Genomic DNA, 53,325 nt, shown 5'->3' with positions numbered 1-53,325 from the left:
CGACATCGTGTTCGTTTCCAGGCCGAACCAGTTCACCCCCAGGATGCGCACGTTCCGGTTCTGGGTGTCCAGGATCCGGTCGCCGCTGGTGTGGAGATAGCCCGCAGGAATGGCATTCGGTGTGCCGGCTTCGGTCGCAGGCGTGCCCCAGATGGCGGCCAGGACAAGGAGAAGAGGTGCGACCCAGCGTTTGGTTGCGGACATGGCGGTTCTGTCCCGGTGAAGTGGTTACCTTGCAATTAGGTATGGATATCTAAATAGGACAGAAAGCCCAATAAAACCAGTTAAGTATTATTTACCAAGCTCATTTGGGTGTCCTATGCATTGGATCACTGCGGCTGGCTATCCCTTTGTGTCGACAATGCATACTTCAATCGAGAAAGCCGGAAACTCCGGCAAGAAAACAAGTCAAAGGCGTACAGGAGGGCCAATTTTCATCTTGTGGGTGACCTGACCCACGCGAGGCTGGTCATGATGACTCTATGTCACGAGCGAAAGTTCATGCCTGTACAATACCAGACGTGACGAATGTTGCGGCGGGACGATCCCTGCTAAAGGTCGGAGCGGACCAACGCGCGGGCCGGGACCTAGGAAGATGTCATGGAGATGGTGACCATCGGAATCGCCAGCCTCGGGAGGCCATGCCTGTCGCGTACGCTCGCCTCCCTGGGCGAGATCGAGGTCCCGGCAGGCTTGCAGGTCGAGATCGTCGTCGCCGACGACGACGCCGGCGGTGCCGCGGCCGCCAGGGTCGCGGCTGGTGCGCCATGGAAGCTGCCGGTTCGCGTCGTCCATGTCGCTGCCGGCAACATTTCCGCGGCCCGCAACGCCTGCCTGGAGGCGGCCAACGGGACCTGGATGGCTTTCGTCGACGACGACGAGTGGGTGGACCGGGACTGGCTCGTGCGGCTGTTCGCGGCACAGGCGGATTACCAGGCCGACGTGGTGGTGGGCCCGGTGTTCCCGCAATATCCGGCGGGCACGCCCGACTGGCTGGTAGCCGCCAACCCGCTCTATGTGGACTGGGGAAAGCGCGGCAGGGTCCTCGATACCGGACGGTCCGGCAACGTGCTGATCCGGCGGGCCCTGATCGGGCGGCACGGGCTGCGGTTCGACCTCCGGCTGGGCAAGACCGGCGGGGAGGACACGGATTTCTTCAACCGCCTGCACCGTGCCGGCGCCAGGCTCGTCGCGACGGATGATGCCCGGATCTACGAGGAAGTCCCCGCCGCGCGGCTGGACCCGGCCTATATCCGGCGCCGGGCGCTGCGCTCCGGGCAGTCCTATGCGCAGTTCCGGCTCAAAGGCACGACCGGCCGCGACCTTTCGGGCCTGATCTTCCATGCCGATGCGGCAGCCAAGTGCCTAGTGAACTTTGCCAGCGCCCTGGCGCTGCGGCCGATCCACCCGCCACGCTCGTTCCGCTTCCAGCAGCGCGGCTGGATGAACCTCGGCAAGCTCCGGCAGTTCACCGGACGGGGCCTGCCGTCGATGTACTGAAGCCGTACTTGCGGCCCCGCAGCAGGTTGCGCAGGCCTGATTCCATCGAGGCCCGCATCGATCGCCATCTCGGGATGTCGCGCGCGACAACGGTGGACTGCTTGACCGTGTGGCGCGGCATCAGCCAGCCCTCGCGGCAGGCGAGGGTCCCGGAACTCGTATAGACCCGGCGGTAGCCGGCCTCCCGGATCAGCCGCAGCACCCGTGCGTCGAAGGCGCCGAACGGGACCGAAACGGTGTCGACCTCCGCGCCGAGACAGTCCTGGATCGCCGTACGCGCGTCATGGAGCTCCCGCTGCATCTGCCGGTCAGAGGTCTGCGTCCAGTTCACATGGTCGAACCCATGGCTGCCGATCGTCATGCCCGCCGCCGCCAGCTCGACTACCTCCCGCCGCGCGAGCGAACCCGGCCGGTCCAGCCGCCCCGCCAGCACGAAGAAGCTGCCGGTGATCCCTGCCTGCAGCAGCATCGGCATGGCGATGTCGTGGTCGCTGGCGTAGCCGTCGTCGAAGGTGATGTGGATGTCGGCGTGGGCAGCCAGGGCGATCGTTTCGGCCAGGGCCTGGGCCGGCACCCAGTAAGGCGCCTCCTCGGCCGGAATGGGCATGTCCGGCACGCCCAGTCCATGGAACGTGACGATCAGGCGTCGCGGCAACAGCCGGTCGCCCCAACTCGATACCCTGTCGACGTGCTTCGGCATCTGCATGAGGGACTGGCCACACCCCTTGATTGCACAGTTGCTCGTCACCGCGGTTGGTGCTTTCCGGCCACTTATCCGGAAGAGCCGGTCTCGCGACATCCCGACAAGTCGGGTCATGCATGACTTCCGGTTGTGGCCGCGGCAAGAACATCTGTAGACATCAATCGCAGGTGACCGCGTGACTGTCCGATGGACCGGAAAAAGGTTCGTCGCCTGCAAGGTGAACGTTGTCGCATCCGCTCGATTCCGGCTGGAGATCTGCCAGGGTGTTGTCTCGCTTCGACACAGCCTCGGCTGGGCAGGTCGGTTTCGGCTCTCGGCCGGCCGAACCGCCGGAAACGCGACCGCTGCTCGGCCGCCTGTTCCGTGCCGACCGCATGGCCGACCTGTTGGTCGTGCTGCTCGTGCTCTACACCGGGTTCGTGCTGACACCGGTGTTCGAGGCAGCCGACTTCGACGATCTCGATCTGTCCCAGGAAATCGCGACCACGGCGGGCAGCAACATCGTCAACCAGCTGTTCTGGTTCGTCGCCACGATCCTCGGGCTGCTCGCCGTCGGGCCGCAGTGGCGGACGAGGTTGAGCCGTCTCGTCCTTGGCAATCCATGGCTGTTCGGCCTGGCGGCGTTGGGGATCGTGAGCTGCCTTTGGGCGCTCGAGCCCATGATCTCGCTGCGCCGCTCGATCCAGCAGGCGATGGTCATCTTCTGCATCGCCGCCGCGGTCGGCGGTGCCTCGTCGCTCGATCGGCTGCTGCGGATGATCTATCTGGGCTTCGCGATCACGCTCGTCGTGCACATGCTCGCACTGCCGCTGCCCACGTCCTATGACTGGCGTCATGCTTTCCGCGGGTTCTTCTCCGACAAGAACGGGCTGGGCGGCCTTGCGGCGGTAGCAATCCTTTTTGGCGGCGCCATCCGCAGCATCCTGGAAACGCGCGCGGCACGGATCTGGAACCTCGCCTATCTAGGCTGCTGGCTGGTCCTGCTCGTGCTCAGCCTGTCCAAGACCTCGATGGCGCTCGTGGTGATCGTGCCCGCGATCTACATGGGCCTGAACCTCGTGAGCCGCGCCACGCGGCTGGGCCTTGGCATCTACTTCGTCCTGGTACCGGTGATCCTGGGCTCGCTCCTGGCCTTCGTGGTCTTCGGCGCCGGGATCTCGTTCATGGAACTCGCCGCGATGATCAGCCCGGACGTCACGTTCACCGGGCGGACCAGTATCTGGGTGTTCGTGCTAGATCAGCTGCAGGGCCACTGGCTGCTCGGCTACGGCTTCCACTCCTTCTGGAGCATCGGCGAGAGCTCGCCCAGCCTGACAGCCCCGGACCACTTCATCCGCTTCCTGAACCAGGCGCATAACGGCTTCCTGGACCTGGTCCTTTCGGTGGGCTTGATCGGGCTTGGCCTGTTCCTGTGCGCCATCGTCCAAGGTGCCGCCGCCGCATCGCGGGTAAGGGGGGCCTGGCCGGCGATCCATCGGCTGTGCTGGCCGCTGATCATCTTCGCACTGATCCACAACATGTCAGAAAGTTCGCTGCTGCGAGGCTTCTCCCCACCATGGCTGTTCTTGCTGTTCGCGCTGCACATGGCGGCGCGCGCGGCCAGCGAAGCGGCCGGCCGGACAGAGCCAAGCCTCAGCGCCGAGCGCCCAGAGGCACGATGAGAACGATCCGCGAGGCCTACCAGCGCTGGCATCGGACCGACAATCCCAGCTACCTGCCGGGCCTCGACGGGGTGCGCGCCCTGTCGGTATCCCTGGTCATCGTCGCACATGCAGGCTTCGGCAACATCGTGCCGGGCGGGCTCGGCGTGACGGTCTTCTTCTTCGTCAGCGGCTTCCTGATCACCAACCTGCTGGTCTCGGAGCACGCCAAGAAGGGCCGCAACGACATCTGGTCGTTCTACGTCCGTCGCTACCTTCGCCTGTCGCCCGAGCTCTACCTCTACATCCTGGTCTGCGCGCTCCTCTCCCTCGTCTTCCTGCACAATGTCCCCTGGCTCGACGTCCTGGCGGGCCTGCTCTACTTCACGAACTACCTCCACATCTTCCATCATGTCGCGACGGACACGCCCTTCACGCTCGGGCATCTCTGGTCGCTGGCGGTCGAGGAACATTTCTACCTGACCTACCCGCTGCTCCTCGCGGCGACGGTCGCATGGCCAAGACGGCTCCTGGCGATCCTGGTGGGCATCTGCGTGTTCTCGCTCACCGTGCGCCTGCTGGGGCTCCACCTGCTGAACGCGGAGAACTATTCCTACTACGCCTCCGAGGCACGCCTGGATTCGATCGCCTATGGCTGCATCTGCGCGCTCCTCACCCGGGTCTTCTTCCGGCGCATCGACACGCTCGCGTCCTACGCCCGGACGACCTTCATCGCCGGTGCGCTGATGATGCTGGCCTCGCTCCTCGTTCGCGATCAGGTGTTCCGTGAAACCTTGCGCTACAGCATGCAGGGACTGGCGCTGCTCTTGTGCTTCATCTCGCTCTACGGAAGCTCGTTCGGCGCCTACCTGATCCGGATCCTCGAGCTGCCACCCCTGCGGTTCATCGGGCAGGTCTCCTACGGGATCTATCTCTGGCACTTCATGCCGATCCAGATCTACGCCAACCTGCGGGGCCACGAGCTGCCCGAGACCATGGGTGCGATGGACAAGCTGCTGGCGCTGGTGGTGGCCTTCGCGTTCGCGACAGCCGTCGCCTATCCTTCCTTCCGCTACGTTCTGGGCGCCGTCGCCGCGCTGCGCCGGCGTTTCGGCTCGCATGGGCTGCCCTCCGGTGGCGGCGCGCAGGCGGAGGTCGCGACCGGTTCCGTAGCTCCCCTCTGGCAGCCATCGCCGGCCGCGCAAGAGGCGGGCAAGCATGGCTGACCCTGGCCTCGGCGGACAGCTGAACCCTTGTCGTGCGCTCGATCCGGCGGTGGCCGGTCGAACCTCGACGGCGGTGTCGAGCGACGGGCGGTCGGGGAATGCGCGCCGCACCGTGCTGCATCTCGCGGTGGATTATCCGGATGCATTCGACCGCCAGAAGACGGTCGCCATCCGCAACTTCGTCGAGGCAAACCGAGCGGTCGACCATGTCGTCGTGGCGCTGACGCGCACGGAGGATCCGCGCAAGGTGGTGCTGGTGCATGGCGACGGTGCGGGCGATGGCCGCGTGTACTCGATGCGCTATCTCAGCCCGCCGTTCGGCATCCTGCTCTATCCGGCCATGGCGGTCGTGGCCTGGCGCATCCGCCGGCTGATCGAGCGGGAGCGTATCCGGGTCGACCTGATCCATGCCCACAAGCTCTGCTTCGAGGGGATCAGCGGCTATCTCCTGGCCCGCTGGCTGGACAAGCCGCTGGTGTGCTCGGTGCGTGCCGAAGCGGAATCCAAGATCGTGCGGTTCATGCCGCACTACCATCCATTGATCCGCCGGATCATCCGGCGCTGCGAGCGGCTCTATTATGTCTCGCTATGGTACCGGCCGACCATCGAGCGGCTGTTTCCCGAGGCGGCCAAGCGGGGCCGCCCGCTGCCCAATTTCTGCCCTGGCACGGCGCTGCCGGCCGATGCCCGGCCGGATCCGGACCGGTTCGTGACCATCCTGCATCTCGACATCTACAAGAAGAAGGGCCTGGACCGGCTCCTGGAGGGCTTTGCCCGCTTCGCCGCGCGCCATCCCGAGGCCAAGCTTGACATCATCGGGCGTGGCACGCCGCAAAGCATCGGGCGCATCGAAGGCCTGATCCGCCGCGTCGGTCTCGAAGGCCGTGCCAGGCTGCGCGGTGCGCTGCCGCGGAGCGAACTGCTGGCGGAACTGCCAGGCTTCGGCGCAATGTGCCTGCCCAGCCACAACGAGACGTTCGGCATGGTCTATGTGGAGGCGCTGTTGAGCGGTGTGCCGATTCTCTACTCCACCGGCACGGGCATCGACGGCTTCCTGGAGGAAGTCGACGGTGCCGTAGGAGTGGATCCCACCTCGGTCGACGCGATCACGCAGGGACTGGAAGAGCTGCGCGCGGGACACGCACGGATGCGGGCATCATTGATCGCTCGCCACGCGCAGATCGCCGCGCGATTCGAGGCGGCTCCGTTCGTCGAGCGCTACAACCGCGAACTGGGCCTCGCCGCTTGATCAGCCGGTCGAAGAGTTCCCTGCTCGTCTCGCTGCTGGACCAGGTGCTGGTCAGCGGCGTGAACCTGGCGCTGACCTTCTGGCTGATCAACCAGTGGCCGCCAGCGGAATTCGGCGTCTTCGCCATCATCACGAGCATCTCCATGAGCGGCCTTGCGGCCCATCAGGCCCTGGCGGGCTCCCAGCTGGCGCTGATGACCAGCCGCGCGCGCGATGCCGACGATCATCGGGGCGCGCTGGCGACGACATGGGCGATCGCGTTGGGCGTGGCCCTGCTGATCGGCCTTGCCACCATGACCGGCTTCCTGCTGCTGGGCGAGGCCCACGGCCTGCCGGTCGCCGTGGCCGCCGGCCTGTTCGTGGGCCTCCACGTATGCCGGGAGCACGTGCGCACCTATCACTTCGCGCAGTTCGAGGCGCGACGGGTCCTGTTCAACGACCTGGTCCACTCCCTGATCCTGTTCCTGGCTCTCGCCGCCGCCGTCATGGCGGGTGCCAGGATCGGCCTCCTGCTGGTCGTGGGCGCCCTGGCCGCCGCATCGCTGGCGACGATGCTGCCGACCTTGCTGCGCCGCAGGTCCGACTTCGTGCTGCGCCTGGACAAGGCGGTGCGCCGCCGCATGCGCCGGCTCTGGCGGGAACATGCGGGCTGGGCTCTGCTCGGTGCCGGGGCGGCGGAGATGCAGACCCGTGGCCACGTGCTTGCGGTGAGCACCTTCTTCAGCGTGACCGACCTCGGCATCATCCAGGCGGCACTCACCCTCTTGCGCCCGATCGGGGTGCTGGGGGCCGGATGGATGAAGGTCGCCCGGCCGGTCATGGCGCGCGAGTTCGCCCAAAAGCGTCCGGCCGCCGCGTCGCGCTACGCCAACCAGAGCGCGCTCGGGTTCGTCGTCGCGAGCCTCGGCTACCTTCTCGTCCTCTGGCTCGCCTGGCCGCTCCTGCAGGCGCATGTGCTGCCGCCGGACTACCATGGCCTCCAGGCCGTGGTGCCGCTTTGGGGCCTGTCGGTCCTGATCGGCCTGCTGCGCTCGGTCTACAGCCTGCAGGCGCAATGCGTGCCCCTGTTCCGCGAAGCGTTCTTCGCCAGCGCGCTCGCCATGGTCACGATCTTCTTCGGGCTGGTCATCGCGATCCTGTTCGGCACGGCGACATCCACGGTCCTGGCAGTCGCTGCCGGCGAGGGCGCAGCAATGATCGCGCTGGTCCTCATCGTCCGCCGCCATGTCGGGCGCGCGGAGCCCAAGGACATCGCGGTGCAAGGAGAGCGCCCGTCATGGCGGTGACCTATGATCGAGCAGGTCGGCAGGGTCCCTTGGCCAGCCAGGGGCGCTCGGTCCCCTTCTATGTCAGCGCCTTCGACGAGTTCCCGGGTCCGAGCGAGATCCTGCGTGTCCTCAAGCGGCACAAGCTGCTGGTCGCCTTCATCGTCCTGCCGGTCACGGCCATGGCCACGACCTATGGGGTGCTGGCACCCCAGCGCTACACCGCGTCGGCCATGATCGCGCTCGATCCCAAGGATGCGCCGCTGCGCAACCTCGGCACGCTGCCGGGCGGGCTGATCCGCGACATGCCGATCCTGGAGACCCAGCTGCACGTGGTGGTGTCACCCGTGGTGCTGGGCGAGGTGGCCGACAGGCTGCACCTCGCGGACAACCCGACCTTCGTATCGCCGCCGAGCGTGAAGACCCGTCTCGTGGAGATCGTCGAGGCCAAGGCAGCTCCATTCCAGGCCGAGCTCGGCCCGCTGAAGACGCTGCTCACGCCTTCGGCCGATCCTGCCGTGACGGAGCCGACCCGGGACGACGTGGTGAATGCCCTGGCCAGGAACCTGGAGGTCGCGACGGTCGGCCAGAGCTATGCCATGACCCTGTCCTATCGGGCCACCGACCCGGTACTGGCAGCCTCAGTCGTGAACGAGACGGCACGGGCCTATGTCCGCCATCAGCTCAAGAGCAAGCTGGCGACCACCAGCGGCGCGTCGAGCTATCTGGAGACGCGGCTCGCCACGCTGCGCAGCGAGGTGGAGGAGGCCGAGAGCGAGCTGGAGGCCTACCGGGCCCAGAACTCGCTGCCGATCGAGGGCAATGACGAGCCCCTGTCGCGCCGGGTCAACGAGCTGAACCTCGAGCTGATCGGGGTCCGCAGCGAGATCGCCGTGACGAGCGCCAGGGTCGAGGCGCTGAAGGGACTGCAGGCCGATGCCGACCCGACCGTGCTGGCGCGCGCCATGGAAAGCCAGACGGCGGAGACGCTCAGCCTGGAAGCCGTGAACCTGGCGCGGCGGCGGGCGGAGCTGCAGTTGAGCTTCGGGGACCAGCATCCCTCCGTGCAGGCGCTGCGGGCCGACGAGGCCGCCCTGCGCCGCAAGATCCGCGACGAGGCGGAGCGCAACCTGGCGGAGGTGACGCGCAGCCTGGACCTATTGCGGGTGAAGGCCGACGAGATCACGCGGGAGATCAAGACGGCGGAAGCGAAGATCGCGGCCGACCAGCATGCGATGGTGCAGATCGCCAACCTGAAGCGGGATGCCGACGTCAACCGGCGCCTCTACGAGGAGATGCTGACCCAGCGAAAGCTCCTGGCCGAGCAGCAGTCGCTGGTGCAGCCGGACGTGGAGATCATCGCCGAGGCGTCCGCCGACATCCGTTCGTCCTCGCCGCCCTTGTTCTTCTATCTGCTGATCGGCTTTGTCGGCTCCTCGGCACTCGCGATGCTGCTGGCCCTCCTGCGCGACCGCGCGGATCCACGGGTGCGCTCCGCCAGGCAGCTGGAGCGGCTCACCGGCCACCAGATCCTCGCCCGGCTGCCGACCGAGCGCCAGTTCCGCCGCCTCCGCCCCGAGCAGTTCGTCGAGCTTCATCCGAACGGCGCCTACGCCGAAAGCCTGCGGCACGCCTATCTCGAGCTGGAGGCGCGGCGCCCGGAGCGGGAATCGCTGGTGGTGCTGGTGACCAGCACGTTGCAGGGCGAGGGCAAGTCCTCCACCGTCTCGGGCCTTGCCGGCCTCTTGCGGCGCTCCGGCAAGCGGGTGGTCGTGATCGACCTGGACCTGCGCCGGCCGCGCCTGTCCAGACTGTTCCCGCAAGAGGAGCAGGCCGTCACGATCAACGAACTCCTCCAGTCCTCGAACGAGGTCTGGGAGACGCACATGGCCCGCCTGCTCACCCGGCCGTCGAGCGTCGTGCTGCCGGCCGAGCCGGCCGGCGACGAGGTGCTGCCGCTGCTGGAGAGCCGGCAGCTCTCGGCGACGATCAAGGCGCTGCGCCTGCGCTACGACTATGTGCTGCTGGACACGCCGCCCGTGCTTCCGACGAGCGATGCGACCTTCCTCATGCGGCACAGCGACGTCGCCCTGATGGTCTGCCGCTGGCTGGTGACGGAGGTCTCGGCGGTCAGGGAGGCGGCGGAGCGGCTCGACGTGCCGCAAGGGGCACCGCTGCTCGGCATCATCCTGAACATGATCGATCCCGCCGGCTACAAGGCCTATGCGCCCAGCTACGGCGAACGGACGCCCCTGGACGGCAGCTATCCCTATGGGAGCGCCAAGAAGTAGTTCTACTTTCCTTCGCGCGCGACGATCGCGATCATCGTCCGGTAGATGATCCACATGTCGAACCAGAGCGAGTTGTTGCGGACGTAGTAGCAGTCCATCTCGATCCGCTCGCGGAAGGTGCGCTGGTTGCGCCCGGAAACCTGCCAGAACCCGGTAATGCCCGGCCGGACGATGCTCAGCATGTCGGTGGCTGGACCGAGCTTGCTCACCTCGTCCATCGTGTAGGGACGGGGACCCACGATGCTCATGTCGCCGCGCCAGACATTGATGAGCTGGGGCAGCTCGTCGAGGCTGGTAGCCCGCAGGAAGCGGCCGATCTTGGTGACGCGCGGGTCGTTGTCCAGCTTGCGGTAGCGCGCATATTCCTGCTCGGCGTCCGGATTGTTCAGGAAGTGGCGGCGCAGGCGCCGCTCGCCGTCCGTGTACATCGTCCGGAACTTCATGGCCGTGAACTGCCGGTCCGCCCCAGCCCAGCGGGGCTGCGAAAAGATCGCAGGTCCCGGGCTGTCGGCGCGCACCATGGCGGAGAGCAGCGCGAACAGGGGCGACAGGAGGACGAGCACGCAGCCGCTCCCGATCTTGTCGAACGCCCGCTTGACCCATGCCGCCGCCTTGGACGGCCGCTCGCTGCCGGCCTGGATGGCCAGCATGCCGCCGACAGGCCGGATGCTCGAGTTGAGGCTGATCAGGTCGTGGCAGTTCGGGACGAGCAGGACCTTCTTGAAGATGCCGGTGGTGTACAGGCGCAGGATGAAGGTCCGCTCGACCAGTTGCTCGACGATGATCGCAGTCGTGGTGATGTTGAGCAGGGCCGCGTGCTGGCCCAGTTCCCGGAACCGGATGACCGGGATGCCCTGGGATTCGTCGGGAATGTAGATCGAGCTCTCGTCGACGATGCAGACCGGGTGGAGGCCTAGATGCGGGTAGAAGCCAAGCTGGCGCACGACCGCACTCGCAGCGTCGCCACCGCCAAAGATGAAGACGGGCTGCTGCCAGCGGCCCAGCCGGATGAGCAGGCGGCGGGCCATGGGCTCGCCCAGGCCGATCAGGACGGCCGTCATCAGGATCGGCCAGAAGGGAAAGCCGCTCTCGGTTTCCCCGACGAGCTGCCGGGCGACCTCGACCAAGCCGAGATTGGTCACCACCGCGGCCCCCACGGCAAGGATGACCTTCTGCATGCGCTGGGCCCGGGCGACGCCATGGCCGGGATACAGGCCGAAGATGGCCTTCCAGCCGATGAAGATGGCCAGCTGGACGAGCATCAGCATGAAGGACGGCAGCGTCCACCGGTCCGCCAGCAGGGCGACGATCAGGGCGGCAACGAGGATGAACGCATCGATGGTGATCAGGCCGTTGCCCGCAGTGCGCTCGGCTACGGCCGTGCGGCGGTTCGAGCGCTGCTTCGCCTTGCCGTCCTCGAGAAGGATGTTCGTGGCCACTGCCGCGGTCCTCAGGCTGCCGTCGGGGCCCGGCGCCGCCACCAGCGTCGCGAGACCCTCGAGGGGCCAGACTTGAACGTTTCCAGGATCACGGTCTCCTTGCCCGGCGCGGCGACAGGGTCGGGTTGCGGTGCCGGCGGCTCCACGATCACCGCCGGAACGGGTTTGCGGGCATGGCTCCCGCCCAGGAAGGCCAGCTTGCCGAGGCCCGCCGCCAGGCTGTGCAGCCCGGACATCCCTCGCTCCCGGCTGATTGGCCACAACAGCGCCCTCGCGCTGCCTGCCGCCGTCTGCAGCAGACCGATCCCGATCCAGCCGAGCAGGTCGCCATAGCTGGGCGGGTCTGCCATCGCCGTTCCGGCGGTCAACTGGCTCTGGCGGAACACGCGGCGGAGCAGGACCATGGGGCGGAGCTGGCCGGCCGGGATCTGTTCCTCCACCGTCGCCTCGGCGCACCAGACCAGCCGCTTGCCGCTGCGGAGCAGGCGGGCGAGGAAGACGCTGTCGTCGCTGCCGGCGCTGCTCATGGCAGCGTAGTTCGCCTTGAGCATCATGGCGTTGCGCGTGGCGAAGGGAACGAAGCTGCCGCCGCCGGTGAACTGCAGCGGCCGCCGCGGCTCCAGTGCCGTGCCGGTCGTGGCGTCGCTCCGGTAGGCGAATGCCCGGCGATAGTGGCTGCCATAGCTGGCAGGCTCTGTCTCGAACACCGGCTCGACCGGCCCCAGCACGACATCGGCATCGTAGATGCGGTGCACCTTCAGCATGGCTTCGAGCCAGGACGGCGTCGGCAGGGTGCATTCGGTGATGAAGGCCAGGAACTCGCCCTTCGCCTCGGTGGCGGCGAGGTTGCGCGCGCGGACCATGCCGATGCCCCGGCTGTGGAGATAGCGGATCCTGACGCGCGACCGCGTGGCGTGGCGCTCGACGATGGCGCGGGCCGAGCCTTCGGCGGAATAGTCGACGAAGACGATCTCGATCGCGTCGGCATTGAAGCCGGTCTGGGCACCGCAACGCTCGATCAGGCGGGGCAGCAGCTCCTCGTGACGATCGGTCGGCACGATTACGCTGACCAGGACCCGCTGCTCGCGCTGATGGTCGGCGGCGATCCGCAGGATCTTGGGCGCGTCGTAGAGGTAGCGCCGCCACATCCGCCTGGGCTCCTGCGCCAGCCGGTGCAGCCATTCCAGCTTGGCGCGCTGCATCCATAGCGGCGCGCGCTGCAGGTTGCCCGTGAGGAACAGGAGCGACGCGCCGACGCACAGCCCGATCCCGGTGGCCTGGCCGCGATGCTTGATCGCGCGTGCCAGGATCTCCTGCTGGGGCGAGCCCACCGCCAGGAACACAAAGCGGCTGGGGTTGCGCTCCACGAACTGGGCGGCCTCCATGACGGCAGCCGGGTCACGGATGAAGCCCATCGGCGGGTTGTGGTGGCGGATGTCGCGCAGCCCGTAGCGGCGCGCCAGCTTGGCGACCACCTCGGCGGACCCGCCGATGATGGTGATCCGCTCCTGCGGATCGATCGTGTATTCCAGGAGGATCGCCGTCAGGTCCGAGCCGGTCACCACAGGCAGCGAGACGCCGCTGAAGCGGCCGATCAGGCTGACTATCCGGCTGTCGCATAAAGACAGCTCGGCATCCTCGTAGATCTCCACGAGTTCGCCCTTGTCGCGCCAGTTGCGGACGACATGATCGACGTTCGGCGTGACGATGTAGGTGAAGGGGTCGTTGACGGTGCGCATGTCGAGATAGCGCAGCACGTCGCGCACGCCGACGCCGGTGAACGGCATCTCGCAGAACTTCTGCTTGAGCGGCCGGGCCCGGCCGGGCTGGACAGTCGTGTCCACCATGGCCGCGAGCTCACCGAGCTTCATGGCTGTCCGACCTGTGGATCAACCAACCTGTGGTTTGTGCACATTCGAGTAGTACGTATCCGCCCCAACTCACGCGTGAAGCGATGATGGTGCCAACCCCGCTTCGGCTGATTGGACGCATCGACATCTAGCCAAAAATGGTGCATTGCAAGGGCGCATTTCACCGCTATCCGTTTTCTCCGGACCTGCGGTGTGTGCCAGTCACGATTGCGACTGTAGCACATTTGCTGTGTACTCTGCCATATTATCTTCACGTGAGAATTTTACTTGACGAACTGGTCGCATCTGCTTCGAGTGTGCCCGCTTGCTATGATTGCTCGTGCGGATCTGCATCGGTTGCCGATCCAACTTCCTGCCGGTGCAAGCTTGGCATCTCTTTTTGATGCTTTCCGGTTGTCATCAGATCAAAAAATGTAAAGAAGATTTATTCGGTAGTCGGCGTCAAGGAGCCTGAGGGGAAAATTACGTGTCATTCCTGTCGAGAATTTTCTCAAGGCCCCAAGAAGAGCCCAAGAAAGACATGGTCGGGGTCGGCGCGGTCAATCGCCCCAGCATCCTCGTCGTGGACGACGATCCCCACCTGCTCGAGCTCGTCCGGTTCTCGCTGGAGCAGAAGGGCTATGCCGTGCGTGTCGGCGGGACCGGCGCCGATGCAATCCGCATGGCGCAGGAAGCGGCGCCGGACCTGATCATCCTGGATGGCAACATGCCGGTGATGGACGGCCTGGACGCACTGAAGAAGCTGCGAATGATCAAGAAGACCGAGAAGATCCCGGTCATCATGCTGACCATGCGCTCGCACCAGGTGGACATGATCTCCGGCTACCGGTTCGGCGCGCAGGAATATCTCACCAAGCCGATCGCGATCGAGCAGCTGCTGGTCAGCGTGAAGAGGCTGCTGACCGTACGATGAGCCGCTGGACGGCAGGCCCGTCCAGTGGCGGCGACTGATCTTCCTCCGGCATCGCCGGACGCCGGCCAGCCTGGGCCGTTCGATCCAGCGCAGACCCATCCGATGTCACGACCGGCTCCGTTGCGCCAGGACATCCCGCCCGGACCAAGGGCGCCCATGCGCAGTTTCATTCTCGTGCCGATGATCGTGATCGTGTTGCTGTTCGGGGCCTCGACCTACCTCGCCAAGCGCTTCATCGACGAAACTCGAACCGACCGTTCCCTGCTGGAGAGGTCCCACGCCATCGTGGAGCTGACGGCCAACCTCCGGATGGCCACCGTCGATAGCAGCCTTCGGGTCATGTACCACATCACTGGCCTGGGCGCGGAAGACCCGGCTACCTTGCGGCTGGCGATCGGTCAGGTGCCCGCCACGCTGGCGAAACTGGGGTCCCTCGTCGGGGAGGACCAGGAGCAGTCGGAGCGCCTCGACCGTATCACGGCCATGCTCCGCGCGCGGGCAGATCTCCTCGAGAGCCTGATCGGCAAGGGCTGGAACGGCGCGTTCGAGGAAAGGCGGCTGATCCTCGCCCGGTACAACCTGCACATCAACCCGGCTCGCGCCGCCATCCTGGCCTTCATGCGGCGCGAGGAGGAGAAGCTGGCGCTGCGCCACCAGACGCTCGAGCAGAGCCTGCGTCGGACGATCTGGCTGCTCGTGGCAGCCATGACGGGGGCCCTGATCGCCTGTCTCGCCGCCTTGTTCTTCTTTCGCAACCAGCAGCAGGAGCAGCGGCTGCGGATCGCCGAGCTCGACGACGTCAACCGCCAGATCCAGCGCCAGCACGAGGCGCTGCAGAGTGCGCAGCGCCGGTTGTCGGCCATCCTCGACAACGGGCTGGACGGCATCATGCTGGTATCGCCGGACGGCACGATCGTGCTGGCCAACCGGGCGGCCTCGGCGAGGTTGGGCGTCAGCGACCAGACGATCACCGGGGCCGAGCTGAACAGGTTCCTCTCGGGCTTCGACATCATCGAGGGCCGGAACTGGAACGGCGATGCCGTCCGTTCGGACGGGACGAGCTTTCCCGCCGAAGTCACCGTCGGCGAGTGCCAGCTCGACAAAGGGCCGGCCTATGTCTGCATCATGCGCGACGTGACCGAGCGGCAGAAGCTGCAGCAGGTCAAGGACGACTTCGTCGCCACGGTGAGCCACGAGCTGCGCACACCGCTGACGTCCATCCGCGGCTCGCTCGGGCTGATCGTCAGCAACGCCGCCGGCGAGCTGCCGCCCAAGGCCAAGACCCTGCTCGACATCGCCCACAAGAACACCATCCGGCTGATCGATCTCGTCAACGACCTGCTCGACATCGAGAAGATCGAGACCCACCAGATCGAGATGGAGAAGGAGCAGCTCGATTTCGGCAAGCTCGTCAGGTCGACGGTCGAGGCGAACCAGGGATTTGCGGGACAGTTCTCGACGGAGCTGGTCTTCAAGGACGAGACGACGAGGGAGTTCCAGGTGCTGGGCAATCCCGGGCGGCTCCAGCAGGTGCTGTCCAACCTGATCTCCAACGCGATCAAGTTCACGCCTGCCGGCAAGGCGGCGCACGTCACGCTGAGGAACGACGAGGAGACTGTGACGGTCGAGGTCCGCGACTTCGGCAGCGGCATCCCCGAAAGCTTCAAGCCCCATCTGTTCAAGCGGTTCGCGCAGGCCGACAGCGGCAACACCCGCCGTAGCCGGGGCACGGGCCTCGGCTTGAGCATCGTCAAGGCAATCGTGGAGCGCCACGACGGCACCATCGACTTCGAAAGCCCGCTCCCGGACGGCGGGACGCGCTTCTGGCTGACGCTTCCCATCATCGCCTCCGCTCCCCCACCGGCCGAGACCATCGAGGACCATCGACCATGCGTCCTCATCTGCGAGGACGACGTCCTGATCGGCGCCATGCTGGCCAATGCGGTCGAGCAGGACGGTTGGCGGCCAATCGTGGCGAACAGCGCCGAGGAAGCGCTGCGCAGGCTGGCAAAGAGCCGGTTCGCGGCGATGACGGTGGATCTGGGCCTGCCCGACATGAGCGGCATCGAGTTGATCCGGAACGTCCGTAGCGACGAGCGTCACCACCTCATGCCGATCATCGTGGTGTCGGCAGACTCCCCGGATCGGCGCATCGAACTGGGCGATGCCCAGCATCAGGTCCTGGAATGGCTCACCAAGCCGGTCACGGAGACGACCCTGCGCAAGGTGCTGGATGCATGTGTCCATCATGCCGGCAAGCGGCACATTCTCCATGTCGAGGACGACCCGGACACGGTGGTGATCGTCCGAGAGATCCTGCGCAACGTCGCTGGCGATACGGTGCAGCTCGAGGTCGCGCTGTCCTTGCGGGTAGCTCGCGAGCTGCTCGAGCAGCGGCGCTTCGATCTCGTGGTTCTCGATGTGAACCTGCCTGATGGGAACGGGCTGGACCTCGTTCCGCTTCTTCGGACGACGAACCGTCAGGCGGCGCTGTTGATTCTGTCCGCCGAGGATGTTCGGGTCAGGGGACACGTCATGATCCAGGCGAGCCTGAACAAGGCCCGCATGGAGAACGACCAGCTGGCGGCGGCCATCGGGCGTCTCCTGGCCGAGACACGCCACAGCAGACACGGAGAAGACCAGGATGGCCATCGAGCCGCTTAGCAGGATCCTTTATGTCGACGACGACGACGACATACGAACCGTGGCGGTCTTCGCGCTGGAAGCGATCGGCAACTTCGAGATGGCCGCCTGCGGATCGGGCAAGGAGGCGCTGGAGCGGGCCGACGAGTTCAGGCCGCAACTCCTGCTTTTGGACGTGATGATGCCGGAGATGGACGGGCCGAGCGTGCTTGCCGAGTTTCGCAGGCGGGAACGGACTGCCGCCACGCCCGCCATCTTCATGACTGCCAAGGTGCAGCAGAGCGAGATCGACCAGTTCATGGCGCTCGGCGCCATCGACGTGATCGCCAAGCCCTTCGACCCGATGGCCCTGCCGGACCTGATTCGCGCGGCCTGGGCCAAGCAGGCAGCCTGAGCGCTCAGGCCGGCGTCTCCTCGAACGCTTCCTCGCGCTTCGCCCGGATCGCGGGCAGGGTCAGCACGACGATGATGGCGAGCGTGAGCAGGAGGAGGGCGAGGCTGATCGGCCGGGTGAGGAACGTCGTCATGTCGCCGCGCGCGAGGATGAGTGCCCGGCGCAGGTACTCCTCCATCATCGGCCCCAGGATGAAGCCCAGCAGCAGCGGGGCCGGCTCGCAGTCCAGGCGGACCAGCACGTAGCCGACCAGGCCGAACAGGATCATCACGAAGACGTCGGACGGCAGGTTGTTCAGGCTGAGCACGCCCACGCAGCAGAACACCAGGATGGCGGGGTAGAGCAGCCGGTAGGGGATGGTGAGCAGGCGGACCCAGAGCCCGATCAGGGGCAGGTTCAGGACGATCAGGAACAGGTTGCCGATCCACATGGAAGCGATCACGCCCCAGAACAGCTCGGGCTGCTCGGTCATGACCTGGGGCCCCGGCTGGATGCCCTGGATGGTCAAGGCACCCACCATGAGCGCCATGACCGGGTTCGAGGGGATGCCTAGCGTCAGCATCGGGATGAAGCTGGTCTGCGCCCCGGCATTGTTGGCGGCCTCGGGTGCTGCCACGCCCTCGATGGCGCCCTTGCCGAACTCCGATGGCGTGCGCGAGATCTTCTTCTCGAGGGCATAGGCGGCGAACGCCGCGAGCACGGCGCCGCCACCCGGCAGGATTCCCAGAAGGGAACCGAGCCCGGTGCCGCGCAGGATCGGGCCCACGATCCGGCGCATCTCCGCGCGCGACGGCAGCAGGCTGCCGATGACCCTGGTCAGCGGCGTGCGCGTCGCCTCGTGGTCGAGGTTGGTCAGGATCTCGGCGATCCCGAACATGCCCATGGCCAGCGCCACGAAGTTGATGCCTTCGGCCAGTTCCGGGATGCCGAAGGTAAAGCGCTGCTCGCCGGAGTTCACGTCGGTGCCGACCGTGCCCAGCAGCAGGCCCAGCACCACCATGGCCACGGCCTTGAGCACGGAGCCGCGGGCGAGGGCAACGGAGGCCACCAAGCCCAGCACCATCAGCGCGAAGTACTCGGCAGCACCAAAGCGCAGGGCCACGGCGGCAAGCGGCGGCGCCAAGAAGGCCACCAGCGCCGTGGCGATCGTGCCGGCGAAGAATGAGCCGATGGCCGCGGTCGCCAGCGCGGCACCGGCCCGGCCCTTGCGCGCCATCTGGTAGCCGTCGAGGGCGGTCACGACCGAGGAGGTCTCGCCCGGCAGGTTGATCAGGATCGCCGTGGTCGAGCCACCATACTGGGCGCCGTAATAGATGCCGGCCAGCATGATCAGCGACGAGACCGCCGGCAGCCCGAAGGTCACCGGCAAGAGCATCGCGATCGTGGCGGCCGGTCCCAGCCCCGGCAGCACGCCGATCAGCGTGCCCAGGAGGACTCCGATCAGGCACCAGCCGAGATTGAGCGGGGTCAGGACCACGGACAGGCCGAGGCCGATATCGCCGAGCAGTTCCACGGGCGCCTATCCTCCCAGCCAGCGGCCGAACACCGGGATCGGCAGGCCCAGGCCGTAGGCGAACACCAGGATCGAGAACAGGCCGAGGACCAGCGCCAGGATGAGGGACGTCGTCGGCCTGGCCTGCCGGCTGGCGAACGACGACACCAGCACCACGGCCGGCACGGTCGCGATCAGTCCGAACGATCGGATCGTCAGGCCGAACAGGACCCCGGCCCCCAGTACCAGGAGCATGGCGCGCCAGGGCCAAGGGCCGATCGCCTGACCCTCTGCGCGCAGGCCGCGCACGAGGATGGCCGTCCCCATGATCCCCAGAAGGATCGCCAGGACTGATGGGAAGAAGGCCGGGCCCATCCGGTTCGGCCGTCCAAACGCATGGTTCTGCGCGAACCACAGGAAGGCCAGCGCCACCACGAGGAACAGGAGGCCCGCGGCGATGTCGCGGGAACTGCGCGTGCCCATTGCGGGCCGGTCAGTCGGCGAACTGGCCGGCCGCTTCGATCACGGGCCGCCAGCGTGCGATCTCGTCCTTCACCAGCTTGTCGAGGGCTGCGGGCGTCGCCTCTTCCTTGGTGGCAGGCTCGGCACCCAGGTCCGCCAGCTTCTGGACGACGCCCGGATCGGTCACGGCAGCCTGCAGCGCCTGCTCCAGCCTCGTCACCACGGCCGGATCGGTGCCGTTCGGCGCATAGAGGCCGTGCCAGATGCCGACCTGCACGGCGGCGAGGTCGACTTCCGCGGTGGTGGGGACATCGGGCAGGGACGGCACCCGCTCCGGGCTGGTCACCGCATAGACCTTGATCTTGCCGCCCTTGATCTGACCGGTCGTGTTGGTGGTCTGGTCGCACATCAGGTCGACCTGACTGCCCAGCAGGTCGTTCATCGCCGGGGCGGTTCCCTTGTAGGCCACCGTGGTGAGCGGAACGTCGAAAGCCTGCATCAACAGCATGCCGCACAGATGCGACGCCGAACCGATCCCGGCATTGGCATAGGTGATCACATCACCCTCAGCCTTCACCTGCTCGATCAGGGCCTTCATGTCGTTGGCCGGAAAGTCGCCGCGAGCCACGATCGTCATCGGCACGTCCACCACGATGCCGATCGGCGCGAAGTCGGCCGCCGGGTCGTAGCTGAGCTGGCGATAGAGGATGGCCGAGGTGGCCTGGCCGATATGGTGCAGGAGCAGGGTGTAGCCGTCCGGCTCCGCCTTCGCGACACGCGCGGCACCCAGCGTGCCGCCGGCACCGCCGACATTCTCGACGATCACCTGCTGGCCCAGCGTTCCGGTCATCGACTGGGCCACGAGGCGGGTTACCGTGTCGGTCGGACCGCCAGCCGCGAACGGCACGACGATGGTGACCGGCTTGGTGGGATATTCCTGGGCGTCGGCTGGCGCGGCCTGCGCCAGCATGGCGGCGGCGGCGGCGATGAGATGATATCCGCGCAATGATCAGCTCCCCGATTTTCAGGCAGCAGACCACGGAACGGCGGAAGAATCCATCGGTCTCGGATGGCCATGCCGAGGGCCAGTGTGGAACCGCTCCAAGCTGGAATGGTTGGGTTCACACCATCGAACCCAGGTTCAGTACTTTCGGCCGGCGCGCCGGAAGCACGGCAGAGATTACCATGCAAGCTACCGATACCGTCGCCAAGCCCATTTCCGCGGCCGACCAGGCGCAGCGGATCCCGATCACGCTGACCGTCAATGGTGTCGCCCACCAGCTGGAGGTGGAGCCCTGGACCAGCCTTCTCGACCTCCTGCGCGAGCAACTGGACCTGACCGGCACCAAGAAGGGCTGCGACCACGGCCAATGCGGCGCCTGCACCGTGCTGGTGGACGACCGGCGGGTGAACGCCTGCCTGACGCTGGCGGTGATGAAGGATGGGGCGAAGGTCACGACCATCGAGGGCCTGGCGGAGAACGGCAAGCTGCACCCGCTGCAGGACGCCTTCATCGAGCACGACGCCTTCCAGTGCGGCTACTGCACGCCCGGCCAGATCTGCTCGGCGGTGGGCCTGCTGAAGGAAGGCCGCGCCAAGGAGCGACACGAGATCCGCGAGCTGATGAGCGGCAATCTCTGCCGCTGCGGGGCGTACGTGAACATCGTGGCGGCGATCGAGCATGTGCTGAGCCAGGGCGAGCAGGAGGCCCGGCCATGAACCGCTTCTCCTATGTCCGTGCCGAGGACGTGCAGTCGGCCGTGCGGGCGCGTGCCCAGGATCCCTCGGCCTGTTTCATCGCCGGCGGCACCAACCTGCTCGACCTGATGAAGTACCATGTCGAGGCGCCGACCCGGCTGATCGACATCACCCATCTGCCGCTGAAGGCGATCGAGGAGGTCGACGGCGGCCTTCGCATCGGCGCGCTCGTGCCGAACACCGATGTCGCCTACGACGCCCGCGTCGAGCAGCGCTACCCTCTGCTGGCAAGCGCGATCCTGGCGGGTGCCACCGCCCAGTTGCGCAACATGGCCTCCACCGGCGGCAACCTCCTGCAGCGCACGCGCTGCCTCTACTTCTACGACACGGCCACCCCCTGCAACAAACGCCAGCCCGGCACCGGCTGCGCGGCGCTGAACGGGCTGAACCGGCAGCACGCCATCCTCGGCACCAGCGACCACTGCATCGCGACGCATCCCTCCGACATGGCCGTGGCGCTGGCGGCGCTCGATGCCACGGTGCGCGTGGCAGGATCGGCAGGCGAGCGGCGGATCGCGTTCGAGGACTTCCACCGGCTGCCGGGCAACGAGCCCGAGCGCGACACCAACATGCGGCCGGACGAGCTGATCCTCTCGGTCGACCTGCCGACCGAGGGCTTTGCCGGCAACTACACCTATCTCAAGCTGCGCGACCGGCTGTCCTACGCCTTCGCGCTCGTCTCGGTCGCGGCCGCCTTGCGGCTGGAAGGCGACCGGATCGTCGAGGCGCGTCTGGCCATGGGCGGCGTGGCGCACAAGCCCTGGCGCGACCGGGAGGTGGAGCAACGGCTGGCGGGCCAGCCCGCCACGAAGGAGAGCTTCCGGCAGGCGGCCCTGCAGTTCCTACAAGGAGCCCAGGGCAAGGGCTTCAACGACTTCAAGATCGAGCTGGCGCGCCGTGCGATCGTGCGTGCGCTGGGCCAGGCGGCGGCCGGCACGCCGCAGTCGCAGACCGACAAGCGCATCCAGTGAGGACACCCGTCATGGCGACCACGCAAACCTATGTCGGGACGGCGCAGCGCCGGGTCGACGGGCCGCTCAAGGTCACCGGCGCCGCGAAATATGCGGGCGAGTACAAGGCGCCGGACCTGCTCCATGGCCGCGTCGTCTCATCCGCCATCGCGCACGGCACCATCGAGCGGATCGACACGAGCAAGGCCCTGGCGGTGCCCGGCGTCGTCCGGATATTCACCCACGAGAACCGGCGCCGCACGGCCTGGTTCGATTCCAAGTACCAGGACCAGGTGGCCCCGCCCGGCTCGCCGTTCCGGCCGCTCTACGACAAGACGATCCACTATAGCGGTCAGCCGATCGCGCTGGTGGTGGCAGACAGCTTCGAGACCGCGCGCCATGCGGCGTCGCTCATCGAGATCGAGTATCGGCTGGAGTCGCATCAGACCGACCTCGCGGTGGAAGAGCAGCGGGCCTACGTGCCGCCCAAGAAGCGCTCGGGCATCGATCCGCCGCCGGACGACCGGGGTGATTTCGCCAAGGCGTTCGCGGCAGCCAAGTACCAGGTCCAGGCGGACTATTATCATGGTGCGCAGCACCACAATCCGATGGAGCCGCATGCCAGCACCGTCGTCTGGAACGACGGCAAGCTCACGGTCTACGACAAGATCCAGGGCGTGCAGAACGGGCAGCAATACATCACCTCGGTGTTCGGCCTCTCAGCGGACGACGTGCAGGTCGTGTCGCCTTTCGTCGGCGGGGCGTTCGGCTCGGGGCTGCGGCCGCAATACCAGCTGTTCCTGGCGGTGATGGCGGCGCTCGAGCTGAAGCGGTCGGTGCGGGTGACGCTCTCACGCGACCAGATGTTCACCTTCACGCACCGGCCCGAGACGCGGCAGACCATGTCGTTGGGTGCGGACGAGAACGGCAAGCTGGTGGCGCTGCGCCATGCGGCGGTGGCCGGCACCTCGACCTTCGAGGACTACCAGGAGGTGGTCGTCAACTGGTCGGGGCTGGCCTATCACTGCGACAACGTCTCGTTCGAGTACAAGCTCGCGAAGCTCCACACCTACACGCCCGGCGACATGCGCGCTCCCGGTGCGCCGACCGGCATGTTCGCGCTGGAATCGGCCATCGACGAGCTGGCGGAAAAGGCCGGGGTCGATCCGCTCGAGTTCAGGATCCGCAACTATGCAGAAAAGGACCTGAACGAGGACAAGCCGTTTTCCTCCAAGGAGCTGATGGCCTGTTATCGCCAGGGTGCGGAGCGGTTCGGCTGGTCGAAGCGCCAGCCGGCACCCCGCTCAATGCGAGAAGGCCGCGAGCTGATCGGCTACGGCATGGCGACCGGCATCTGGGAGGCCCAGATGCAGGAAGCGACCGCACGGGCGACCGTGCAAGCCGACGGCAAGGTCGAGGTCGCAACGGCGACGTCCGACATCGGCACCGGCACCTACACCATTCTGGCACAGCTGGCAGCGGACGGCGTGGGCGTGCCGATCGAGGACGTGACGGTGAAGATCGCCGACTCCTCGCTGCCCAAGTCGCCACTGGAGGGCGGCTCATGGACCGCGGCGTCGGTGGGATCGGCCGTGGTGCTTGCCTGCCAGACATTGCGCCAGCAGCTGTTCGAGCATGCGCGCGGCATGGAGAACTCGCCGCTCGCCAACGAGGCGCTGGAGCGGATCGAGTTCCGCAACGGGCGGCTGGCCGTGCAGAACGATCCAAGCCGCAGCTTGTCGATCGGCGAGGTGCTGCGCGCAGCCGGTGTCGGCCAACTGGTGGCGGAGGAGAAGTCGACACCTGATCCCAAGGTCCAGAAGTCCCATGCCCGCTACACGCACATCGCCGTGTTCGCCGAGGTGCGGGTGGACGAGGAACTCGGGCTGGTCCGGGCCACGAGACTGGTGGGTGCCGTGGCGGCGGGCCGCATCCTGAACCTGAACACGGCACGCAGCCAGATCATCGGCGGGCTCGTCTTCGGCCAGGCGATGGCGCTGGAAGAGCACAGCGAGATGGACCACCATTTCGGGCGGTTCATGAACCACAACATCGCCGAGTACCACATCCCCGTGAACGCCGACATCCACGAGATCGACGTGATCTTTGTGGAGGAGCACGACGTCATGGCGAGCCCGATCGGCGTGAAGGGGGTGGGCGAGATCGGCATCGTCGGGACGGCAGCAGCGATCGCCAATGCGGTCCACCATGCGACGGGCAAGCGGGTGCGCGACCTGCCCATCACCATGGACAAGGTCATGCCTGAACTCGATGGTCCGGTTGCGCCGATGAACGCGTCTATGACGAGTGCGCAGATCTGATCGATGCCGGCCAATGTGTTGTAAAAAGATGTACAATGCTGGCTGGCGCATGATCCGACGGTCCGGAACCGCCCTGGGATGCTCTCGTTGTACAAACAGAGCATCGCCAGTGCGGGCTGGAGCCGAACATTGCCCTCAGTCTATCTCAATCGCATCGCGACGGCTGTTCCGCCCAATGATGTTCATCACACATTTGTAAAATTCGCGGATCGACTGCTGCAGGACCAGCGGGGTCATGCCCTTTTCCGCCGCATGGCGGATCGCAGCCAGATCGAGCATCGCTGGTCCTGCCTGGCACCTGCGAAGGGCGACGCCGACGAGTCGGTCGACGACGGCGGTTTCTACCGCTTTGGGAGCTTCCCCTCGACGGCGTCCAGGATGCGCCGGTTCGAGGCCGAAGCCCCCGATCTGGCCGCCGAGGCGGTCGGGCGGCTCCGCCTCGATTTGGACCCCAGAGCGCCGACCCATCTGATCATCATCTCCTGCACGGGGCTCTCTGCCCCTGGGCTCGACTTCGAATTGATCGAGCGGTTCGGGCTCAGCCCCTCGATCGAGCGCACGGTCGTGGGCTTCATGGGCTGCTATGCGGCCATCAACGGCCTGAAGCTGGCCCGCCATATCGTCCGCTCGGAGCCGGCCGCGCGCGTCCTGCTGGTCAGCCTGGAGCTGTGCACGCTGCACCTGCAGGAGACGACCGACCTGGAGCAGGTGCTGACCTTCATGATCTTCGGCGACGGCTGTGCTGCCGCCTTGGTCAGCGCGGAGCGCTCGGGCTTCGAGCTCGACAGCTTCCATGCGGTGCTGGTGCCGGACACGGCGGCGCACATCACCTGGACCATCCGCGATTCCGGCTTCGACATGATGCTGGCCGGCAAGGTGCCGGGCTGCATTGGCGACGGCCTGCGGGCTCGTGGGCAGGACATCCTTCAAGGGCGGCCGGTCGACCAGGTGGATCTTTGGGCCGTGCATCCGGGCGGACGGTCCGTGCTGGACGCGGTCGAGACCGCCCTGGAGCTGCCGGTCCCGGCGATGGCCGCCTCGCGACAGGTGCTGCGCGACCACGGCAACATGTCCTCTGCTTCAATCCTGTTCGTGCTGAAGGCACTTCTGCAGGAAGAACCTGCGGGCAAGAACGGCTGCGCCATGGCGTTCGGTCCCGGGCTCGTCGCGGAAACGATGCTGTTCAGCCAAGCCCGGCACTGATGACCGCCATCGATTTCTCCCGGCGTGCGACGACGCCGGAGCTGATGGACACGGAAGACTGCGACTTCGCGACGTTCCGGGGCTGCCTGCGCGACCTGGCCCGGGTGAATCGGCTGACCCTGGCCTACCGGCCCACCCTGTCCTTCCTGAATGCCCTGGCCGAGGGCGGCCGGCTTCCGGCAGGTCGGCCCTTGCGGATCCTCGATGTCGCGTCGGGCCAGGGCGACATGCTGCGGCGCATCGCCCGCTGGGGAGGGCGACGCGGCCTGCCGCTGGAGCTGACCGGGCTGGACCTGAACCCTTGGGCTGTAGCGTCGGCCCGCGAGGCGACGCCTGCCGACCTGCCGATCGAGTGGCGCACGGGGAACATCTTCGACTTCCGGCCGGACCGTCCTGTCGACCTCGTCATCAGTTCCCTGTTCACGCACCACCTGGACGACGTGCCGCTCGTCCGCTTCCTGCGCTGGATGGAGGACGAGGCGGCGCTCGGCTGGTTCGTCAACGACCTCCACCGCCATCCGCTGCCCTACCGGCTGTTCGCCCGGGCATCGCGGCTCATGCGGCTGCACCGGTTCGTCCAGAACGACGGGCCCATCTCGATCGCCCGCAGTTTCCGGGCGGAGGACTGGCGGCGCTACCTGACAGCTGCCGGCCTGCCGGAGGATGCAGCGGCGATCGGATGGTGGATGCCGTTCCGCCTGTGCGTCGCGCGGGTGCGCCCGGCGTGACCCGCCTTCACGACGCGCTGGTGATCGGCGGCGGGCCGGCCGGATCCGCCCTGGCGCAGGCCTTGGCGCGCGCCGGGCGGGATGTCGTGCTGGTCGAGCGCGAGGCGGGTCCGCACGACAAGGTCTGCGGCGAATTCCTCAGCCATGAGGCGGTGCACTATCTCCGCGATCTCGGCGTGCAACCGGAGCGACTGGGAGCGGTGCCCATCGACGAGGTGGGATTCTCGGCGGCAAAGGGCATGGCACGGTGCCGCCTGCCGTTCCCTGCCTGGAGCCTGTCGCGTCGGCGCATGGACGAGGCGCTGATCGAGCGGGCGCGGGCGGCGGGCGCGGTTGTCCGACGTGGGCTGGCCGTGCGGCAGTTGGATCGGGGCGGACACTGGATCGCCCAGCTGGCCGACGGCTCGCCCGTGAGCGCACGGGATGCCTTTATCGGGACCGGCAAGCATGACCTGCGCGGCTGGAAGCGTGGCCCGGGGCGGCAGAACGACCTGATCGGCCTGAAGATGCATGTCAGGCTGGCGGCCGGGCAGGCAGCCCGCCTCGGGCGCCGGGTGGAGCTGTTCCTGTTCCCGGGCGGCTATGGCGGATTGGAGCCGATCGAGGAGGGAGCTGCAAACATCTGCCTGCTCGTGCGCAAGCAGGCCTTCCAGCAGTTCGGCCAGGGCTGGGAAGCGCTGCTGGACCATGTGGGGAGGGCCAACCCCCATCTGGGCGAACGTCTGGCTGGGGCGAGTTCCATGCATGATCGCCCGCTCGCCATCGCCGGCATCCCCTATGGGCTGGTCCAGCAGCCCGACGACGGCTGCTGGCGCCTTGGCGACCAGGCGGCCGTCATCCCCTCCTTCGCGGGGGAGGGGATGTCGATCGCCCTGCACAGTGCCTGCCTGGCGGCGGACTACCACCTGCGAGGGCGGACATCGGCTGCATTCCACCACCGCATGCGTGCCGACGTCGCGGCGAGGGTGGGTGGAGCGACCCTCTTGTCCCGGCTGCTGGTGCAGGCATGGCCGCAGGCTGTCCTGGGCCACGCCGCGCGGCTCTGCCCTGGTGCGCTGGCCGCCGTGGCCGCGCTCACCCGGATCCCTGACCGTGCCCTGCGCCGGCTGCCGCTCTCTATGGTCGCCGGTGGAGCGGGCTCGTAGTCTGGCGGCAGGCGCAACGCAGGGGCAGGAACAATGGCGGTCGATGTCACCGTTCTGACGAGGCGGATCCTGGCTGCCCGCGGCCTGGAGCCGTGCGATCTTTCGATCGAGGGGGCGCAGCTGGTCGACGTCGCCTCGGGCAGCGTGCGGAATGCCTCGGTCGGCATCGTCGGCGACACGATCGTCTCGGTGGGCGAGCCGCGGCCTGCCCTGCGGGTGGTCGAGGCTCGCGGCCGGTTCCTGGCGCCGGGCTTCATCGACACGCATGTCCACGTGGAGAGCTCGCTGGTCACGCCGGCCGAGTTCGAGCGGCTGGTGCTGCCGCGCGGGACCACGACGGCGATCTGCGACCCGCACGAGATCGCCAACGTCACCGGTACCGAGGGTATCGCCTGGTTCCTGGAAGCGGCCACGACGCTGGTCATGAGCCTCAAGGTCAACCTGCCGTCCTGCGTGCCGGCCAGCGAGTTGGAGACGGCGGGGGCGAGGCTGGAGGTGGACGACCTCCTGCCGCTGGCCGCTCATCCGAGCGCGCTGGGCCTGGCCGAGATGATGAACTTTCCGGGCGTCATCGAGGCCGACCTGCACCTGCTGCGCAAGCTGGCCGCCTTTGCCGACAAGCCCATCGACGGCCATGCGCCGCTGCTGATGGGCGAGGCGCTGGATGCCTACCTGTGCGGCGGGCCGCGGACCGACCACGAGTGCACGATCCTGGAGGAGGCGCGGGAGAAGCTCGAGAAGGGCATGATCGTGCTGATGCGGGAGGGCTCGGTCACCCGCAACGTCGCTGCGCTGGCCGCACTGCTGACCGAGGCGACCTGGCCGCGGATCGCGTTCTGCACCGACGATCGCAAGCCGGTCGACATCATCGCCGAGGGCCATATCGACCATGCCATGCGCGCGGCGATCACGGCGGGGGCGCCCGTCATCCCTGTCTATCGCTCGGCGAGCCTGACCGCGGCGACCGCGTTCCGGCTGTACGACCGGGGCCTGATCGCGCCCGGGCGGCGGGCGGACCTCGTCCTGGTCGACGAACTGGAGACGGTGTCGGTGAGCGGGGTGGTGGCGGCCGGGCAGGTGGTCGAAGCGACGCTGTTCCAGGACCGCGAGCATCCCGAGCCGGTAGGCTACCGTTCGGTGCTGCTGCCACCCGTCGATGCGACGAGCTTCGCCATTCCGGCGCCGAAGGGGGACATGGACGTCATCGGGGTCGTGCCGCTGTCGGTGATCACCGAGCATCGCCGCGAGGAGCCGCCGGTCGAGGACGGCCTCGTGGTCGCCGACCCCGAGCGGTCGCTGCACTTGATCGCCGTGCTGGAACGGCATGGCAGGAACGGCAATATCGGCCGCGGCCTGGTCCACGGCTTCGGGCCGATGCACGGCGCGCTGGCCTGCTCGATCGGGCATGACAGCCACAACGTCACCGTCGTGGGCTCGAACGCCGAGGACATGGCAGTGGCCGTGAACCGGATCGCGGCGATCCAGGGCGGCATCGTCGCGGTGCGGGACAGGCAGGTACTGGCGGAGCTGGCGCTGCCGGTGGCAGGCCTGATGTCGGACCGGCCCTTCGAGGAGGTGGCCGAACGGTTCGGGGCGATCCGCACGGCCGTGCACGGCATGGGCTGCCCGATGCCGGAACCGCTGCAGCCCCTGGCCTTCCTGCCGCTCTCGGTCATCCCGCACCTCAAGCTCACCGACCGCGGCTACGTCACCGCGGGACCGGAGGGCCTGAAGCTGCTGGGCTGACGACGGCCGGACGCAACAAAGCCGCGGAGGCGACCTCGCGCGGCTTCATCTGCGTGCCCGCTGCCCGGCATGCCGGGCAGGAATCTTCAGCCCTGGCGGGCCTTGAAGCGCGGGTTGGTCTTGTTGATCACGTAGACGCGGCCCTTGCGCCGGATGATCCGGCAGTCCTTGTGGCGGCTCTTCGCGGTCTTGAGCGAATTGATGACCTTCATGACACCGATCTCTTCAAGTAATCAGGCATCTGCCTTGCGGCGGAAGCCCTGGAAACGCTTGTTGAACTTCTCGACCTGGCCGCGCTCGATGACGCGGACGTTGCCGCCAGTCCAGGCCGGATGCGACTTGGGATCGACGTCGAGCTGCATACTGTCGCCAGCCTTGCCCCAGGTCGAGGAGGTCTCGAAGGTCGACCCATCCGTCATCACGACCGTGATGGGATGGTAGTCGGGGTGGATGTCCTTCTTCACGACACTTTCCTCAGGTGCGGGCCGCCGCTATATATCCATCGGCATCCGGGGACTCAAGGGGTCACGGCACCCTTTCGTGCGTGCCTGCTTCCAAGCGGCATGCATCCCACGGTTCGCCATCCACAAAAAGGGCCGAGGTCGATCGATGGAAGGTGCTGGGCGTGCGCTCGACCGGGCGGGAGGGCGACGCGAGGGCTCGCGCAACCTCAAGCAGCTGCGCAGGCTTGCCACCTATCTCCGTCCCCATCGAGGCCTCGTCGTCGGCACGGGCATCGCCCTCGTCCTCGCGGCCCTGGCGGTGCTCTCCATCGGCGAAGGGCTGCGCCACCTGGTCGACGGTGGGTTCGTCGGCGGTGATCGCGGTGCCCTCGACCATGCGCTGGAGGCGGTCGGGATCGTCATCCTGGTGCTGGCCGTCGCCACCTTCTTCCGTTCCTACCTCGTCACCCGGCTGGGCGAGCGGGTCGTGGCCGACCTGCGCAAGGACGTGTTCGGCCATGTGATCCGGCTCTCGCCCGGCTTCTTCGAGCAGACCCGCACGGGCGAGGTCATCTCCCGGATCACCACCGACACCGCCGTCATCCAGACCGTCATCGGCGCCTCGGTCACCCAGGCCCTGCGCAACCTCCTGATGCTGGTCGGCGGCCTGGCGGTCCTGCTGGTCACCAGCCCCAGGCTGACCGGCTTCGTGCTGCTGGTGGTGCCGGTCGTGGTGGTGCCGATCGTGATGATCGGGCGCCGGGTCCGCCAACTGTCACGTGCCCTGCAGGACCGGATCGCCGATGTCGGCGTGCGGGTCGAGGAAACGCTGAACGGCGTGCGCACCGTCCAGAGCTTCGGCCAGGAAGGGCGCGAGGCGGAGCGGTTCGGTGCCGAGGCCGAACGGACCTACGAGACGGCGGTCCGCTACGCCAAGGCGCGGTCGATCCTGAGCGCTGTCGTGATCGGACTGGTGTTCGGCGCCATCGGCGTCGTGCTCTGGATCGGCGGCCAGGACGTGCTGAGCGGCCGGATCACCGGCGGCGAGCTGTCCGCCTTTGTGTTCTATGCCGCGCTTGTCGCCAGTGCGGTCGGTGGCCTGTCCGACCTGATGGGCGATCTCCAGCGGGCAGCCGGGGCCACCGAGCGGCTGTTCGAACTGCTGGACACGCAGCCGCTGGTGATGGCACCGGCCCATCCGCGGCCGATCACCGCGACGCGCGGGGCCGTGCGTTTCGAGAAGGTCCGCTTCGCCTACCCGGCCATTCCCGACCGCGACATCCTGACCGATTTCGACCTCGACGTGGCGCCCGGCGAGCGGGTGGCCCTGGTCGGTCCGTCCGGTGCCGGCAAGACCAGCGTGCTGCAGCTGCTGCTGCGGTTCTACGATCCGAGCGGCGGGCGCATCACGGTCGACGGCGTGCCGCTCGACGAGCTGGACCCGGTGGCGCATCGGGCGCGGCTGGCCTGGGTGCCCCAGGAGCCGATGATCTTCTCCGGGACGGCGCTGGCCAACATCCGCTACGGCCGGCCCGATGCGACAGCCGACGAGGTCCGGGCGGCCGCCGACGCCGCCGCGGCCCTAGGCTTCATCGACGCCCTGCCGGACGGCTTCGACACCTTCCTCGGCGAGAAGGGCGTGCGGCTGTCGGGGGGGCAGCGGCAGCGCATCGCGATCGCGCGGGCACTGCTGGCCGATCCCAGGATCCTCCTGCTCGACGAGGCGACCTCGGCCCTGGATGCCGAGAACGAACGCCTCGTGCAGATGGCCCTGGAGCGCCTGATGGAAGGGCGTACCACCCTGGTCATCGCGCACCGGCTGGCGACCGTGATGGCCGCCGACCGCATCGTCGTGCTCGATCATGGCAAGGTGATCGAAACCGGGCGGCACGAGGAACTGCTCGGCCAGGGCGGCCTTTACGGACGGCTGGCGGCGCTGCAGTTCACCGATGGCAGCGCCGCCGGGATGCGCGCTGCCTGAGCCTGCTCAGCTGGACGAGAGAGTGATCTCGATCCGGCGGTTCTGGGCTCGTGCCGCCACATCCGTGCCCTTGACCGCCGGGCGGGACGAACCGAAGCCGGCCGGCACCACCCGGTTCGCAGGCAGGCCGGCATCGATCAGGAACTGTGCCACCGCCGCGGCGCGCGCTGTCGAGAGCTCCAGATTGTTCTGCCAGCGACCGCCGCGTATCGGCAGGTCGTCGGTGTGGCCGTCGACCCGGAGCATCCAGGAGGCAAGCGGCGGCAACTCGTCGATCACCCGCCGCATCCGCTGGGCGAACTGTGTGAGGGCCTGCTTGCCACCGTCGTTCAGCTCGGCACTGCCTGAATCGAAGAGCACGCCGGACGGCAGCCGGATCCGCCCGCCTTCCAGCAGGCTCTGATCCTCCACCCCGTCGATGCTGGAGAGGACAATGCCGCGGGTGGCGCTGTCTTCCATGTTGCGCTGCCTGATGCCCTGCTCGAGCTCGGCGGCGGTCGGAACGGCCTTCGACAGGCTGTCGGCCAACTGGGCCTGCACCAGTGCCAAGGCTTCCGTGCCCCGCGCATCCCGTTGCAGGGCATCGACCTGGGCCGAGATCTGCTCGAGCTGGGCCGCCAACTGGTCGCGCTCCTGCTGGAGGGCATCGCGTTCGGAGCGCACGCTCACCTGGGCATTGGTCGCCTCGCTGACAGCCGCCCGCAGTTCGGCATCCTGCTGCTCGGCAGCCCGGACCTGCGCCTCCAGTTCGGCCGCCCTGGCGGTACGGTCCTCCAGCTCGTCCTGGAGCGAGCTGCGCGCCTGCTCCAGCCCTGTGATCTCGGCGCGCGTGCGCTCGAGTTCGTCATCGATCTTTGCGGCATCGGAAACGGCCTTCTCAAGCTCGGCGATCCGCGCGTTCGCGGCCTCGAGACGCGCCTGCATCTCGGCCCGTTCCTGCTTCAGGCCTTCCAGTTCGGCGCGGACGGTTTCCAGCGCGGCGGCTGCTTCCCGTGCCTGGTTCCGTTCTGTTTCCAGCTCGGCGGCACGTTGCTCGACCTCGCCAAGACGCGCCTGCAGCTCGGCCCTGGCCTTCTCGGCATCACCGACACGCGCTTCCAGAGCGATCGCTTCGTCGGTGGCAGCATCCAGCTGGCGCTGCATGTCGGCCCGGACGTTCTGCAGCGCCTCGATCTCCGTCCTGGCCTGCGCCAGGGCCTGCTGGTCGGCCTGGCCCTGCTCGGCAACCTGTTCCAGCTCGGCGATGCGCGCCGACCTTGCATCAAGCTGCTGCTGGAGATCGGCGACACGCTTCTCCTGTTGGGCCGCATCGGCACGGGCCTGTTCCAGCGCCTGGGATGCCTGCTCCAGCTCCGCGATCCGCTGGCTGCGGGTTTCCAGCTCGCCTTCCAGGCCGGCGGCACGCTGCCGCAGCGTCTCCATTTCCGCACGGGCCTGGTCGAGGGCCGCTCTTGCCTCTTCCGCCTGCGCCGCAGCCTGTTCCAGTTCCGCGATCCGCTGCTCACGTGAGCTCAAATCCGCCTGCAGCGCATCCCTGGCCTGCTCCAAGGCAGCGATCCGGCTGCGGGCATCGGTCAGGGCCTGCTCGTCCTGCGGTGCCGGGGCCGGGGCAGCCAACAAACGGCTTTCGCTCTCGGCGGCGCGATCGTCGGCCTGATCGAGCGCTGCCTGCATCTGCGCCCGGATCTTCTGCAGGGCGCCCACTTCCACCTGGGCCGTGGCAAGCTGTTCCTCGGCCCGCGCCAGCCGTGCCGTCAGGTCGGCGACCTCGGCGGACGTCCCCCCGCTGGCCTGGCCGCGCGCCTCCACGGCCTCGTCTCGCTCACGGGTCACCTGCTCCAGGGTGGCGGCCACCTGCGCCTGCTCGCCCCTGGCCGCGTCCCGCTCGGCGGTCAGCGCCGCGATCTGCTGCTCGAGGCCGGCGATCCGCTCCGCGCTGGCCGAATCAGCCGTGCTGGCAGTGTTCAGCCTGGCCTGCAGGTCGTCCCGCTCCGCGGTCAGGGTGCGGACCTGCTCATTGACCGTATCCAGCCTGCTGGCCAACTCCGCGAGCTTGCCGCCTGCCGACGAGTTGGCCGCGTCGACCGCAGCACGCGCCTCGTCACGCTCGATCCCGACCTGGTCCAGCGACTGCTGCAACTCCGCCAGGCGTACGCCGGCCTTGCCGAGCTGCGCTTCCAGTCCCGACCTGGCCTGCTGCTCCGCATTTAGCGACTCCGTCAGCGCCACCACCGAATCGCGGGCTGCATCGACCTCGACCCTGCCATAGCCCCACCAGCCCAAGGCGACGAGGACCGGCACCGCGACCAGTGCAGACGTGCGCAGCAGCCGGTTGCGTTCCCACGCGCCGAATGTCTGTTCGAGTTCGGCCAGACGGCGTTCCTGAGTCATCGGATCATGGTCTCGTATAGGCAGGCCGCCGGTCGGTCAGCCGTGGGTCTTGCGAATGAGGTCGGACAGTCGGTCCATGTCGGCACTCGTGGTATCTGGCTGGCCGGCCAGGCTTCGCCAAGTGCTCCGCAGGCTCTCCAGCCGCGTTGCGCGGTCCATGCGGTCGAGCGCTTCCGACAACGGGAAGACGGCGGTGGCTGCGATGAATAGGCCGAGCCAGAACGTCGCGGAGTGCCATCCTGCGGCAGCGGTCAGTCCATAGCCCGCGATCACGAGGCCGATGAGGGCGAGCGCGGCCGTGCGCTTGCCCCAGAAGCTCCTGGACTCGCGATGGCGCTCGATCATCCCCACGAAGTCCGGCTCACGCTCCTTCTTGAGCGTTCCGTCCATTCCATTCGCCATGCCGGCCGCTACCCCCGAACCATCAGCACGCCTGTCCCATGGTATCGAACGCGGCGCAGAGCGCACGCAATTCTGCCCGATCGCGCGGAACGTGCAAGCCAAGGCCCCGTAAAACCTCAGAAATTCGTGAGCTGGAGCTCGATGCGCCGATTGCGGCGGTAGGCCTCCTCGTTGTCGGCCGGATCGAGCGGCCGGAACTCGGCGAAGCCTGCCGCGGCGACCCGGTCGGACGGGAGGCCGTTGGCAACAAGAAAGCGCGCGACGGTAATGGCGCGGGCCGTCGAGAGTTCCCAATTGGACGGGAATTCCGGGGTATTGATCGGCCGTTTGTCGGTGTGGCCATCGACGCGGAGGATCCAGGGCAGGTCGGCCGGGATCTCCTCCACGATCTGGTTCAGGGTGATCGCGAACTGGGTCAGCTGCTCCTGGCCTTCCGGGCTGAGCGTGGCGCTGCCTCCCTCGAACAGGACACCCGACTCGAACACGAACCGGTCGCCCACGATCTGGACGCCGCTGCGTTCGCCCAGGATGCCGCGCAGCCTTCCGAAGAAGTCGGAGCGGAACTGGGACAGCTCCTGCACCTTGTCGGCCAGCGCCAGGTTCAGCTTGCGGCCGAGATCCTCGATCGAGCCTGCCTGGCGATCGATCTCCTCCTGCTTGACCTCCAGCGCCTGCCCGAGCTGGGCCAGTTGGGCGCCCAGCTCCTGGATCTGCCGGTTGAGTAGCGCCACCTGCGCCACGGCCTCGTCGCGCGACGTGCTGACCTCGCCCTTCTCGGCCTGAAGCTGGTCGCGTATCGCCTGCAGGGCCGCCACCTGCTGCTGCAGCTCGGCCAGCTGGCCCACCTGCAGCTCGACCGTTTCCCGATCGGCCGCGATCTGCCGCCGCGCCTCCGCAAGGGCCTGTTCCAGCTCCTCGCGGGTGCGGGCCTCCTGCTCCAGCGTTCCCCGCGTGTCGTCGAGGTTGCGGCCGAGCGAGGCGGTCTGCGCCAGGATGCTGGCCAGGCGGTCCGAGAGCGTCGTGCGCTCCTCCTCGCTCGTCTGCAGCTGGGACTGGAGGTCGTCGCGCTCGACCGTCAGGTTCTGAAGGTCGGCATCCAGCCGGCGCAGGTTGCGGCGCAGCTCGTCCGCCTCGCCTCGCGAGAGCTGCAGCTGGCTGGCCAGGTCCTCCACCTGGACCTGCAGGCGATCCATCTGCTCGGTGCGGCCGGCCAGCAGCCGGCTCATGAAGAACTGGCCGAGCACGAACACGACGAGCAGGAAGGTGATGCCCATCAGCAGCGTGGACAAGGCGTCCACGAAGCCCGGCCAGATATCGTCCTGCTCGGCCCGGTCCCGGCGTGAACGCGCCACGGTGCCTTACTCTCCGACCATGCCGGGCTCGCCAGCCGCGGCGGCGATCACCCGGCTGACCATCTTGATCTCGTTGCGCAGCTCGCGCGTCGTGTCTTCCCGCCCGCGCCGGAGCTCGTCGGTCAGGCGGGCGAGCTGCAGGTCGAGGTTGCGGACATGGCTGCGGGTCTGCTCGTCGAGCGCGGAGCGGGTCGGGTCGGAAACGCGGGCGAAGGTCTGCACCACGCTCTCCTGCGCCTCGAAGAGCTTGGCCAGCATGCGCTGCTGGCCCACCAGGTGATCGTTCAGGAGGCCCAGCTGCTCGCCCAGTCGGTTGATGCCCATGGCCAGCTTGCCGCGGTCCTCCTCGCCATGGGTGAGGACACGCTGCATCTGCTCCAGGTTCTCGGCCGTCTGCTGCAGCAGGGCCTGGACATAGGCCGGCAGCGGTGCGGAGGAAGCCAGGTCGGCCAGGCGGGAGCCGCCCGGTGCAGCCAAGGTGTCCGCGCCTAGCAGCTGGGCCTGACTGGACAGCCATTCTTCCAGCTCGTTGTAGAAGACGTTCTGCGCGCGGGTCGCCTGCAGGTCGATGAAGCGCAGCACCAGCGAGCCGGCCAGGCCGAACAGGGAGGCCGAGAAGGCGGTGCCCATGCCGGCCAGGGGAGCCGTCAGGCCGGCCTTCAGGTCATCGAAGATCCGCACGAGGTCGCCGCCACCGATCGACAGGCCGTTGATGACCTCGCCGATCGAGCCCATCGTCTGGATCAGGCCCCAGAACGTGCCGAGCAAGCCCAGGAAGATTGGCAGGCCCGACAAATAGCGGGAGATGTCCCGGCTCTCCTCCAGGCGGTTGTCGATGCTGTCCAGGAGGTAGCGCATCGACACCGCCGTCAGCGTCGTGCGGCTCTTCTTGCTGGTCTGGGCCAGCACCGTCGCCAGCGGGGTCAGGAGGGCAGGCGGGTCCTGCACGGAGAAGCCGGGCGCCCCGGTCCGGTAGCCTTCCAGCCAGCGGATTTCCGGCCGGAGCTGAAGGATGCGCCGGAAGGTGTAGCCGATGCCGGTCAGCACCACGAGAAGGATCAGCCCGTTGATCGCGAGGTTGTGGAGAAACGCGTCGATCACGACCTGATGCAGCACGCCGACCACGATCAGAACGACGATCAGGAACAGGATCGTCCGGGTCAGGTAGCGCTGCGGTGTAGACATCGGCTGGACTAGACTCGTGCGACGTTCGGTGTCGGATCGACACTAGCGGAGTGCGTCCTCCGCGCCACGTTGAAATCAGCGGCTGGCAGTTCCGGCGACTGCATCAACCAAGGATTGTGGGTGATGGGGCACGCCGTCAATCCCTCGCCTGCACCAGGACATACTCGCCCGGGGCAGGGCAAAGGGGCGGCATCGGTCCGTCCGCAGGGTTTCGTGCCGCGACCTGCTCGCCCTCGAACGCACGCAGCCATTCCCGCCAATGCGGCCACCAGGACCCCGGATGGTTTTCGGCCGCAGCCAGCCAGGCCTCTGGATCATCCATGTCGGCCTTTCCCGTCCAGTAGCCGTACTTGCTCGACTCGGCCGGATTGATCACGCCGGCGATATGCCCCGACCCGGCCAGGACGAACTCGACCGGTCCGCCGAAGCGTCGGCTGCCGGCATAGGTGCTCTTCCAGGGAGCGATGTGATCCTCCCGCGTGCTGAGGAAGAACATCGGCAGCTCGATCCTGCCAAGGTCGATCGGCGAGCCGAGCAGGGTCAGCGCGCCGGGCTCGATCAGCCGGTTCCTCAGGTACATCTCGCGCAGGTAGAACGCATGCATCATCCTGGGCATGCGCGTGCCGTCCGAGTTCCAGTAGAGCAGGTCGAAGGCCATGGGCTCGCGGCCCATCAGGTAGTTGTTGACCGCAAAGCCCCAGATCAGGTCGTTGGCCCTGAGCATCGCGAACACGCGCGCCATGTAGTCGGCTTCGAGATAGCCCTTCTGCTCCATGTGCTTCTCGAGCCGGGCGATCTGGTCCTCGTCGATGAACACGCCGACCTCGCCCGGGTCGGCGAAATCGGTCAGGCAGGCGAACAGGGTGGCCGAGCGGATCCGCTCCGCCTGGCCCGAGGCCGCCAGATGGGCGAGCAGGCAGGACGTCAGCGTCCCGCCCAGGCAGTAGCCGATCACGTTCATCACGCGCTCGCCGGTCTGCCGCTCGATCACGTCCATGGCGGCGAGCGGACCCTCGCGCAGGTAGTCCTCGAAGGTCTTGCCGGCCAAGCTGGCATCCGGGTTGACCCAGGAGACCAGGAACACGGTCTGTCCCTGCGAGACGGCCCATCGGATGAAGCTGTTCTTCGGCTTCAAGTCGAGGATGTAGAACTTGTTGATCCAGGGCGGGACGATCAGCAGCGGTGCCTGGGCCACGGTCGGCGTGGACGGCGCGTACTGGATCAACTCCATCAGGTCGTTGCGGAAGACGACCTCGCCGGGTGTCGTCGCGATGTCCTCGCCGATTCGGAAGGCCGACCTCGGCGTCATGCTCGGCGTGAATTCACCCCGCGCCCGCTCCATGTCGTCGAGCAGATGCTCCAGGCCGTCGAGCAGGCTCTCGCCCCCCGTCTCGGCCGCATGAGCCAAGGCGGCCGGATTGGTCATCACGAAGTTGGTCGGCGAGCAGGCGTCGACCATCTGCCGCGTGTAGAACTCGACCTTGGCCCGCGTCTTCGGGTCCAGGCCCGGGGTGTCCGCGGCCAGGCTCTTCAGCCAGCGGGCATTCACGAGATAGGACTGCTTGAGCCAGTCATAGGCCGGCCCTTCGGTCCATGCATCGTCACGGAAGCGGCGGTCGCCGGGTTCGGGCTCCGCCACCTCGACGGCAGGCCCGCCGAACAGCTTCATGAACTGGGCATTCCAGAGCCGGCCATGGTCCAGCCACAACTGCATCTGGGCCTGCATCAGGCGGTCAGGATCCTGCATCAGGGCCTTGCCAAGCTCGCCGAACGCCTGGCCCACGACCTCGGGATCCGGGATCGAGAACCGGTCGCCCGGATCGCGCTCCAGCATGGCCTTGAGGACACGCGCCGCCCGCTCGGAGATCCGGATGGCCCGCTGCGCGCGCTCTTCCAGCGTCATTGGTGGGGTAGCGATGGCTTGGTCGCTCAAGTCGGTCGTCCACCATCCAGGTTGCTTGCCTAGAGATGGAGCAGTTGACGGGCGATGCTAGTTCCCGGTGGACGATGGAGCCGGGACCGGGCTGCAAATTTCGACCGGAAACCCGTTCGGGTCACGCACGAAGCCCACGATCTGCCCCAGGGCTTGCGTCCGGGCGCCTGCACCGGCTCGGCGCCGGAAGCGACCGCTTGCCGATAGGTCTCCTCCACCTGCTCGGCCGGGTCACGAATGCGATCTCCATGCCGCGTGGGCGACCTTCGCCCGGGTTCTCGAAGCCCATCCGCTCGACCAGGCGATGCGCCGAGAAGGCCAGCACCGTCGTTCCCGTTTCCATCTCCGCGAACTCGCCCTGGTCGTCGACGAAGCGGCGTGTCAGGCCGAAAGCCCTTTCATAGAATGCCACCGCCTCGCGCACGTCCGGGACGTGCAGAATGGTCCAGCCGAACAGCATCACGTCTTCTCCTTGCAGGAGGCCAGACCGAATGATGCTCCCGGCGCAAGGCACCGTCTTGTAGGAATCGGACTCTGACGAAGCGGCGGCGGTGGCCGCGTGCCGGAAGGGGTCAGGCCGGCAATGTCCCTGAACTCGGCCGTCATGTGCGACTGATCCGCATAGCCGGCCGCCTGGGCGATTTCGGCCAAGGAAACGCGCGACGGGCAGCGGATCAGCGCCAGTGCATGCTGGAAACGGAGGATGCGCGCCATCGGCTTGGGTGGAAGCCCCGTCCAGTCGAGCAGACCCCGGTGCAGCGATCGTGGCGAAATGCTGAGCTCGCGGGCGAGCCGGTCGATCCGCACGGCTGGGCCGACATCGCCCAGGCGCGACAGGGCTTCACGGATGCGGGGGGTGGCCCATGGCCCATCCGGGATGCGCAGCGGCGGCCTGCCTCCCGCTGCAGCACCGACAGCACCGCCGGGGCACCCGACCTCGCAGCCTCGGCAAGCTGCTCGGCGAGGTCGGCGAAGGCAGGATCCAACTCCGTTGCCATGACGTCGCGGCCAGCCAGCATCCTCGGGTCGGCGTCGAGGAGGGTCCGCGCCATCCCGGGGCGGAGCCGCACGCCGGCAAGGCACGTCCCGGGCTCGACCATGACCAGCTGGGCGCTGGTCGTCGTGCCTGTCATGAACAGCGCCATGTCGGCGCTGTCCTGCCGGTGGCTGCGCTCGCGCCAACGGAAGATGAGATCCATGCAGCCGTCGGGGAGAACCCGCGTGGGCGCAAGGTCGCCGTCAGGGGCCGCCGGCCGATCCGCCAGGACCCAGAAGGCATCGATCATGCCAGCCAGGGCGGCCGGCGGCCGAAACTGGTGAGCCGCGCTGCTCATGGCCCAGCATAGGATGCCCCAGGGCCGGTCCACCAACGAAAATGGCCGCCGGCTCGTGCCGGCGGCCAACTCGCGCAGGAGATCGAAAGAAGGTCAGTGCACGGCTTCGCCATGCAGGGCCAGATCCAGGCCCTCCCGCTCGACATCCTGGTCGACCCGCAGGCCGATCACGACGTCGATAATCTTCAGGAGCACGAAGCTGACGATGGTCGTGTAGATGATCGTCACCACGACGCCGTAGATCTGGGTCATGAACTGGGCAGCGTTGCCGTAGAGCAGGCCGTTCAGGCCTTCGACGCCGCTGATCGTCTCGGTGGCGAACACCCCGGTCAGGATGGCGCCGACGATGCCGCCGATGCCATGGACGCCGAAGCAGTCCAGGCTGTCGTCATAGCCCAGCATGTGCTTCAGGCTGGTGGATGCCCAAAAGCAGATCAGGCCGGCGGCGATGCCGATGACCAGCGCACCGGTCGGGTTCACGAAGCCCGAGGCCGGGGTGATGGCGACGAGGCCCGCGACGGCGCCCGAGATGATGCCCAGCACCGACGGCTTGCTGCGGGTGGCCCACTCGGCGAACATCCAGGCCAGACCGGCCACGGCGGCAGCCAGCATGGTGACGAGCATCGCCATCCCGGCTCGGCCATTGGCAGCCGCGGCGGAACCGGCGTTGAAGCCGAACCAGCCCACCCAGAGGAGCGAGGCGCCCATGACGCTCAGCACCAGGTTGTGCGGGCTCATCTGCTCGCTCGGGTAGCCGCGACGCTTGCCGAGCACGATGGCCGCGACCAGGCCGGCGACGCCCGCATTGATGTGGACGACCGTGCCGCCCGCGAAGTCGAGCACGCCCCAGTCCCACATGAAGCCCGACGGATGCCAGACCCAGTGGGCGATCGGCGCGTAGACCACGAGCGACCAGATGCCCATGAACCAGAGCAGGGCCGAGAACTTCATCCGGTCGGCGAACGCGCCGGTGATCAGGGCGGGAGTGATGATCGCGAAGGTCATCTGGAACATGATCCAGACGCTCTCGGGGATCGTGAACGCCACCGGGTCGTCGGCCGGGCCCATGGTGAAGGGCGAGGTGATGCCGAGGTCGATGCCGTTCAGGAAGAGCTTGCTGAGGTCGCCGACATAGGCGCCGCCATTGCCGAATGCGATCGAGTAGCCGGCGATCATCCACAAGACCGCCACCAGCGAGCAGATGGCGAAGCTCTGCATGACCGTGGCCAGCACGTTCATCTTGCGGACCATGCCGCCGTAGAACAAGGCCAGCCCGGGGATGGTCATCATCAGGACCAGCGCCGTGGCGGTGATCATCCAGGCCGTGTCGCCGGAATCGATGGTCGGGGTCTCCGGCGCATCCTGGGCAAGCGCCGGCAGGCTCGCCAGGAGGAGCGCCGGCATTAAAGTGAGCAAGGCAGATCGGCGGCTCATCGAAGATCCTCTTTCGAGACGTCGACCCACCGCAGCCATAAGGGTGGGGAGACGCATCCTCTTGTCGGTGTTTCGGGCCGGCATGCGGAAGATGACCACCGCACCACAACCCAAGCCATGGAAGGACTCTTCAAGAACCGTGCCGACTTGCCGGCATCATCCGATGATTCACCCTTTCGGCTGCACTGGCTGAACGGGTCGTGGGCAAGCCGACGGCAGACCGGCTGAAGATTGCCCAAAAAGTAGGCAGGAAGCTAGGCAGACAAGGAAATTGCCACCAACATGATCAGGCCGAACCCGATCCTGTACCAGCCGAAGACGGCGAACGTGTTCCGCGCGAGAAAGGCCATGAGAGCCTTGACCACCAGCGCGGCGCTGATGAACGCGCAGACGAAGCCAACCACGATCAGGCCGGAGTCCTGGAAGGTGATGACGTCCCGCTGCTTCCACAGGTCGTAGGACGCCGCGGCCAGCATGGTCGGCATGGCGAGGAAGAAGCTGAACTCGGCGGCTGCGCGCCGATCCACCCCGAGCACCAGGGCTCCCATGATCGTGGCGCCCGAACGCGAGACGCCCGGCACCATGGCCAGGGCCTGGCAGAAGCCGATGATCAGGGCGCGCAGCGGAGTCATGGCCTCGGCGCGATGGATCTCCGCCGGCGGGTGGAAGCGCTCGATCAGCAGGATGGCGATGCCGCCCAGAATCAGCGTGATCGGGACCACGATGACATGCTGGAACAGGCTCTTGATCGGCCCGTGCAGGGCCAGGCCGATCAGGGCGGCCGGCAGGAAGCCCAGGATGATCGCGAGCGTGAAGCGGCGCGCCTCCGCCGACCGGCCGAGATTGGTGGCGACTGCCCAGATGCGGGAGAGGTAGAGGCTCAGCACGGCCAGGATCGCGCCGAACTGGATCGGTACCACGAACACGTCGACGAACCGCTCGTCCACGCCCAGGAGCCAGCCGACCAGAAGGAGATGGCCGGTGGACGAGACCGGCAGGAACTCGGTGAGGCCCTCCACGATTCCCAGGAGCGCAGCCTGAAACAGCGAGAGATCGCTTTCCATTGTCGACCTGTTCCTCGGGGTGATCGGGTGGCGTGGCCGGGGCGGATGCCCGTGCGCAAGGCGGCCCGGGAGAGGCACTTCCTCTAGAGTCGGCGCAAAGCGCTGTCTATCGGCAGGGGATGCGGCTTATGATGCACCCAAGACAGGCCGTCGGGTGAGGAGACCGCGTTGGGGCTGAGTGCGTGGAAGGTGATGCTGATTGCGGGAGTGGTCTTGCTGCTGTTCCTGCCGCGCTTCATCCGCATGGGCGGGATGCTCAAGAGCTTGAGCGAGCGCTTCATCGACAGGGAGGAGGCGGAGCCGCAGGCTCATGCCTATCGCCGTGACGGCTCGCCCGTCATCGACGGCAGCACCGGGCTCGTCGTCGAGCCGGAAGCCCAGCCAGCCAAGCTCTCGTTCGCGGAGCGGATCGGCATGGCGCTGGCGCGGCTCGTCCGCATGTTCACTCAGCGCCTCTCCGCCTGACGGATCCGCCCGGGCTCGACCTGGGTAGTCAGGTCGAAGCCCAGCATGCCGCGCAGGTCGATGAGCCGGGGCGGCTTCTTGGTGACGAACGGCAGCGGGCGCAGGAGCTGGATCGCCTGCAGGCCCAGCCGGCCGGCCAGCAGCGCATTCCCGGCACCCTGGCCGGCCTTGGCCGACAGGATGCTCATGAACGAGGCGCCGAGATGCTCGGTCGTGGCGTGGGTGAGCACGTCGGCGGCCCCGGCCATCGCGGCGTTGCGGAAGCTGACCCGCATCAGCCGGATGACCGTCATGCGGTCGGGCGGAACGCCATAGAGGCCCGCCAGCCGCTGCAGCATCGCAAACGTCCGGGTGAGGACCACCAGGGCGTCCAGGAGGCCGGTCGGCGTGACGGCGGTCAGTACGGCGATGTCGCGCGCACTCATGCCGACGATCCGCACCGCCCGCTCGTCCAGTTCCGTCAGCACGACCCGCTCGAAGAGCTGGACGCGCTCACCGTCGGACAGGGCATCGGAGGCCTGGGCCTCAAAGCGAGCCAGCGTCGCCGACATGCCCGGCACCGGCTTGATCAGGTCTGAAACCTCGCGCAGCCTCGCCGGGCCCTCGCCGTGGAGGTCGGACATCGACAGGCGCCCGATCCGGGCCCGGAGCTCAGCCCGTTCGTCCAGCGAGTGCCAGCGGCGGACGCCGCGCCAGGCGAGTGCCGTGCCGGTGACGGCGGCGACCACCGCCAATGCCCCCAGAGGACCCGCCAGCCAAGGCGAGGCGTCGGTCAGGTCGCGGACCCACAGGACGAACTGGCCGAGCAGGACCGTCACGACCAGGAGCGCGATGGAGACGCGAAACCAGAAGGCGGCGCCGCGCCTGGTCTTGCCGACCGGCGGATCCGGGATCAGTTCGGCAGTTTCGTCGGCGGTGGCCGGTTCGGGTACCAGCTCCATCGACCCGACCCGCGGGTCGTCTGGCTTCAGTTCGAACGGCCTGATCGGTCCGCGGTCGGTCATGTGAGGCGGTCTCCGATGGCTGCCTCGAGCAGCTGGTCGAGCCGGATATGGCTGGCCGCACCGTTGCGGCCGCGCGGCAGGCGTCTCGGTGCGAAGTCGCGGAAGCGGAACCGGCCGGATGTCCAGTCGTCGGCCTCGGGCAGGTCGGGCGGCAGCTCGCCGGGGTAGAGCACGGTCTCCTCGCCCGTCTCGACCAGGCGGCCCTTCAGGCAGGACAGGACCTGCCCGTGCAGCTCGGTCCGCACCACGTCGGTGGACCTCAGGGCCGCCACCGCCAGCACGTCGTGCGGGGCGCCGGAAAAGCGGGTGTGCCGGGCGGATGGCGCCACCATGATCTCCAGCAGCTGCTTCATCGCGGCATGCTGCGAGGGCGCGATGTGATCCGCCTTCGTCGCGGCGAACACGATCCGGTCGATCCGCGGGATCAGCCAGTTGCTGAGGATGCTGCCGTTGCCGTAGCGGAACGAGCGCACCACCGTGGCGATCGATTCCTGGACATCCTCGAAATGCTCCGGACCGCGGTTGAGCGCGGTCAGCAGGTCGACCAGGACGATCTGCCGGTCGAAGCGCGAGAAATGGTTGCGATAGAACGGCTTCACCAGTTCGTCGCGGTAGCGTTCGAACCGCTCCTCGAACCTGGCGCCGATCGACCCCTCCGGCAGGGATCCCGAAGGCAATGCCAGCGGGCAGAAGGTCACGAGCTCCTCGTCCGCCACCAGGGTCCGGTCGACGAACCGGCCGGGCTGGATCAGCGACAGGCCTAGCTCTTCCTGGCAGGTGTGCAGGTAGGCACGGTAGGCATCGGCCAGTCGACGTTCCGCCGCCGGGTCACCAGGGCCCAGAACGTCCGTCTCCGCCAGCACGGCGCGCCATTCGGCGGCTGCCGGCGCGCGGATCGCCCGGTCCGCCAGCCCGAACGCATGGGCGGAGAACGAGCGGAAGTCCTGCTCCAGCAAGGGAAGGTCGAGCAGCCACTCGCCGGGATAGTCGACGATCTCGATGAAGTGCCGCCGGCTCGGGTCGATCAGCCGGCCGATCCGGTGGCCGGTGCGGTACATGATCTCGATGGCGAGGCCGCTCAGCCGGTCGGTCGGCTTCGGCCAGACCGGCGTCGCTGCCGCAAGGCCGGCAATGGCCTCCTCGACCGGAAAGGGCGGCAGGTCGCCGAGGGGGACCAGGCGCGTGGCATCCAGCCTGTTTTCTGCCACCACGGACAGGAAGGGTAGGCCAGAGGGCTCCAGCAGGTGGTGGGCGAGGCAGGTGGTCAGCACGGTCTTGCCGCTGCGGCGCAGGCCGGTGATGGCAAGGCGGGTCCGGTCTCGCACAAGGCCGGTGGCGAGGTCGGTGAGGCCGCGGCGCAGGCCATCGATCTCGTCCGTGATCGTCGTGAACAGCGAGGTGGCCAGCTTCAAGACGACAGCACCCAGCTATCCGCGGCCAGCGCCGCGAACAGGGCCAGGCCGACAAATCGGTGCCGGCGGAAAGCGTTCAGGCAAGCCGTCGGATCGTCGATCGGCACGGTGCGGGCCTCGCGGATGAGATAGATGGCGATGAACAGGAGGACGGCCAGGAAGAGCAGGCCCTTGCCTGCCAGCCAGCCGCCAGCTGCCCAACCGCATATGGTGATGGCGTACAGCACGAAAAGCCACGCGTGCGTCGCGTTCCCGAACAGCCGGGCGGTGGAGCGCACGCCGATCAGCGCGTCGTCAGCCTTGTCCTGGTGCGCGTAGATCGTGTCGTAGCCGATCGTCCAGGCGATGGAGCCGGCATAAACGAGCAGGATCGCAGGCAGGGGCGCCTCCACCGCCACGCCGCCGACCAGGACGCCCCAGTTAAAGGTGAGGCCGAGAAAGGCCTGCGGCCACCAGGTGATCCGCTTCATGAAGGGGTAGATGACGACCAGGGGGATCGCCAGGACGGCCACGAGCGCGGCATCCCAGGGCAGGAGCAGCAGCACGAGACCGCCTGTCGCCGCCTGCAGCAGGGTGAACAGGGCCGCGGCGCGCATGCCGAGCGTGCCGGCCGCCAGCGGCCGCTGCCGGGTCCGCTCCACCTGCCGGTCGAAGTCGCGATCCGCCATGTCGTTCACGGTGCAGCCGGCGCCGCGCATCGCGATGGCGCCGAAGGCGAAGGCCAGCATGAGGACCGGGTCGGGCAGGTTCGGGGACAGGGCCAGGCCGAACCAGCAGGGCAGCAGGAGCAGCCAAGTGCCGATCGGCCGGTCCCAGCGGGCCAGGACGGCGTAGGGGCGCACTGACGGGGGAAGTCGGCCGGTCCAGCTGGTCTGGCGATCGGCCACGGATAGCGAGGGCATGTTCGACATGGCCGGCTTTTAGCGGCACAGAGCCGCCACGCGAAGATGGAGTACCTGCCTTGAGCACGATCCGCCTCTACGTACAGGCGCCGCTGGCGGTCGGCGCAGCCGTGCAACTGGACGAGGCGCGCGCCCACTATCTCAGCCGGGTGATGCGCCGGGTGGAAGGCGATCGCGTGGAGCTGTTCGATGGGCAGAGCGGCGCCTTTGGCGGACGGATCGCAAGCGTCGGCAAGCGCAGCGCCACCATCGAGCTGGACACCCAGCTCCGGCCGATGCCGGGCACGAGGTCGGCGCCAGTCCTGTTCCAGGCGGTGATCAAGCGGCCGCGCTTCGAGTGGCTGGTCGAGAAGGCGACCGAACTGGACGTGGGCTGCATCGTTCCGGTGCGCACCCGGCGCGTTTCGAACCCGCTCGGACGCCTGGAGCGCCTGCACGCGATCGCGATCGAGGCGGCGGAGCAGAGCGGCCGACTGGACGTTCCGGCCGTGATCGAGGAGGTGCCGCTTGCCGCCATTGGTGCCCATCGCCGCCGGGGCGTGCCGCTCCTGGTGCTCGATCCCACCGCCCCGGCCCTGGCTGCAGAGCTGGCAGGCTCGGTGGACGGCGACCTTGACCTGCTGGTGGGACCGGAGGGCGGGCTGGCACCGGAAGACGAGCACGCGATCGGTTCGATGGAGACGGTCTGGCGCGGGCGGATCGCGCCCACGATCCTGAGGGCTGAGACAGCGGCCGTAGCCGGCCTCGCCGCCTCCGCCATGTTCCGCTGTTCGGGCCTCCGCCTGGCCGAAAGCCCCTCTGTGTCCAGTGTCGAATCGGTGCAGAACCCGCGGTAAATGCTGAAGATGTCAAAAATTGCGGCAATCTGTCACTCGCGGGGGGGAGGGGCCTCTCCATATGGTCCGGCACGAGCCGGGGAGTGCGCATTCCCCGTCGGGAACGTCGTTCGTCCGTGGTTCCCGACCAGGGGTCCGTGGGCGATGAGCGAGGGGAAGAAGGAAGCGGTGTCGATGCGAATGCGCGCGCTACCGGTGCTGGCGATGGCGTTGGTCATGCTGCTCGCCGGCGGGATTTTTGCGGCTTACGGGGCCCAGCCCGAGCCCTGGCAAATGAATCTACAGCCGCCGGCCTCCCCCGTGGACGACCGGATGCATGCGTTTCATAACCTGCTGCTGGTGATCATCACGGCCATCTCGGTCTTCGTGCTGGCCCTGCTACTCTACACATGCTGGCGATTTGCGGAGAAGCGGAACGAGATTCCGTCCCGGCGCTCGCACCACACGGTGCTCGAGATCGTCTGGACGGCCGTGCCCGTCCTCATCCTCGTGATCATCGCGATCCCGTCGTTCCGGCTTCTCTACTATGTGGACGTGGTGCCGCCGACCGAGATGACGCTGAAGGTCGTCGGCCATCAGTGGTACTGGTCGTACGAGTACCCCGATCACGGCAACTTCAGCTTCGACGCCAACATGGTGCAGGAAGGCGACCTGCAGCCCGGCCAGCCCCGGCTCCTCCAGACGGACAACCTCGTGGTCCTGCCCGTCGAGACCAGCATCAAGGTTCAGATCACCGCGGCGGACGTGATCCACAGCTGGGGCGTACCGTCCATGGGCTTCACGCGGGACGCGGTCCCCGGGCGGCTGAACGAAACGTGGATCCGGATCGAGAAGCCTGGGATGTATTACGGGCAGTGCCGGGAATTGTGCGGCGACCTGCACGCCTTCATGCCCGTCTCGATCAAGGCGGTGCCGAAGGAAGAGTTCCTGGCCTGGACCGAAGCGGCCAAGCAGCAATTCGCAAGCGCCGGTGGCAATGCGGTGGTGGCCGATGCCGCCTCCGTCGTCGCTCCGCAACACTGACCGGTCACGGAGATAGGTGATGGCTCACGAAGCCACCCATGCCCACATTGACCCGACAAGTCATCCGATTGGCTGGCAGCGCTGGGTCTATTCGACCAACCATAAAGACATCGGCACGCTCTATCTCTGGTTCGCCGGTACCGCTGGCATCATCGGCATGATCGCTTCCATGGTGATGCGTGCCGAGCTGATGGCGCCGGGCGACCAGATCATCACCGACCACCATTTCTACAACATCCTGGTGAGCGCCCATGGCCTCATCATGGTGTTCTTCTTCGTGATGCCCGCGCTGATCGGCGGGTTCGGGAACTGGATGGTGCCGCTGATGATCGGCGCGCCGGACATGGCCTTCCCGCGCCTGAACAATATCAGCTTCTGGCTGCTGGTGCCGGCCTTCCTCCTGCTCGTCGGCTCCAGCTTCGTCGGCGGGTTCGGTGGCGGCTGGACGATGTACCCGCCATTGTCGTCGCTCATCGGTCATCCCAACGCGTCGGTCGATTTCGCGATCTTCTCGCTGCATCTGGCCGGCGTGTCGTCGCTCCTGGGCGCGGTGAACTTCATCACCACGATCTTCAACATGCGCGCGCCCGGCATGACGCTGCACAAGATGCCGCTGTTTGCCTGGGGCATGCTGGTGACGGCGTTCCTGCTGCTCCTGGCGGTGCCGGTGCTGGCGGGTGCCATCACGATGCTGCTGACCGACCGTAACTTCGGCACGGCCTTCTTCGATCCGGCCGGCGGTGGTGACCCGGTCCTGTTCCAGCACCTGTTCTGGTTCTTCGGTCATCCCGAAGTCTACATCATGATCCTGCCGGCCTTCGGCATCATCAGCCACATCGTGTCGACCTTCTCGCGCAAGCCCGTGTTCGGCTATCTCGGCATGGCCTATGCGATGGTGGCGATCGGAGTGATCGGCTTCGTCGTGTGGGCGCACCACATGTTCGCGGTCGGTCTGGGCGTGAACGTGAAGGCTTATTTCACGGCCGCCACGATGATCATCGCGGTGCCGACCGGCATCAAGATCTTCTCCTGGATCGCGACGATGTGGGGCGGCTCGATCCGCTTCAACACGCCAATGCTCTGGGCGATCGGCTTCATCTTCCTGTTCACCGTCGGCGGTGTGACCGGCGTCGTGCTCGCGAACGCCAGCATCGACGTGCAGCTTCACGACACCTACTACGTCGTGGCGCATTTCCACTACGTGCTGAGCCTGGGTGCCCTGTTCGGCATCTTCGCCGGCTTCTACTACTGGATCGGCAAGATGTCGGGCCGGCAGTATCCGGAGCACATGGGCAAGATCCATTTCTGGCTGACCTTCGTCGGCGTGAACTTGGCGTTCTTCCCCATGCACTTCCTGGGTCTGGCTGGTATGCCCCGCCGTATCGCCGACTATCCGGACGCCTTCGTCGGGTGGAACATGGTGTCGTCGGTGGGTGCGTTCATCTCTGCCGCCAGTGCCTTGTACTTCCTGCTCGTCCTCTACAAGACGTTCACGAGCGGCGAGAAGGCAGCCGACAACTACTGGGGTGAAGGTGCGACCACGCTCGAGTGGACGCTGAGCTCGCCGCCACCCTTCCACACCTACCACGACCTGCCCCAGGTCAAGTGACCGGGGCTCCTGGAGCGTTTCGATGGCGGTGAGCCTGCGGGCGACCGGTACGACGATGGAGGAGGCCGCGGCCTCCTCCGCGCGTGACTATGTGACCCTCATGAAGCCGAACGTCATGCAGCTCGTGGTGTTCACGGGCGCGGTCGGCTTGTTTCTCGCACCCGGTACCCTGCATCCCCTGCTGGCGGCGGTGACGCTGCTTGCGATCCTGGTGGCTGCGGGTGCCTCGGCGGCGATCAACAACTGGTACGACGTCGATATCGACGTGCGGATGGCGCGCACGCGCAACCGTCCGACGGCGGCCGGCCGCATCCAGCCGGGCGACGCGCTGGGCTTTGGCGTGGTCCTGTCGATCCTGTCGGTCATGGTCCTGGGGCTTGCGACGAACTGGCTGGCAGCCGGACTCCTGGCCTTCACGATCGGCTTCTACGTGTTCATCTACACGATGTGGCTGAAGCGGCGCACACCGCAGAACATCGTGATCGGTGGTGCTGCCGGCGCCCTGCCACCGGTCGTGGCCTGGGCGGCCGTGACCGGGCGAATCGACGTGCTGCCGGTCCTCATGTTCCTGATCGTGTTCCTTTGGACGCCGCCCCATTTCTGGGCGCTGGCACTCTACCGCAGTGGCGACTACGCCAAGGTCGGTGTCCCGATGCTTCCGGTGATCGCCGGTGGCGAGAGCACGCGGAATCATATCCTCTGGTACACGGTGGTCCTGGGCTCGGTGGCCCTGCTGCCGGCCTTCATGGGCTATCTCGGCCCCGTCTACGGCGTGGTGGCCTTCGCCTTGTCAGCGGAGTTCTTCCGTCGGGCCCTGGTCCTGCGGCGCACGCGCAGCGACGTCGTCGCCATGCGACTGTTCCGCTTCTCGATCATCTACCTGTTCGCGTTGTTCGCGGCGATGGTCGTGGACAAGGTCCTGCCGGTGGCGGTGCTGTGACTGGACGCATGATGAAGCCCAACCCTGACCAGAACCGCCGTCTCCGGACCAAGAACATCGTCGTGGCGCTCCTCCTCGTGGCGTTCGTCGTGGTGATGTACTTCCTCACCATGGTCCGCATGTCCGCGAACGTCCCGTCATGAGCGCGTCCAACACCAGGGTCGCGCTGGCCTGCGGTGCCATCATCATGGGGATGGTCGGCATCACGGCAGCGTCCGTCCCGCTCTATGACCTGTTCTGCAAGGTCACGGGCTATGGCGGCACCACCCAGCGCAGCGAGACCGCGTCCAGCACGGTCTCGGACGTCGAGGTGACCGTCTCGTTCAACGCCGACACCGCGCCGGACATGCCCTGGACGTTCAAGCCGGCCCAGCGTTCGGTGAAAGTACGGCTGGGCGAAGAGACGTTGATCTTCTACACGGCCGAGAACCGGTCGAAGCAGCCGGTGGCCGGGACCGCGACGTTCAACGTGACGCCGTTCGCGTCCGGCCCCTATTTCAGCAAGCTGCAATGCTTCTGCTTCGAGGAGCAGGTCCTGCAGCCCGGGCAGACGGTCGAGATGCCGGTATCGTTCTATGTGGATCCCGCGATCCTGGACGACCCGGATGCCCGGCACATCCGCGAGATCACTTTGTCCTACACGTTCTTCAAGGACGCGGAAGAGACGCGTAAGCTGTCGACCAAGTCGCCCGACTCCGGCCCGGGATCCAGCCCGGCACCGGCGGGTTGATCCGGTCGATCGGTCGTAGGTTCTGAGAGGAAGGCGAACATGGCGGCCAGCACGGACGTGGCGCATCACCACCACGAAAAACCGAATCATCCCTACCATCTGGTAGATCCGAGTCCCTGGCCCTTTGTCGGTTCGTTCTCGGCGCTCCTGTTCGTCGCCGGCATGCTCTGCTGGATGCATGCCGTGACTGGCTGGCCGTTGGTGCTGGCGCTGGGCGTGGCGGCCATCCTATACACGATGTTCGGCTGGTGGCGGGACATCATCAAGGAGTCGCGCCGGGGCGACCACTCCGAGCCGGTGAACCACGGCCTGCGCGTCGGCATGGGCCTGTTCATCGCGTCGGAGGTCCTGTTCTTCTTCGCGTTCTTCTGGGCGTTTTTCTGGGGTGCCATCTATCCGCCGGACCTGGTTCCGCAGGCTTGGCCGCCGGCCGGCGTTCACCCCGTGCCTGCGTTCGACATCCCGTTCCTGAACACGCTGATCCTGCTGCTGTCGGGCACGACAGTCACCTGGGCCCATCATTGCATCCGCGAGGGGGACAACCGCACTGCCGCGAAGGCCCTCTGGCTGACGGTTGGCCTGGGGGCGATCTTCACCAGCTTCCAGGTCTACGAGTATTTCCACGCCGTTCACGAAGGCCTGACGATCAAGTCCGGCATCTTCGGTTCGACGTTCTACATGGCGACCGGCTTCCACGGCTTCCACGTGTTCGTCGGCACCATGTTCCTGCTGGTATGCTCGTTCCGTGCGGCGATGCTGCAGTTCATGCCCGAAAAGCATGTCGGCCTCGAGGCGGCGGCCTGGTACTGGCACTTCGTCGACGTGGTCTGGCTGTTTCTGTTCGTGTGCGTGTACTGGTGGGGAGGCAGCCTCTCCTGGGTAACCAACCAGACCTGGTGACGAACCAGCGGACGTCCTGGCTGCAGGCAGGCCTCGCATCGCGATGCCCTGCCTGCGGCAGGGGGCCGCTGTTCGAAGGCTTCCTCACTGTCCGGCGCCGCTGCGAGGTCTGCGGTGCCGACCTGTCCGGGCAGGACAGCGGCGATGGGCCGGTCGCCTTCATCGTGCTGATCGTAGGTTTCATCGTCGTGTTCGGCGCCTTGTTCGCCGAGGTCGCCTGGCAATGGCCGATCTGGCTGCACATGGTCGTCTGGCTGCCGCTGACCGTCGTGCTGGTGCTCCTGATCATGCGGCCGGCCAAGGCCATCCTGATTGCGCTGCAGTACCGGCACCGCCGCGACGATTTCAGCCAAGGTGCCTGAGGCCCGTTCCATGCGTCGTTTCCGGCCAAGGCTGGTTCCCACCCTCGTCACCCTGCCGGTGCTGGCCGTTCTCGTGAGCCTCGGTACCTGGCAGGTCGAGCGCCTCCACTGGAAGACGGACCTGCTCCAGACCATGTCGGAGCGGATGGAGGCCGCGCCCGTGGATCTGCGTGACGTGGATGCACTGGATCCGGCAGCCGCCGCCTGGACCAGGGTGCGTGCCGAAGGCCGTTTCGTGACACCGGCAGGTGAGGTCCAGCGCTACGGCGTCGAGAATATTGGGGGCACGCTCGGCAGCAGGCAGCTCGGCGTGTTCGAGACCACCGAAGGTACCAGCCTGCTGGTCGACCGCGGTTTTGCCGCCGAGAACACGGCGCCGCCGCCGGAACCGTCCGGCAAGGTGCAACTGGACGCTGTCCTGCGCGACCGCAGCGGCGAGCAGCAAAGCTGGTTCGTGCCGGACAACGACGAGATCGCCGGCCGCTGGTATTGGCTCGATCTCGCAGCACTGGAGCAGGTCTATGGGCGCCCGTTGGCGCCACTGGCGCTCCAACTGCTGCCAGGCTCTCCCGGCGCCACACCGCAGGCCGCCCCGCCGCGGATCGACCTGCCCAACAACCATCTGGGCTATGCCGTCACCTGGTACGGCCTCGCCCTGGGCCTTGTCGCAGTCTATCTGGCATT

49 protein-coding genes and 1 pseudogene are annotated in these 53,325 nt (G+C 67.2%); 27 read left to right on the top strand and 23 right to left on the bottom strand.

The window, feature by feature from the left end; genetic code table 11:
- Positions 1-204 (bottom strand): annotated as a pseudogene (locus VHL31_RS07660) (endoglucanase); the annotation flags it as partial.
- Between the two features lie 396 nt (positions 205-600).
- On the opposite strand from VHL31_RS07660, the gene VHL31_RS07655 reads away from it, so the two are divergent.
- Complete coding sequence (locus VHL31_RS07655; RefSeq protein WP_329660616.1) at positions 601-1,500, top strand: glycosyltransferase family 2 protein; 900 nt, start codon at positions 601-603, stop codon at positions 1,498-1,500.
- Here the strand turns inward: VHL31_RS07655 and VHL31_RS07650 are convergent.
- Positions 1,469-2,206 (bottom strand): polysaccharide deacetylase family protein, encoded by a 738-nt coding sequence (locus VHL31_RS07650; RefSeq protein WP_329660615.1) that lies wholly within the window; start codon positions 2,204-2,206, stop codon positions 1,469-1,471. The two genes, VHL31_RS07655 and VHL31_RS07650, sit on opposite strands and share 32 nt — an antisense overlap.
- A gap of 260 nt (positions 2,207-2,466) precedes the next feature.
- Between VHL31_RS07650 and VHL31_RS07645 the strand changes: the two genes are divergently transcribed.
- Genes VHL31_RS07645 through VHL31_RS07625 form a run of 5 tightly spaced genes read left to right on the top strand, consistent with a single transcriptional unit; the run spans position 2,467 to position 9,874 of the window.
- Positions 2,467-3,864, top strand: a complete 1,398-nt coding sequence (locus VHL31_RS07645) for an O-antigen ligase family protein (protein WP_329660614.1) — start codon at positions 2,467-2,469, stop codon at positions 3,862-3,864.
- Positions 3,861-5,069, top strand: coding sequence for an acyltransferase (locus VHL31_RS07640; protein WP_329660613.1), 1,209 nt, complete (start codon positions 3,861-3,863; stop codon positions 5,067-5,069). Before VHL31_RS07645 ends, VHL31_RS07640 begins: the two co-directional genes overlap by 4 nt.
- Positions 5,062-6,318, top strand: coding sequence for a glycosyltransferase (locus VHL31_RS07635; RefSeq protein ID WP_329660612.1), 1,257 nt, complete (start codon positions 5,062-5,064; stop codon positions 6,316-6,318). The genes VHL31_RS07640 and VHL31_RS07635 overlap by 8 nt, the downstream gene beginning before the upstream one ends.
- Complete coding sequence (locus VHL31_RS07630; RefSeq protein WP_329660611.1) at positions 6,315-7,604, top strand: hypothetical protein; 1,290 nt, start codon at positions 6,315-6,317, stop codon at positions 7,602-7,604. Before VHL31_RS07635 ends, VHL31_RS07630 begins: the two co-directional genes overlap by 4 nt.
- Positions 7,595-9,874, top strand: coding sequence for a polysaccharide biosynthesis tyrosine autokinase (locus VHL31_RS07625; RefSeq protein ID WP_329660610.1), 2,280 nt, complete (start codon positions 7,595-7,597; stop codon positions 9,872-9,874). Before VHL31_RS07630 ends, VHL31_RS07625 begins: the two co-directional genes overlap by 10 nt.
- A 2-nt stretch (positions 9,875-9,876) precedes the next feature.
- On the opposite strand, the gene VHL31_RS07620 is transcribed toward VHL31_RS07625, so the two are convergent.
- Entirely contained in the window at positions 9,877-11,313 is a 1,437-nt protein-coding gene (locus VHL31_RS07620; protein WP_329660609.1) for an exopolysaccharide biosynthesis polyprenyl glycosylphosphotransferase, read from the bottom strand.
- A gap of 11 nt (positions 11,314-11,324) precedes the next feature.
- Positions 11,325-13,184: a WecB/TagA/CpsF family glycosyltransferase gene (locus VHL31_RS07615; protein ID WP_329660608.1), complete on the bottom strand. Its 1,860-nt coding sequence runs from the start codon at positions 13,182-13,184 to the stop codon at positions 11,325-11,327.
- 520 nt (positions 13,185-13,704) lie between these two features.
- On the opposite strand from VHL31_RS07615, the gene VHL31_RS07610 reads away from it, so the two are divergent.
- The 3 genes from VHL31_RS07610 (at position 13,705) to VHL31_RS07600 (ending at position 17,134) form a co-directional block, all read left to right on the top strand.
- Complete coding sequence (locus VHL31_RS07610; RefSeq protein WP_329660607.1) at positions 13,705-14,097, top strand: response regulator; 393 nt, start codon at positions 13,705-13,707, stop codon at positions 14,095-14,097.
- Between the two features lie 156 nt (positions 14,098-14,253).
- Positions 14,254-16,761: an ATP-binding protein gene (locus VHL31_RS07605; protein WP_329660606.1), complete on the top strand. Its 2,508-nt coding sequence runs from the start codon at positions 14,254-14,256 to the stop codon at positions 16,759-16,761.
- On the top strand, positions 16,742-17,134 hold the full coding sequence (locus VHL31_RS07600; RefSeq protein ID WP_329660605.1) for a response regulator: 393 nt from the start codon (positions 16,742-16,744) through the stop codon (positions 17,132-17,134). The genes VHL31_RS07605 and VHL31_RS07600 overlap by 20 nt, the downstream gene beginning before the upstream one ends.
- Before the next feature lie 4 nt (positions 17,135-17,138).
- On the opposite strand, the gene VHL31_RS07595 is transcribed toward VHL31_RS07600, so the two are convergent.
- From VHL31_RS07595 to VHL31_RS07585, 3 genes are read right to left on the bottom strand one after another with little or no spacing between them, the layout of a single operon-like run.
- The gene (locus tag VHL31_RS07595; RefSeq protein ID WP_329660604.1) at positions 17,139-18,647 is read right to left on the bottom strand and encodes a tripartite tricarboxylate transporter permease; all 1,509 of its coding nucleotides are present in this window, start codon (positions 18,645-18,647) and stop codon (positions 17,139-17,141) included.
- 6 nt (positions 18,648-18,653) lie between these two features.
- Complete coding sequence (locus VHL31_RS07590; protein ID WP_329660603.1) at positions 18,654-19,109, bottom strand: tripartite tricarboxylate transporter TctB family protein; 456 nt, start codon at positions 19,107-19,109, stop codon at positions 18,654-18,656.
- Positions 19,110-19,119: 10 nt separating this feature from the next.
- A complete protein-coding gene (locus VHL31_RS07585; RefSeq protein ID WP_414653664.1) occupies positions 19,120-20,058 on the bottom strand; it encodes a tripartite tricarboxylate transporter substrate-binding protein in 939 nt (312 codons plus the stop codon).
- A 215-nt stretch (positions 20,059-20,273) separates the two neighbouring features.
- Here VHL31_RS07585 and VHL31_RS07580 point away from each other — a divergent pair, with 215 nt between their 5' ends.
- From VHL31_RS07580 to VHL31_RS07570, 3 genes are read left to right on the top strand one after another with little or no spacing between them, the layout of a single operon-like run.
- Entirely contained in the window at positions 20,274-20,807 is a 534-nt protein-coding gene (locus VHL31_RS07580; protein ID WP_329660601.1) for a (2Fe-2S)-binding protein, read from the top strand.
- Positions 20,804-21,817, top strand: coding sequence for a xanthine dehydrogenase family protein subunit M (locus VHL31_RS07575; RefSeq protein WP_329660600.1), 1,014 nt, complete (start codon positions 20,804-20,806; stop codon positions 21,815-21,817). The genes VHL31_RS07580 and VHL31_RS07575 overlap by 4 nt, the downstream gene beginning before the upstream one ends.
- An 11-nt stretch (positions 21,818-21,828) precedes the next feature.
- Positions 21,829-24,117, top strand: coding sequence for a xanthine dehydrogenase family protein molybdopterin-binding subunit (locus VHL31_RS07570; RefSeq protein ID WP_329660599.1), 2,289 nt, complete (start codon positions 21,829-21,831; stop codon positions 24,115-24,117).
- 135 nt (positions 24,118-24,252) lie between these two features.
- Here VHL31_RS07570 and VHL31_RS07565 read toward each other — a convergent pair whose 3' ends face one another.
- A complete protein-coding gene (locus VHL31_RS07565; RefSeq protein WP_329660598.1) occupies positions 24,253-24,396 on the bottom strand; it encodes a hypothetical protein in 144 nt (47 codons plus the stop codon).
- On the opposite strand from VHL31_RS07565, the gene VHL31_RS07560 reads away from it, so the two are divergent.
- From VHL31_RS07560 to ade, 4 genes are read left to right on the top strand one after another with little or no spacing between them, the layout of a single operon-like run.
- A complete protein-coding gene (locus VHL31_RS07560; RefSeq protein ID WP_329660597.1) occupies positions 24,370-25,320 on the top strand; it encodes a type III polyketide synthase in 951 nt (316 codons plus the stop codon). The genes VHL31_RS07565 and VHL31_RS07560 overlap by 27 nt on opposite strands.
- Entirely contained in the window at positions 25,320-26,048 is a 729-nt protein-coding gene (locus VHL31_RS07555) for a methyltransferase domain-containing protein (RefSeq protein ID WP_329660596.1), read from the top strand. The genes VHL31_RS07560 and VHL31_RS07555 overlap by 1 nt, the downstream gene beginning before the upstream one ends.
- On the top strand, positions 26,045-27,193 hold the full coding sequence (locus VHL31_RS07550; protein WP_329660595.1) for an NAD(P)/FAD-dependent oxidoreductase: 1,149 nt from the start codon (positions 26,045-26,047) through the stop codon (positions 27,191-27,193). Before VHL31_RS07555 ends, VHL31_RS07550 begins: the two co-directional genes overlap by 4 nt.
- A gap of 33 nt (positions 27,194-27,226) precedes the next feature.
- Positions 27,227-28,939: an adenine deaminase gene (gene ade / locus VHL31_RS07545; protein WP_329660594.1), complete on the top strand. Its 1,713-nt coding sequence runs from the start codon at positions 27,227-27,229 to the stop codon at positions 28,937-28,939.
- 86 nt (positions 28,940-29,025) lie between these two features.
- Here the strand turns inward: ade and ykgO are convergent, their stop codons facing one another.
- Positions 29,026-29,151: a type B 50S ribosomal protein L36 gene (gene ykgO / locus VHL31_RS07540; protein ID WP_027133106.1), complete on the bottom strand. Its 126-nt coding sequence runs from the start codon at positions 29,149-29,151 to the stop codon at positions 29,026-29,028.
- A 21-nt stretch (positions 29,152-29,172) separates the two neighbouring features.
- A complete protein-coding gene (gene rpmE, locus VHL31_RS07535) occupies positions 29,173-29,403 on the bottom strand; it encodes a 50S ribosomal protein L31 (protein ID WP_329660593.1) in 231 nt (76 codons plus the stop codon).
- A 145-nt stretch (positions 29,404-29,548) separates the two neighbouring features.
- On the opposite strand from rpmE, the gene VHL31_RS07530 reads away from it, so the two are divergent.
- Entirely contained in the window at positions 29,549-31,363 is a 1,815-nt protein-coding gene (locus tag VHL31_RS07530) for an ABC transporter transmembrane domain-containing protein (protein ID WP_329660592.1), read from the top strand.
- A gap of 6 nt (positions 31,364-31,369) precedes the next feature.
- Here VHL31_RS07530 and VHL31_RS07525 read toward each other — a convergent pair whose 3' ends face one another.
- The 10 genes from VHL31_RS07525 to VHL31_RS07485 form a co-directional block, all read right to left on the bottom strand.
- The gene (locus VHL31_RS07525) at positions 31,370-33,754 is read right to left on the bottom strand and encodes an OmpA family protein (protein ID WP_329660591.1); all 2,385 of its coding nucleotides are present in this window, start codon (positions 33,752-33,754) and stop codon (positions 31,370-31,372) included.
- Between the two features lie 36 nt (positions 33,755-33,790).
- Positions 33,791-34,156 (bottom strand): hypothetical protein, encoded by a 366-nt coding sequence (locus tag VHL31_RS07520; protein ID WP_329660590.1) that lies wholly within the window; start codon positions 34,154-34,156, stop codon positions 33,791-33,793.
- A gap of 116 nt (positions 34,157-34,272) precedes the next feature.
- On the bottom strand, positions 34,273-35,508 hold the full coding sequence (locus VHL31_RS07515) for a peptidoglycan -binding protein (RefSeq protein ID WP_329660589.1): 1,236 nt from the start codon (positions 35,506-35,508) through the stop codon (positions 34,273-34,275).
- Between the two features lie 6 nt (positions 35,509-35,514).
- Positions 35,515-36,693, bottom strand: coding sequence for a MotA/TolQ/ExbB proton channel family protein (locus VHL31_RS07510; protein WP_329660588.1), 1,179 nt, complete (start codon positions 36,691-36,693; stop codon positions 35,515-35,517).
- Between the two features lie 136 nt (positions 36,694-36,829).
- Positions 36,830-38,626 carry a class I poly(R)-hydroxyalkanoic acid synthase gene (phaC, locus tag VHL31_RS07505; protein ID WP_329660587.1) on the bottom strand — a complete coding sequence of 599 codons (1,797 nt, stop codon included), beginning with the start codon at positions 38,624-38,626 and terminating at the stop codon, positions 36,830-36,832.
- A 121-nt stretch (positions 38,627-38,747) separates the two neighbouring features.
- Positions 38,748-39,086: a VOC family protein gene (locus VHL31_RS07500; protein WP_329660586.1), complete on the bottom strand. Its 339-nt coding sequence runs from the start codon at positions 39,084-39,086 to the stop codon at positions 38,748-38,750.
- A complete protein-coding gene (locus VHL31_RS26890; RefSeq protein ID WP_414653662.1) occupies positions 39,086-39,373 on the bottom strand; it encodes a helix-turn-helix domain-containing protein in 288 nt (95 codons plus the stop codon). Before VHL31_RS26890 ends, VHL31_RS07500 begins: the two co-directional genes overlap by 1 nt.
- On the bottom strand, positions 39,301-39,960 hold the full coding sequence (locus VHL31_RS07495; RefSeq protein WP_329660585.1) for a DUF6597 domain-containing transcriptional factor: 660 nt from the start codon (positions 39,958-39,960) through the stop codon (positions 39,301-39,303). The genes VHL31_RS26890 and VHL31_RS07495 overlap by 73 nt, the downstream gene beginning before the upstream one ends.
- Before the next feature lie 93 nt (positions 39,961-40,053).
- Complete coding sequence (locus tag VHL31_RS07490; RefSeq protein ID WP_329660584.1) at positions 40,054-41,394, bottom strand: ammonium transporter; 1,341 nt, start codon at positions 41,392-41,394, stop codon at positions 40,054-40,056.
- 254 nt (positions 41,395-41,648) lie between these two features.
- Positions 41,649-42,458 carry an undecaprenyl-diphosphate phosphatase gene (locus tag VHL31_RS07485; protein ID WP_329660583.1) on the bottom strand — a complete coding sequence of 270 codons (810 nt, stop codon included), beginning with the start codon at positions 42,456-42,458 and terminating at the stop codon, positions 41,649-41,651.
- A gap of 168 nt (positions 42,459-42,626) precedes the next feature.
- On the opposite strand from VHL31_RS07485, the gene VHL31_RS07480 reads away from it, so the two are divergent.
- Positions 42,627-42,923: a hypothetical protein gene (locus VHL31_RS07480; protein WP_329660582.1), complete on the top strand. Its 297-nt coding sequence runs from the start codon at positions 42,627-42,629 to the stop codon at positions 42,921-42,923.
- On the opposite strand, the gene VHL31_RS07475 is transcribed toward VHL31_RS07480, so the two are convergent.
- From VHL31_RS07475 to ubiA, 3 genes are read right to left on the bottom strand one after another with little or no spacing between them, the layout of a single operon-like run.
- Positions 42,905-43,927: a TIGR01620 family protein gene (locus VHL31_RS07475; RefSeq protein ID WP_329660581.1), complete on the bottom strand. Its 1,023-nt coding sequence runs from the start codon at positions 43,925-43,927 to the stop codon at positions 42,905-42,907. The genes VHL31_RS07480 and VHL31_RS07475 overlap by 19 nt on opposite strands.
- On the bottom strand, positions 43,924-45,339 hold the full coding sequence (locus tag VHL31_RS07470) for a YcjX family protein (protein WP_329660580.1): 1,416 nt from the start codon (positions 45,337-45,339) through the stop codon (positions 43,924-43,926). Before VHL31_RS07470 ends, VHL31_RS07475 begins: the two co-directional genes overlap by 4 nt.
- Positions 45,336-46,241 carry a 4-hydroxybenzoate octaprenyltransferase gene (gene ubiA, locus VHL31_RS07465; RefSeq protein WP_329660579.1) on the bottom strand — a complete coding sequence of 302 codons (906 nt, stop codon included), beginning with the start codon at positions 46,239-46,241 and terminating at the stop codon, positions 45,336-45,338. The genes VHL31_RS07470 and ubiA overlap by 4 nt, the downstream gene beginning before the upstream one ends.
- A gap of 59 nt (positions 46,242-46,300) precedes the next feature.
- Between ubiA and VHL31_RS07460 the strand changes: the two genes are divergently transcribed.
- From VHL31_RS07460 to VHL31_RS07420, 9 genes are all read left to right on the top strand, one after another.
- On the top strand, positions 46,301-47,077 hold the full coding sequence (locus VHL31_RS07460; protein ID WP_329660578.1) for an RsmE family RNA methyltransferase: 777 nt from the start codon (positions 46,301-46,303) through the stop codon (positions 47,075-47,077).
- Positions 47,078-47,221: 144 nt separating this feature from the next.
- A complete protein-coding gene (gene coxB, locus VHL31_RS07455; protein ID WP_329660577.1) occupies positions 47,222-48,100 on the top strand; it encodes a cytochrome c oxidase subunit II in 879 nt (292 codons plus the stop codon).
- Between the two features lie 19 nt (positions 48,101-48,119).
- On the top strand, positions 48,120-49,709 hold the full coding sequence (ctaD, locus tag VHL31_RS07450) for a cytochrome c oxidase subunit I (RefSeq protein WP_329660576.1): 1,590 nt from the start codon (positions 48,120-48,122) through the stop codon (positions 49,707-49,709).
- Between the two features lie 22 nt (positions 49,710-49,731).
- On the top strand, positions 49,732-50,649 hold the full coding sequence (locus VHL31_RS07445; protein WP_329660575.1) for a heme o synthase: 918 nt from the start codon (positions 49,732-49,734) through the stop codon (positions 50,647-50,649).
- Positions 50,650-50,657: 8 nt separating this feature from the next.
- Positions 50,658-50,792 (top strand): hypothetical protein, encoded by a 135-nt coding sequence (locus VHL31_RS07440; protein WP_329660574.1) that lies wholly within the window; start codon positions 50,658-50,660, stop codon positions 50,790-50,792.
- Positions 50,789-51,379 carry a cytochrome c oxidase assembly protein gene (locus VHL31_RS07435; protein ID WP_329660573.1) on the top strand — a complete coding sequence of 197 codons (591 nt, stop codon included), beginning with the start codon at positions 50,789-50,791 and terminating at the stop codon, positions 51,377-51,379. Before VHL31_RS07440 ends, VHL31_RS07435 begins: the two co-directional genes overlap by 4 nt.
- Before the next feature lie 39 nt (positions 51,380-51,418).
- Positions 51,419-52,279 (top strand): cytochrome c oxidase subunit 3, encoded by an 861-nt coding sequence (locus VHL31_RS07430; protein WP_329660572.1) that lies wholly within the window; start codon positions 51,419-51,421, stop codon positions 52,277-52,279.
- A complete protein-coding gene (locus VHL31_RS07425) occupies positions 52,276-52,641 on the top strand; it encodes a DUF983 domain-containing protein (protein WP_329660571.1) in 366 nt (121 codons plus the stop codon). The genes VHL31_RS07430 and VHL31_RS07425 overlap by 4 nt, the downstream gene beginning before the upstream one ends.
- Positions 52,642-52,651: 10 nt before the next feature.
- Positions 52,652-53,325, top strand: a 674-nt coding sequence (locus VHL31_RS07420) for an SURF1 family protein (protein WP_329660570.1), incomplete at its 3' end; no start/stop codon positions are given.

Origin of the sequence: Geminicoccus sp., from assembly GCF_036263595.1 — a bacterium.
Lineage (GTDB): Bacteria > Pseudomonadota > Alphaproteobacteria > Geminicoccales > Geminicoccaceae > Geminicoccus.
This window is presented reverse-complemented; position numbering and strand designations above follow the sequence as displayed.

Coding starts and splice junctions, on each gene's coding strand:
- VHL31_RS07610 (WP_329660607.1), top strand. CDS start 13,705: ATGGTCGGGGTCGGCGCGGTCAATCGCCCCAGCATCCTCGTCGTGGAC.
- VHL31_RS07445 (WP_329660575.1), top strand. CDS start 49,732: ATGGCGGTGAGCCTGCGGGCGACCGGTACGACGATGGAGGAGGCCGCG.
- VHL31_RS07615 (WP_329660608.1), bottom strand. CDS start 13,184: ATGAAGCTCGGTGAGCTCGCGGCCATGGTGGACACGACTGTCCAGCCC.
- ubiA (WP_329660579.1), bottom strand. CDS start 46,241: ATGCCCTCGCTATCCGTGGCCGATCGCCAGACCAGCTGGACCGGCCGA.
- VHL31_RS07555 (WP_329660596.1), top strand. CDS start 25,320: ATGACCGCCATCGATTTCTCCCGGCGTGCGACGACGCCGGAGCTGATG.
- VHL31_RS07605 (WP_329660606.1), top strand. CDS start 14,254: ATGCGCAGTTTCATTCTCGTGCCGATGATCGTGATCGTGTTGCTGTTC.
- VHL31_RS07490 (WP_329660584.1), bottom strand. CDS start 41,394: ATGAGCCGCCGATCTGCCTTGCTCACTTTAATGCCGGCGCTCCTCCTG.
- VHL31_RS07485 (WP_329660583.1), bottom strand. CDS start 42,458: ATGGAAAGCGATCTCTCGCTGTTTCAGGCTGCGCTCCTGGGAATCGTG.
- VHL31_RS07560 (WP_329660597.1), top strand. CDS start 24,370: ATGGCGGATCGCAGCCAGATCGAGCATCGCTGGTCCTGCCTGGCACCT.
- VHL31_RS07575 (WP_329660600.1), top strand. CDS start 20,804: ATGAACCGCTTCTCCTATGTCCGTGCCGAGGACGTGCAGTCGGCCGTG.
- VHL31_RS07510 (WP_329660588.1), bottom strand. CDS start 36,693: ATGTCTACACCGCAGCGCTACCTGACCCGGACGATCCTGTTCCTGATC.
- VHL31_RS07640 (WP_329660613.1), top strand. CDS start 3,861: ATGAGAACGATCCGCGAGGCCTACCAGCGCTGGCATCGGACCGACAAT.
- VHL31_RS07495 (WP_329660585.1), bottom strand. CDS start 39,960: ATGAGCAGCGCGGCTCACCAGTTTCGGCCGCCGGCCGCCCTGGCTGGC.
- VHL31_RS07625 (WP_329660610.1), top strand. CDS start 7,595: ATGGCGGTGACCTATGATCGAGCAGGTCGGCAGGGTCCCTTGGCCAGC.
- VHL31_RS07590 (WP_329660603.1), bottom strand. CDS start 19,109: ATGGGCACGCGCAGTTCCCGCGACATCGCCGCGGGCCTCCTGTTCCTC.
- VHL31_RS07580 (WP_329660601.1), top strand. CDS start 20,274: ATGCAAGCTACCGATACCGTCGCCAAGCCCATTTCCGCGGCCGACCAG.
- VHL31_RS07650 (WP_329660615.1), bottom strand. CDS start 2,206: ATGCAGATGCCGAAGCACGTCGACAGGGTATCGAGTTGGGGCGACCGG.
- VHL31_RS07570 (WP_329660599.1), top strand. CDS start 21,829: ATGGCGACCACGCAAACCTATGTCGGGACGGCGCAGCGCCGGGTCGAC.
- VHL31_RS07585 (WP_414653664.1), bottom strand. CDS start 20,058: ATGCTGGCGCAGGCCGCGCCAGCCGACGCCCAGGAATATCCCACCAAG.
- VHL31_RS07565 (WP_329660598.1), bottom strand. CDS start 24,396: ATGCTCGATCTGGCTGCGATCCGCCATGCGGCGGAAAAGGGCATGACC.
- VHL31_RS07430 (WP_329660572.1), top strand. CDS start 51,419: ATGGCGGCCAGCACGGACGTGGCGCATCACCACCACGAAAAACCGAAT.
- VHL31_RS07435 (WP_329660573.1), top strand. CDS start 50,789: ATGAGCGCGTCCAACACCAGGGTCGCGCTGGCCTGCGGTGCCATCATC.
- VHL31_RS07500 (WP_329660586.1), bottom strand. CDS start 39,086: ATGCTGTTCGGCTGGACCATTCTGCACGTCCCGGACGTGCGCGAGGCG.
- VHL31_RS07530 (WP_329660592.1), top strand. CDS start 29,549: ATGGAAGGTGCTGGGCGTGCGCTCGACCGGGCGGGAGGGCGACGCGAG.
- ctaD (WP_329660576.1), top strand. CDS start 48,120: ATGGCTCACGAAGCCACCCATGCCCACATTGACCCGACAAGTCATCCG.
- coxB (WP_329660577.1), top strand. CDS start 47,222: ATGAGCGAGGGGAAGAAGGAAGCGGTGTCGATGCGAATGCGCGCGCTA.
- VHL31_RS07655 (WP_329660616.1), top strand. CDS start 601: ATGGAGATGGTGACCATCGGAATCGCCAGCCTCGGGAGGCCATGCCTG.
- VHL31_RS07635 (WP_329660612.1), top strand. CDS start 5,062: ATGGCTGACCCTGGCCTCGGCGGACAGCTGAACCCTTGTCGTGCGCTC.
- VHL31_RS07600 (WP_329660605.1), top strand. CDS start 16,742: ATGGCCATCGAGCCGCTTAGCAGGATCCTTTATGTCGACGACGACGAC.
- VHL31_RS07475 (WP_329660581.1), bottom strand. CDS start 43,927: ATGACCGACCGCGGACCGATCAGGCCGTTCGAACTGAAGCCAGACGAC.
- VHL31_RS07520 (WP_329660590.1), bottom strand. CDS start 34,156: ATGGCGAATGGAATGGACGGAACGCTCAAGAAGGAGCGTGAGCCGGAC.
- VHL31_RS07440 (WP_329660574.1), top strand. CDS start 50,658: ATGATGAAGCCCAACCCTGACCAGAACCGCCGTCTCCGGACCAAGAAC.
- ykgO (WP_027133106.1), bottom strand. CDS start 29,151: ATGAAGGTCATCAATTCGCTCAAGACCGCGAAGAGCCGCCACAAGGAC.
- VHL31_RS07525 (WP_329660591.1), bottom strand. CDS start 33,754: ATGACTCAGGAACGCCGTCTGGCCGAACTCGAACAGACATTCGGCGCG.
- ade (WP_329660594.1), top strand. CDS start 27,227: ATGGCGGTCGATGTCACCGTTCTGACGAGGCGGATCCTGGCTGCCCGC.